This is a genomic window from Porphyromonas circumdentaria (assembly GCF_900167105.1).
GTDB lineage: Bacteria > Bacteroidota > Bacteroidia > Bacteroidales > Porphyromonadaceae > Porphyromonas > Porphyromonas circumdentaria.
On the sequence record NZ_FUXE01000015.1, the window covers coordinates 1 to 57,135 of the forward strand.

Here is a 57,135-nt window from a genome sequence, read left to right on the forward strand (position 1 = left end):
TGCTATTACAAACGTGAGGATGTGGAAGCACTCCTCGAAAAGTCGAACCGAAAGATACAATGACTATGGAACACGAAATCGTAAACAAAGAAACACCCGAGATGAAAGAACTCATCTCAGGCATTAGGGAAGTAAGTAAACGTATTCGGGAAATTGCCCAAACGCACCGTCCGCTCTTCGGGGGAGAAATCTACCTCACGGGGCGAGAGGTCTGCGAACGCCTTTTCGTCAGTCCTCGCACCTTGCAAGACTATCGGGACAAGGGCATTATTCCCTACACGCAGATTGCAGGGAAAATACTCTACAAACTTTCCGACATCAACCGACTGCTGCAAGAGAATTATAGGAGATAGAGCCTCTTGTAAGGAATGTTCCCCTGCCGTTTGGCAACCACATAGAAAGAACATTCCGAATGGTCACCCCAAAGATACCGAGCAATCTCGCAATCGCTCGGTATTTTTTGGGGATTGCTCGGTATCTTTTTCGCAATAAATCGAGTATATTTGCGTTATCAGGACAAAGCAACATCTTCCGCAAGCGAAATCCTCCGACTTCGGAAGAGGGACCAAAGGGGGAAACACTACTGAATTATGGCAAATAAACCAATGAAGCTTATGAATGATTTTATCAATGCTCTATGTAGCAATGCAAGGAATGAACGAATTCCCGAAGAACACGACTTCTTTGGCTGCTTGATAGGTGAATGGAACATCATGTGGAACGACCATTTGGAAGATGCCGAACCACGAAAAGTAAAGGGCGAATGGATATTTTCCCGAGTATTGGACGGTACGGCAGTTCAAGACCTCTTTATCGTTCCCTCTCGCAAGGAACGCCTGATAGATAAACAACTCGATGCCGAATACGGAACGACACTCCGTATTTTCAATCCCAAGACAATGGCGTGGGATATATTCTACGGTTGTATGGGCGAGGCTATCCGACTGACAGCCCGAAAGGTCGGCGAAGAAATTATCCTGACCGAAAACACGACGGAAAAAATGAGGTATGTATTCTCTGATACTGCGACTTCTTCTTTTCTGTGGAGAAAAGAGCGAATAAACGAAAACGGCGAGTGGCAAACCGTGGCGAAAGTAACGGCAGAGAGAAAACAAAATAAATGAACTGATGATGAAACAGAAAGTCTTATTTATCTTATTGAATGAATATACCGATTGGGAGGGAGCTTTTCTCTCCACGGCTCTTCACGTGGGTGTGATACCGGGCGGTGAAATAAAATACGAAGTGCATACCGTTGCACCGACATCGGACGCTGTCCGTTCAATCGGAGGTTTCAGAACTTTACCCGATTATTCTTTCGAGAATATGCCGAAAGATTATGCCGCCTTAGTGCTTATCGGTGGCAACCGTTGGACCTCGCCCGAAGCGAAACTTGTCATACCTTTGGTACAGAAGACTTTGGATAAAGGTAAAATTGTCGGGGCAATATGCAATGGTGCTTCATTCCTATGTTCACATGGTTTCTTGAACAACGTAAAACACACAGGCAACGGTCTCGACCAACTCAAAAAATGGGGCGGTTCCGGTTACACTAATGCGGAGAATTATGTGGAAGCACAAGCCGTTAGTGACAAGAATATTGTTACGGCAAATGGTGTAGGGCATTTGGAATTCACTCGTGAGATGCTTCTATTGCTGAAAGCCAACAATCCCGAGCAGATAGAGGCTTGGTACGATTTCTATAAAAATGGTTTCGTGAGATAAAGTTATTTTTCTGAGATACTAAACTTTACGTTCGTAACGTCAAACATAAGAGCCACGTTTCCATGCAATTTACAGAGCGTTTGGCAAGTTGTAACATCGCTAACAGACTATTCGTGGAGAAGTGATGTTGAAAAGATAGAGATCATATCAGACACGCAATTTGTAGAAATAACGAAGAGTGGATATAAGACAACTTTCACGATAACAAGACAAGAACCTTGTTGTCGATGGGAATTTGATTTGGAGAATGACAATATGAGAGGGCATTGGGTTGGTGTTTTCAGTGGAAATGAAAAAACAGCCTCGATTGATTTCACGGAGTACATAGAACCTAAGAAATGGTTTCCCAAACCGCTTGTAAAGATATATTTGAAGTACATGCAAGTCAGATATGTCAGGGATTTAAGGCAGACTTTGAAAAGAATATGACCATAGATTTTATCTGAAAATAAAAAAGCTATGCCACAAATAACCAAAGGAGGAAAGTTTATCTTCGGAATCTCTCATATTCGGGAAGATTTGACAATTCAGATACCCAAACAAGCTATCCATGAATATGCTCTTGCTGATATTGAAAACATCATTCTGATTACAGAAAGTAAAGCGACGGGAGGCTTCTGTATAACGACCTATCCACTTCTTTCTTCTTCAAAACTGTGTCATATATTGACAAATTGTCCTCAACTAAGGGAACAGACGCTACCAATGGGCAAACTGATAACCTATAAAGGAAGGGGTTATACTTGGGTGCCAATAGGAGAAGGAGGAATGATCAGCCTAACCCCTGAATTGATGAAGGCATTAAGATTGCAAGTCCATTCTGAATTATTGGCTATCAGAAGTAGCAATATCGCTTTCACAATGGAAGCAAAAGGGCCGTTGTGGGAAAAAGCGCAGGCTTTCAATGGTGAAATTACACGATATTAGTCGTAGAAAGGACTTGCTCCATAAAACGAAGCAAGTCCTTTCTGTTTAGTCTTAACCTCTCCTTTTTTGTGTGAGTTTCTCCATATCCTTTGAAATCTTGCTGTCCGTGATTTGAGCATAGATTTGTGTGCTGGCAATAGAGGAATGCCCCATCATTTTGGCAATGCTCTCCATCGGAATACCTGCCTCTAAAGTCAGTGTGCCGAAGCTATGTCGTGCCATGTGCCAAGTTAGCGGAGTGCGAATACCACAAGCCAAACCAATCGTTTTGAGGTAAGTGGATAATTTGCCTTTACTTATCGTATCGGGAAATACCTTGTAATCCCCCTTGCTCTTCTCTTTCGTGTAAAGGGCGAGTATCTGCTCCGCTATCGGATGCAGGGGTATCAAACTCTCTACCTCCGTTTTCTGTCTTGCCTTGCGGATATATCGCTTCCCCTCGTTGTTCGTTTCGATTTGCGAAACTCTCAAACTCTGTAAGTCGGCAAATGCCAAACTCGTAAAGACAGAGAAAAGAAACATTCTTCGGCTTAGTTCTGCCCCTTCGTCCTGCAACGGGAAAGCCAAGAGCTTTGCCACATCGCCCTTGCTCAGGAAACGAGGTTTGCGCTCCACCGCTTCGTACTTTGCTTCCTCAAACGGATTGAAACGTATTGTTCCCTGACTGACGGCTCGATACATCAGCCGACTCAACCAGCAGAGATGTCTGTTTATCGTTGCAGGAGCATAGCCCTCCTTTTTCAAATGGAAGCGATAATCATCAAAGAAGTCTATCGTAAGAGTCGTTAGGGAAATATCATCCTCTCCACGACTTCGCACAAAGGAGTTAAGTTGTCTGTCGGAACTTCGATTATTGCTATACGTCCCCTCTCTCTTGCTTTCCCGTTGGACTCTGAGTTCTTCTGCACTAAGGGCAAGAAGAGTTGTCGGAGTTCTCCCGATGCCTTGCAGGTGGTTCTTCAGAAGCTCGGCACTCACTACTCCATATTTGTAGAGCAATGTATTGTACCCCTGTTTGATTTCTCCCCGAAAGGTTTGCAGGCGTTGGTTGGTCTTCTTGTCCGTTGTCTCCCCTCGCCTCACACACCAATCGTGGGGAGTAGTGCTTTCGCCTGTGGTTATCACCACGTTCGCTCCGTCAATGGTGATACGACAAAGGATTGCCGTTGTGCCATCTGCTTTGACTTTATTCTTGTTGATATAGAATAGGATTTTGAATGTACTGCGCATAAGTCCTACAAGGTTAAGGTCAGGTTTTCAGTGAAAGAAAGAAATCGCTCGAACTCATCAAAGAGTTTCTTCGGAGTAACGTGGGCATATCGCTCGGTCGTTTGGATGTTGCTATGCCCCAACATTCGGCTTACCGTTTCGATGGGAACACCTCGTTCCAAAGTAATCAAGGTGGCAAAAGTGTGGCGACCGACGTGTGCCGAAAGGGGAATGGATATACCAGCCCTAAGTTGTAGGGCTTTGAGTTGGATAAGGTAAGCCGAATAGGCTATGGAAGCAAAAAGAGTGTTGCGTTCCTCCGATTGATACCGCTCTATCAAACGCACCGCTTCGGATAGGAGCTTTACACGACAAAGGGTATTGGTTTTCTGTCTGCGGAACTTCAACCACAATGCCCCTTCATCATCCGTAAAGAGGTGTTCCCGATTCAGGGCAATCATATCGCAATAGGCAACGCCTGTATAACAGGAGAAGAGAAAGAGATTGCGAGCGGTCTCCAACTCCACCTCATACGGCTCAAAGGTCAAGCCCAGCAACTTATCCAATGAAGCCCTATCCAAAGCCCGAGGCAATTTCTTATTCCCCCGTTCCACCTTGTTGTTCTCGAAAAGAAGTCTGTCGGCAAATCCTTTACGATATGCCAAACGACAAGCCTTCTTCAAACAGATGGAGAGGGTATAGAAATAGCTTTGTGAGAAACCTAATTCGCCTTTTATATACTGCTCAAAGAGAAGAAGAAAATCCTCCGTGATTTGACCGAAGGTTATATCGTCTGTTCTGAATTGTCGATGAATGAACGCCACAAAGTGCTGACGAGCCGAATGATAAATTCTCATTGATACAGGCTTTAGGTCAATCCCTACACGCATCTCCAACTCTTCCAACATCAGGTCATAGCACGCCAAGAAGGTTGTCTGGCTCTGCATACTGCCTTGAAACTGCTCCTTGATGTCTGTTGCCGTGAACACCGCACCTCGCTCGCAAAGGAGTCGATAAGCCGACTGCACCGAGAGAAGCAAACGTTCCAACTTGCCATTCGTTGCTACTGCTTCACGGCTCTTTCCGTTCAACCTGCTCTCACGAGCATTCCACAACTTCGGGTCGCACGATAGTTTACAACTGAATTGGGCGATAGTTCGCCCATAGGTTATACGCCCCATTATCGGAGCTTGTCCCGATTTGTCCAATCCGCTCTTTTTGAGGTAGAGCAACACCTTGAATTTGTCTGTTTGCATACGCTTCTTTTTTATGGGCAAAGTTACCCGTTACCAAAGCGTTTTCAGCTACGCAAAACATTGTGATACAAAGCATAAGCATCGCAACGACAGAAAGGTGAGTTACCGAACACTCTTCTGTCGGTTACCTTCTCCTGCCTCTTCGTTACCAATCGGAGAATGAACTAACGATTTGGTAACGGAACTTCTGCACAAATCCACATCTTCTGCACTTTATCTCTCTGAGCAAACCACCGAGATATGGCGCAAATCCCTCTCATTTCCATTTACTTACCTCTCATCCTCTCCCTAATACCCTTTCCCATAATAGTTGCGTATAAACTTTATCCATAAACCAAAACAACTTTATCTCTGGAGGAAAAGAACTTTCTCCCAGAGAGATACTGATTTTTAGACCGAGAGGAGCGAGTTGCAAGGGTATTCTTTCGGATAATTGTTGAGGAGAAAGTGGAAAAAGGCGGTGAATAGGTGCTGTGTGTGAAGGTGCATTGAGTTGGGATTTTCTTTTGTCAATATAGCCAAACTCAAGATTATAAAGAAGCATTGAGACAAAAGTTCTCAAGCAAGTTAAACCTTCTATCGCCCTTTTGAACTTCTCGATAATCTGCAACTGCGTTGTACTTGATACCAAAATCTGCAATTTGCTCTTTTTTTGCGATGCTTTTGTGTAGCTCTGCAACTTTATTGTACTTTTGCTTGTTAGAGAATAAAAGGCTACAAGATGGATGTATTAAGAGAAATAGCAAAACCGATAGAGGCTTTTCGTCGAGCCTTTGAGGTCTCTTTTGCAGACTCTTTCCAAAGTACCTCTGGACTGGTGCAAGAGGCTTTGAACCATGTAAATGGTACTACAGGTAAGCATATCCGCCCTTTATTACTTGGTTTATGTGCAGGAATGTGCGGGAGCACACCTTCGGAGGGGAGTGTAGATGCTGCCGTTCTTTTAGAGCTACTACACTCTGCTTCTTTGATTCATGATGATGTGATAGATCAGTCGCCCCGTCGTAGGGGAGCTTTGACGCTCAATGCTATGTACAGCAACCATGTAGCGGTCTTAGTGGGCGATTATTTGCTATCGGTTGCTTTTATGAGGGCTACCGATTCGGGCAATAAAGAGCTTATGTCTATCGCCTCTTCTGTTGGGAAAGCACTCTCAGAAGGAGAGTTGAGGCAAATAGAAGCAGCGCAGCGCAGCGATGTTACGACCGAAGAGCAATACATGGAGATTATAGAGAAAAAGACGGCGGCACTCTTTGAAGCTTTTGCTTTCTTAGGTGCTCGCAGTGTAGATGCCTCAAGTGAACAGCTTCTGCTATGCTCCTCTATTGGGAAAAATCTTGGTTATGCTTTCCAAATCAAGGATGATATATTCGATTATACTCCCTCGAAAGAGATTGGAAAACCGACGGGAAATGATATTCTCGAGGGAAAAATAACCCTGCCCCTTATCTGTGCCTATCAAAAAGCTTCTGAAGAGGAGCAAGAGACCATGCGTCATTGCATAAAAAGGGCTCAAAGCGAGGGAGAGGCTGTAACCGAATTAATAGAGATAGTACACAAGTTTGATGCTGTGTCGCTGGCGCACGAAAAACTCTCACTGTACACCGAAAAGGCACGAGAGGCTATACTACGTTTTCCAGACTCTCTCTATCGACAATCCATGTTACAGTTGGTAGACTTCTTAGTGGAGCGTAACTACTGATTCTATATCTCATTTCTCTTTCACTTTTCTAATCTTTTCGACGGAAAGGATTGCCCTTTATGCGCTTTCTATTCTTGGCAAAAAGGGGTTAGAAGATCTCTTTTTAAGACGCTCAAAAGCCTATTTTTTCGGCAAGATAGAACCCTATACACGGTAGAGTATTAGCGTTATGGTCTAAGTATCAATATTTTGTACTGTTTGATTTATTCTTTATCTTTGTTTCTCGTAGTTTGTTTTCTAATGTAGTTTTTTATTTTAGAACATTGAAATTATGAGTAAATATTGCAAGGTGGCAGTGCTTCTCTTTTTCTGTAGCTTTCTCTCCTGGGGAGTGAAGGGACAGATTGCAAGCAATCCTTCCTCTATGAAAGAGCATAGTCTACTGCAACTAATCCTAAAAGACCAGAGAGAGTTGATAGATACTCTCACCTCCATAGCCCAAGGGGCTAAACTAACCTCCAAAGAAGATCGCATCCCCGAAATAGTGCGCAATATCATTTCCGACGGTCGCAAATACTTGGGTAAGCCCTACAAGTGTAGAGGCATCGCTAAGTGGCCCCTTGATTGCTCTGGATTTCTATACTTTATCTACGGCAATCAAGGGATCTCTTTGGCTCGTACCAGCTATGCGATGCACTCGGAGTGTAAGAAGATAGAGCAACCAAGAGTAGGCGATTTGATTTTTTTCAAGGGAACTCGCAACCACAGACCCAATGGGGTAGGGCACGTTGCAATGGTAGTAGAAATCAAAGATGGTATCATCTACATGATGCATAGTTCCTCAAGAGGAATTGTTTGGGAGAATTTCACGGGGCGTAAGAACTACGAGAAGCGATTCGTATCCTATGGCCGTGTTACTGCACTAAATACCTATTGGCAAAATTTGGTTTAGAGAGAATTTATGTAAACACTACAAAATTTTCCCTTTTTGCAATAAGTAGTTGTTATTTTAACTATCTTTGCAGAAAGGGATTATTTTCTATTGTTTTGTATTGTTTGTTATTAGTGTTCACTTTTGATACATATAGCGTATGAAAAAAATTAGCTTATCATTAGCTCTTTTATGTACCTTGCTTTGTGGGGTACTACTTACAGGTTGCGAAGGTTTGAAGAGACCTAAAGACCCCAATAATCTCAAACCATCTGTTTCTCTTGAGGTTAAGAAAGACTTTCCTCTGGAGATAGACTTGGCAACCTTTAATCAAACAGCTCAAAACTCTGTGTTGAGAGCCGAGGCAGAGCGCATTTTATTTGAGGGTACTTTGCAGTGGAACTTGAAAGAGATATGCGAGAAAGCAGGCTTTCAAATAGAAAATTTGAAGCAATTTGAAGTAGAGGAAGTAACTATCAAATCGCACATACCTGCCGATTATAACGTAGGTTTCTTCAGAAAGCTCACCATCTTATCGGGCAAACCTCTCAACCTTTTTGCTCAAAGTGATGATAGTAATGATCAAAATCAAATCACTTTCACCATCCAAGATAGGGATATCCTTAAGTTGTTAAAGAACAATGAGCTTGCTATCAAACTTGTAACTACTCAAAAAGTTGCCGTTCCTATGGTAGAAAAATTGGTGCTGAAGATTTCTTTCAAGGGTAAGATCAAGATAATGAAGTAAATCATCAAGTAAATACTTGTAATAGGCATGAATAAAAGGATTATTTTCTTCGCTTTTTTAGCTCTTTTTACTCTCTCTTCTCTTAGGGCTCAGGAGCCATTGGCAGAGGGGGTAGGGAGTTTTTCCATAGATGATACGGCCAATTCTTCTCTCTCTTTGCAGACGATGGATAGCCATAATCCTTGGGAAACAACCCTTCAAAGTGCTCCTGTAACGGGCAAAATGAACTCGCTGGATATACACGGGGCATTGGGCTTTCGAATGGCTTTTCCCAATGGAATACAGTTTTCCACCGCTTTTTCTCTTCTACCCGAATTGACGGCACGTGCTGGTTTTAGTTTTTTCTCTATCGCTCTTTTCAATCGAGACATTGCATGGCAAGAAATTCACCACAAGAGTGAAAACCAACCCGAACCAGATAACCTCCTCGACCTTAGAACTTCGGTTAAGTTTAGCAACTTCCAAGGGCTTTTTTTAGTAGATTATCATCCCTTTAAAAATTGGTTTCGATTAACGGGAGGGTTCTTTCTCGGGCGCATGAAGTTCAAGTCCAATATCACTTTGATAGACCACAAAACGAAGGAACCTATAAGTTTAGACAACGAAATCTTTGATCCAGCAAGCAATGGTACTATAATCCTGCAGGATGATTCGGATAGTAGCAGAGAGATTGTTTTTAAGGTCGAAGAAAAACCATCTTTGGAGTTGACTCTCAATTTTGGGCGTATTTTTCAACCTTACTTAGGGATTGGTGGAGGATATAGTGTACCTAAAACGCCTATATCCTTTGTTTGGGATTTGGGTTTCGTAGTAGCAGGGAAGCCAAGACTCTACTCTCCCAACGTGGTAAGAGGAGACCTAAATAGCCTTTTGGACTATTCAAAAGAGGCGCAGGTAGCACTCTATCGCATGCAGATTTTACCCGTTGCCAATTTGGGTATATCGGTAAGGCTCTTTTAATACCGACTTTTGGGTGATATTATCCTCTTGAAATACCCCAATAAGCCCTTGTAAGGGAATTGGACTTAGGGTTTGTATAGGCTCTTTTCGGAGCTTCTGAGACGATTGAATACGAAAAAAGTCTCATCCTTTGCTCTCTGATAGAGACGCAGGGTGAGACTTTCTCTTTTATTAGGTAGGGAGGCTTAATTGAGCTCCTTAATAGCTTTCTGTAGGTTGCTTACCAAGCTGCTCGCTCCTATGCGGAAGAGGGAGGGCGTAAGCCACTCTTTGCCGAGTATTTCCGATACGACACAATAGTACTTTACAGCATCTTCTGCCGTGCGCACCCCGCCCGAAACTTTTATTCCTATACGTTTATTGTAGCGTTGGTAATACTCTTTTATCACGTGACACATGGTGTAAACAGCCTCTAAGGTAGCCCCAGGAAACTCTTTGCCCGTAGAGGTTTTGATGAAATCGGCACCACTAAAGAGTGAGAGGATAGAGGCTTGTCGAATCAATTCGGGTTCCTTTAGTGCTCCTGTCTCCAATATAACTTTGAGCAGAGCTCCGCGACAAGAGGCTTTTTGCTCCTCTATTTCCACGGCAACGGGTGCATACTCTTTGCTTAAAAAGTGATTCAAATTGAGCACAATGTCTATCTCATTAGCCCCTGAGGCCACAGTAAGTGCCGTTTCGGCATACTTAATCTCTTCAAAAGTCTGCGAAGTGGGGAAGCCTCCACTTACTGCCGCAATATGTACGTTGAGAGCTTTGAGGTACTTCTTCACCACGGGCACTTGCAGAGGGTACACACATATCGCTGCTACATTAGGCAATCCCTCAGAGTTTCCCTCCAGTTGATTGGTATTATCCACCAATTGTTTGATGCTCTGCTCTGTGTCGGTTGCCGAGAGAGAGGTAAGGTCTATCGTACTGTGCAGGAAGTGTAACACCTCTTTTTGGTATGCCTTATCGTAGTTTTTTGTTATAATTTCTTCCACTTGTGCCGTAATCTTTTCTTGTGGAAGGGCAGGGGCAAACAGCTCAAATGTATCGGTATATTTCTTCTTTTCCATAGTGTACTAACTATTTAGTTTAGGATTGTTTTTGTGTCTTTGTTGGTCTCTCTCTGTCTTTTTGGCTATGTTCTTTTGGATAGCCTCCTCTAAATCGATGCCAGTTTGGTTGGCAATGCAGGTGAGTACCCATAGCACATCGGCTATTTCATCGGCGAGCTCTTTCTTTTTGTCTCCTTCTTTAGAGCTCTGCTCTCCGTAGGTACGCGCCATAATCCTTGCCACTTCGCCTACTTCCTCACATAGGATTGCCATGTTGGTCAGTTCCGAGAAGTAGCGAACGCCATACTCTTTAATCCATTTATCTACATCGTTTTGTAGCTCTTTGAGTGTCATTTTTTTTTGTTTATTTGTTTGACAATCAACTGTTTATATGTTTTCTTCGGTGTCTATAACGATAGTTACGGGTCCATCATTGATGAGAGAAACTTGCATATCTGCACCAAATTTACCTCGAGCGATACTTTTGCCGAGTGTTTGCTCCATAAGAGAGCAGAAACGGTCGTAAAGAGGTTCGCTGATAGCTCCTTTGGCCGCTTTTATATAGCTGGGTCTATTCCCCTTTTTGGTGTTGGCCATAAGGGTGAATTGGCTTACCATAAGCACCTCTCCCTCTACGTCCATCACGGAGCGATTCATAACCCCTTCTTCGTCGTCGAATATACGCAGAGCGGCTACTTTCTTGCAAAGGTACTCTATTTCTCTATCGCCATCATTCTCTGTAATGCCTACCAAAATCATTAGTCCTCGTTGTATCGAGGAGAATAGTTGGCCCTCTATCTCTACGGAGGCTTTGCGTACTCTTTGTATTACCAGTTTCATGGTTGTTTTCTATGATCTGTTACTCTTCTTTTCGTCTGTTGTTGTTCTGTTTTCTTCGGAGGGGTGGAGGGCTTCAAAGAGAAGTTTACCCCGTTGAGCTCCTATCGATTGCATAAGTTCCTCCCTACTCGCTTTTTTGAGTCGAGCAACACTTTTGTACTCTTTGAGGAGCGTTTCTCGCAGTTTGCTACCGATGCCTTTGATGTTGTCCAACTCTGAAACGGTTTGTCCCTTACTGCGTAATGTGCGGTGGAATGTGATGCCAAATCGGTGGGCTTCGTCACGAATATGTTGTAGTGTGCGGAGCGTGTCGGATCCTCTTTTGAGGAAAAGAGGAATCGGGTTATCGGGGTAGAAGACTTCTTCGAGCCGTTCGGCGAGTCCTATTACCTCTACTTGTTCCAGGATACCCAGTTCTCGTAGCGTTTCTACCGCTACCCCGAGCTGTCCCTTACCACCGTCTATGACGATGAGGTCGGGTAGTGGCTCCTCTTGGCTCAGTACTCTGCTGTAGCGACGTGTAATGATTTCCTGCATAGAGGCATAGTCGTTGGGTCCAATTACACTTTTCACGTGGAACTTTCGGTAGGAAGACTTGCGCGGCTTGCCGTTGTAAAAGACGACGCAGGCTGCTACGGGATGCGTGCCTTGTATATTGGAGTTGTCGAAACACTCTATAAGTCTGGGGTATTTCTTCAGGCGCAAATCCTCTTTCATGTGCTGCATCAGTTGCAGAGCCCGTTGCTCGGGGTTGAGTTTCTCGGCACGTTTTAATTGGTCTAACTTGTACTGACGTACATTGTTGTAGGAGAGATCGAGCAAATGCTTCTTTTCTCCCTGTTTGGGTATGGTAAGCTTGCACCGTTTGTTGGGTTGCCATTCTATGGGATAGGGTAGTATGATCTCCTCTGCCTCGCTCTGAAAACGTTGGCGTAGCTCTATGATAGCTGTGGTTAGGAGGTCTTCTCGGCTCTCGTCGATGGGCTTTTTCCACTCCAAAGTCATAGCGCGGACAATGGCTCCCTCGTGTACCTGCATCATATTTATATAGGCCTTGCTGTCCTCTTCGTCATAGCTAAAGACATCTACATCGTGCTGTATTTGGGGGGCTACAGTGTGTTTGTTGGTGTAGTTTTGGAGCATGTCGAGTTGGTCTTTCTCTGCTGCCGCTGCTTCGTAGAGTTCTTTTTCGGCATAGGCATACATCTTGTCGCTTGTTGCCTGTATAAGTTGCTTCAAATTGCCTTTGAGTAGCTCGGTAGCTTCTTGTATCTTTTTGTTGTATTCTGCCCACGATATTTTCCCTACGCAGGGGGCTTCGCATCGTTTGATGTGATATTGAAGGCAAGTTTGGAAGGCTCCTTTTTGGATGTTTTCTTGGGTCAATTTGAGGCGACAGGTGCGTGTCTTGTAGAGTTCCCGTATGAGTTGCACCATTTTATGTGCATTCCCGACATTGGTGTAGGGGCCAAAGAATGTGCCATAGTTCTGTACTCTGTTGCGGGTAACTAATATACGGGGGAACTCTTCCTTGGTAACCACGATACTGGGGTACGACTTGTCGTCCTTGAGAAGTATGTTGTATTTGGGCTTATGGGTCTTGATAAGGCTATTTTCGAGCAGGAGTGCTTCGCTCTCATCTTCTACCACAATGTACTTTATCTCTCGTATGGAGGCTACCAAGAGCCTTGTTTTGCGGTCGGTATGCTCTTTGGTAAAGTAGCTTGCCACACGTCTTCTGAGGTTTTTGGCCTTACCGACATAAATGATAGTATCGTTTTCATCGAAGTACTGGTAGCATCCTGGGAGCTCTGGTATCGTGGGGATTATCTTTTTTATTTCCTCAAGAGTCATCTTTTTGGGAGTCTTTTTCTCTTTTCACGTGAAACAAAAGTAGCGTTACTTTTGACACAAAACAATGAGAATACTGATGTCGTGTGGCGAAACACCAGGGATGCGTGCCGCTTGTCCTATGGTGATGGGGCGTATCTTGTCTAATTTTTGTCGTGCTTCTGTCGATAGACTCTCTATTTTGAGGTAATCAAAACGATCGCCCAGTTTTATGTTTTCGAGGCGCACCATCTTATCGGCCTGCATCTTTTCACGCTCTATATAGCCTGCATATTTAATGGCAATTTCGGTAGCCTCGATAACTTCGCTACGAGAAGTCGTCATAGCATCGGTGCGCTCTTTAACCTTAGGAAGTAGTTGCAGAGCAAGGGCGAAGGTTACCTTCGTACGCAACAAAAACTCTCTTAGTTTGATAGCATGCTTTAGGGGTTGCTCTCCGATCTCTTCCAGTGTGCTGTTTACGAGCTCGGGTTTGACCGAATAGCTACTTGTAAAGGCCAATAACTCTTTGATCGCTGCCTGTTTTTGGGTGAAGAGAGCAATCCTCTCGGGCGAAGCTAACCCCAGTTCGATAGCTTTCGGGGTGAGCCTTTCATCGGCATTGTCTTGACGAAGGAGCGTGCGGAACTCTGCTCGTGAGGTAAACATGCGGTAGGGTTCGTCCACCCCTTTCGTTACAAGGTCGTCGATGAGCACCCCTATGTAGGCTTCGTTGCGTCCTAAGATAAGAGGCTCTTTACCATTCAGCGCGTTGTGCGCATTGATACCTGCCAAAAGCCCCTGTGCTGCCGCTTCTTCGTATCCCGTAGTTCCGTTGATTTGCCCTGCAAAATAGAGCCCTGATATCTGTTTGGTCTCCAATGAATGTTGTAGTTGCGTGGGGTCGAAATAGTCGTATTCGATAGCATATCCTGGGCGATAGATGCGCACATTACGTAGAGCGGGAATTGTTTTGAGGGCATTGATTTGCGTCTCTACTGGGAGCGAAGAGGAGAATCCATTCAGGTAGTATTCGTTGGTTTGCGCTCCCTCAGGTTCGAGGAACAGTTGGTGTGCCGTCTTATCGGCAAAGGTAACAATCTTCGTTTCGATACTGGGGCAGTAGCGAGGCCCTATGCTGTCAATCTGACCATTATAAAGGGGCGATTCATCCAGCGAACCTCTTAGCACTTCATGGCACTCCTCATTGGTGTAGAGGATGTGACAGGGCAGTTGGGGCATACGTGTGGTCGATGGGGTCGTAAGAAAGGAAAAGGCGTGGAACTCCTCATCTCCCTCTTGCAAGCTCGTGAGACTCCAGTCTACGCTACGGCCGTCGATACGTGCGGGGGTACCCGTTTTCATACGTCCTGCCGAGAAACCGAGGCGGGTTAATTGGTCGGTTATGCCGTAAGAGGCGGGTTCACTTATACGTCCTCCTGGCAGCATGGTAGCACCGAAGTGCATGAGACCGCCCAAGAAGGTACCTACGGTGAGGATAACTTTGGGAGCATAAAATTTTTTCTTCAGCGATGTTTCTACGCCCACTATGCTATCTCCGTCGAAGATGAGCTGTGTAACGTTATCTTGCCATATATCGAGCTTTTCGATTGCATCGAGCTTTTGCCGCCACTGCTCCATGAAACGCATGCGATCTATCTGGGCGCGAGGGCTCCACATAGCAGGCCCTTTGCTACGGTTGAGCATACGGAACTGAATGGAAGAAGCATCGGAAACAATGCCTGACAAGCCCCCGAGGGCATCTATCTCCCGTACAATTTGCCCTTTGGCTATACCTCCCATGGCGGGGTTACAGCTCATTTGGGCTATTTTGTTCATATCGAGGGTTATGAGGAGTACATGCGAACCCATGGTTGCCGCTGCTGCTGCTGCCTCGCACCCTGCGTGTCCACCCCCTACTACTATAATATCGTAATCGAATGTATGCGTCATTTTCTTCTCCTTGGAGCAATGGTTATTATCAAAGCAAAATTAGTTATTTACCTTTTATTGAGACCGTTGCATCGGCTCTAAAAACTCTTTTGGCTTGATGGTACCCTAAATAGAGACCATTGCCGTTAGTTGTTACCCTTGTGGAGGGTTATTAATTTATTGGTTATAGTTCTTATTATCAATTTATTAAGTGCAATTTTCGGATTGTTTGCTTTGTGTGAAAATCCCTTTTTATTGCCTCTCTAAGCCTTGGGGGTATAGAATTTCTTCTACAGCTCTCTAATTATGTTTAGTTGGAAGAGGGTCGTTTTTTCCGTTGATCAAGTCTTCTGCTTTTGAGGTAGGAGAGGAAAGAGGGTTTGAGGCAGGGCTTCGGTATCCAAAGGCTATGTCTCTTTTTTTGGGGGGGTAGGGGTGTTACTTGAAAAAGCCTATAATCTCTTGAAAAGTTTCCTCCTATAGAAACTTAAGTTTCCACCTATGATAACTCGAGTTTCCTTCTGTGACAACTTTCCCTTGCACGTGTGGTAAATAAGCACTCGTGCCATGCTCTTAAGTTGTACTTGTGGAATGAACTGCTCAAAAAAGAGGCTGGCCATAATGGATGATGACACAGCCTTGCATTTCTTATGAGACGGCACTTGCTACTATTCTACCATTCGGTACCAGACAGTAAAAGAACCGTCCTTTTCGTACTCAACGTGTATTTCAAAGTCTTTACTTTCTTTGATTTTATCTGCTATTTCGTATGCTATTCTAACGGCATCGAGCTTTCCTTTGCCCCCGAGCACCCATCCTTCATCTTTTGGAGGGTTATCGGCTCTTAGTTCGTTATTTTGTCTTACTAAAAGATTGGCGAAAGCTGTTGATACTATATAATCCTCTTGAGTTAAGGTTGTATACCCCTTTGATGAGGCACTATACAAGATATAAAAGCTTTCAGTAGGGTATTTTTCCATTCCATCAGTGATAACCTTCCCAAGTTGAGTCTCTTTTATTTGAGTCTCTTTAAGATTCGGTTTGATACCATTTTTATTGCCTTGACATGACGCTAGAGTCAATAAAGACAATCCTATGGATAAAAGTAGGTATAATCCTTTTTTGTATTCCATATTATTAGAGTCTTTTTGTTGTTAGTTTAATGATAATCTGTCAAGCATCTCGTAAAATTTAGAGTTATATATATATCGCACCGCAAATATATATATATGTAAAATATGATTCTTGTGGTATGTAATATTTTCAAAATTATTATCTGCTGTTTGTCTTTAAGAATGCTACTGCGGAGTGTTTCGTATGCTTTAATTCTATATTTTTGCGTGCAAGAGACTATGATGCTTTACGGATTATTCCTTTCAGGTAGGAATTACTTGGCGAGGAGTAGGCAGTAGGGGACCCAGCAGTAGAACTATTATTCCAAAAAGATTGAAAGCTATGGTAAGATTCGGTGGCGCAAGAGGTCGTATCACCTCAAGGGTGATATGCTTTTTTATGGTGGCTTCGCTAATGGTATTCTCTTCGTGCAAGACGAGGGCTGTTTTGTCGAGCAAGGTAGCGTTGGGCATGACCCAGCAAGAGGTGGTAAAGATCTGCGGTAAGCCCTATAAACAGAGTGCACGGCGAGACCCTGCCAATAACTTGCAGGAGGAGTACTTCTATAAGGAGAAGATTTGGGACGATGCTTGGTCGTCCGACGAAACGACGGTTAATCACGTATTCGTCTTCAACAATGGCATTTTGATGGCTATCGAGCAGGCAGAAGAGCATCACAACAGTACCAAAAGACATACGGTAATAAATCTCTAAGCACTCTATATAAAAGTATCTTTGTGATACGTAGTAATGAGGGTGGGGCAAAAGCAATTTTGTCGCCCCCTCTTGCTATTTTTGAGAGCTCCTATATTCTTTTTGCAAAACCCTATGGGGTGCTCTTTATTTCTCTATTATCTTTTGTACTTTTGTGCGTAACTTATTAGTAGAAAAAGAGTGGTAGTGACCGAACGAATTTATATTCCCGAAGATGTTGATTTGGGAGTCTTTTATGGGGTCAATAGAGAGCACTTGATTTTATTGCGTACCCTCTTCCCCAAGATACGGCTCTTAGTGGCCGATGGGGCTTTGAAGATTTTGGGCGAGGCTTCTGCCATAGATCAGTTTGTATTAGTACTGGATGCTTTGGTGGCACACACACAGAAGTACAATCAGCTCAACGAAGAGGCTATCCGACGCATCGCCCGAGGCGAAGATGCCTCTACCCCCGAGCCTGCCTACCATATACTCTATGGCACTAAGGGCAAGAGTATTGCCGCAAGGGGCAAGAATCAGCAACGCATGGTAGAGGCTTTCAATACGAAAGATATGATCTTTGCGGTGGGTCCTGCTGGTACGGGTAAAACGTTTATAGCCATCTCTTTGGCTGTAAAGGCTTTGAAAGAGCGTCGCATTCGTCGCATAATCCTCTCTCGTCCTGCAGTCGAAGCGGGCGAAAAGTTGGGCTTCTTGCCTGGGGAGATGAAAGATAAGTTAGACCCCTATTTGCAACCGTTGTACGATGCTTTGGAGGAGATGATTCCGCAGCCTCGTCTCAAAGATTATATCGAGTTAGGGACTATACAGATAGCCCCGCTGGCCTATATGCGTGGGCGTACGCTCAACGATGCCGTAATCATATTGGACGAAGCGCAGAATACGACGGTGCATCAGATGAAGATGTTTCTCACTCGTATGGGGTACTACTCCAAAATGATTATTACGGGCGATGTTACCCAGATAGACCTCCCGTACGGCGTGCGCTCGGGATTGAAGCATGCACAGCAAGTCTTGGGTGGCATTAATTCGATAGCCCATATCGAGTTTGAGCAGGGCGATATCGTACGCCATCCTTTGGTACAGCAGATTGTCGAGGCTTACGATAAGGACGATATCCGTAGAGCCGAGGAGCGCAAAGAGAGAACGAAAGAAGAGAATATAAATACTATAAATGAAGGCGCGTTATGAAGTTAGAGACATTACTCCGCACAGATTATCATTTCCCTGGGCAGCAGAGCGTTTACCATGGTAAGGTACGTGATGTGTATTTTTTAGAGGGAGATCTTGTAGCGATGATTGCTACAGACCGCATCTCGGCATTCGATGTTGTTTTGCCCGAGGGTATACCCTACAAAGGTCAGGTGCTGAACCAAATTGCCGCTGGGCAGTTAGACGCTACCGCCGATATTGTACCCAACTGGAAGATAGCAACTCCAGATCCTATGGTTACCATAGGTCATCGATGCGAACCCTTTAAGGTAGAAATGGTTATCCGTGGCTATATTACGGGTAGTGCATGGCGTGCCTATAGCGAGGGCGAACGTACTATTTGCGGTATTAACCTCCCCGACGGCTTGCGCGAAAACCAACGCTTCGACCAGCCCATTATAACCCCTACAACCAAAGCCGACGAGGGGCACGATGAAAACATATCTCGCGAAGAAATCATTCGTCAAGGTATCGTCTCCGAGGAAGATTATATCCTTTTGGAGCAATATACGCAGGCTCTTTTTGCACGTGGTACAGAGTTGGCACGTGAAAAGGGGCTTATACTGGTCGATACGAAGTATGAGTTTGGTAAGAAGGATGGCAAGATTTACCTGATTGATGAGATTCATACCCCCGATTCCTCTCGCTATTTTTATGCCGAAGGGTTTGAAGAACGCTTCCAAAAGGGCGAACCCCAACGTCAGTTGTCTAAGGAGTTTGTGCGTCGCTGGCTTACCGAAAACGGCTTTATGGGTCGTGCTGGAGAGCAGATTCCCGAGATGACCCCCGAGTATTGCAAGAGTGTTTCCGACCGTTATATCGAGCTCTATGAGCATGTAACAGGCAAGCCTTTTGAGCGTACGGAGCAATCCCATCTCTCGGAGCGTATCGAGCAGAATATACTTCGCTTTCTTGAGCAACGTCGATAAACGTCAACCTTAACGGTTTTCAGTATAGATTTATTTATCGGAGGGCATACTCTTCCTATCCGTCTTTACAGTAGGGTCGGGAAGAGGTGCTCCATCGTTTTCTGTTTCTAATTTATGCTTACTCAAACAACGTCTAAAACCGAGCGTGTGCGCACTATGTTCAACGATATTGCCACACGGTATGACTTGTTGAATAAACTTATGACCTTTGGGGTAGATCGCTCTTGGCGCAACGATGCTGTCTCCCTGTTGGAAGAGGTACAACCCTCTACGCTACTCGATGTGGCGGTAGGTACGGCCGATCTCTCGCTCCAAATAGCCCAGAAGATTTCCTCTTTGCAGTCGATTGTAGGGGTAGACATTTCTAAGGAGATGCTCGAGAAGGGAGAGGAGAAAGTGGCTAAGAGCAACTTTACAACCCCTATAACTCTTATGGAGGCTAATTGCGAGGCTTTGCCCTTTGCAGAGGGGTCTTTCGATGCCGTTACATGTGCTTTTGGAGTACGTAACTTTGAGCGTCTGGAGCAATCTCTCACCGAGATGCACCGAGTTACCGTAGAGGGGGGGCATATTGTTATATTGGAGCTCTCTATTCCGCGCAACTCATTGCTCCGTATGGGATATACCTTTTGGACGCATACGTTCGTTCCTTTTGTCGGTTCGTTTGTGGCGCACAATAGAGAGGCTTATCACTACTTACCCCGTTCGGTGGTAGCTATGCCCCAGTACGAGGCTTTTACTTCGCTGCTTAGTCAGGTGGGTTATCGCAATGTCTCTTTTACGCCTCTCTCGGGGGGTATAGCCACTTTATACCAAGCTGTCAAATGAAAGAATATGCACTTATAGGACATCCAGTCGAGCATTCCAAGTCTAAGGATTTTTTCAACGAGAAGTTCCGTCTTGAGGGTATTGATGCGCAGTACATAAACGTCGATTTAGAGAGCCTGAACCGTCTGAAGCGTTTTCTCTTATTACACCCTCATTTGTGTGGTTTTAACGTAACCAGTCCCTTCAAAAGAGCTATTGTTCCCTATCTGCAGGAGTTAGACCTCGAGGCAAACTATGTAGGGGCTGTCAATACTGTGGTGGTACAAAGGCGTTTTTGGGGCAGGAGGCATCTTATTGGGTTCAATACCGATGTGGAGGGTTTCTACCAATCTATGCTCTCTATTATGAAGCCCCATTACAACCAAGCACTTATCTTAGGTACGGGTGGGGCTGCCCTTGCCGTAGAGAGAGCCTTTAAGAAATTGGGTATTATGGCACTGATGGCGAGCCGAAGAGTGGGAGTGCAGGGTACGATAGGGTACGACCAACTTACGCCCGATTTGTTGGCTAAGTGCCCCATAGTCGTAAATGCTACGCCCGTGGGTATGAGCCCTCACATCTTAGACATGCCTCTTATTCCTTACGAGGCTTTGACGCCCGATCATCTCTGTTACGACCTTATCTATGCTCCCGAGGAGACTCGTTTTTTACGTCATGCGCGTCTGCAGGGAGCAGTTACTAAAAATGGTATCGATATGCTTTTGATTCAAGCCAATGAGAATTGGCGTATCTGGAGCGAGTATGGGAGGTAAGCATGGCAGAAGCTCTTTGCCGTACGGGGCAATGAGCTATCCTCAAGAGGAGAAATAATGCTTCAAAGCGACGAAGTGAGGCTTATTTTTGCCGAATATCTTGTTAGATTGAAAAAATGTAGTACTTTTGTCGTGCGTTTTGGAACAGATTGTTTCAAATGGCGAGATAGCTCAGCTGGTTAGAGCGCATGATTCATAATCATGAGGTCCCCGGTTCAATCCCGGGTCTCGCTACGTTTTTTGAGTCTTAGAGATAGGGGGGAGAGTGTCGAAGTTATTTCGGCACTCTTTTTTTTGTATATATGCACAAGATTTTTTGTAGGCAGATGGGGGCAAGAGGGTTATTTCTTTAGCTTCTTTGTGTCGCTCTGAAAGAGAGGGGGGTAGTGTATGCTAAATAATTCTAACAGTTATTTCTAAAGCATCGCTTTTGCTTATTTTTGCTCTGAAATACAAATAAGTGAACGAATAGTATAAAGATTGAACCCCCAACCATCGTTATGAGCGAGTTTATTAATAATTCTTCGCAGAGAAAAGAGATGCTCAAGCACCTCATTCTGCAGTTGCATAAAGGAGACAATCCAGAGGCTTTGCGCCAACAGCTTATAGAGCGTTTGCGTGCCATACCTTACAATGAAGTCGTAGAGGTAGAGCAGGAACTGATCAATAGTAAGGAGCTAAAGGAGGAGGAGATACTCCACTTCTGCGACCTGCACACGCAAGCTCTTGAGGGAGCTATCGACCAAACCGAGGCAAAGCAGGTGCCAGCAGGCCACCCCGTAGATACTTTTAAGAAGGAGAACGCCGCTTTGCAGCAGGAGATAGAGCGTTACGAGGCTTTGCGCACACGGGTACAGTCCGAAACCCTCTCACAGGAGGAGTTGTCAGCTCTCTTTCTGCAAATTCATAAGGTGTTTAACAACTTGGCAGACGTCGACAAACATTACAAACGTAAGGAGTTTTTGCTCTTCCCTTACTTGGAGCAGAGGGGCATCACAGGTCCCCCCAAGGTGATGTGGGGTAAGCATGACGAGGTGCGTGCGCTGCTTAAAAGTGTTTTTGAGGCTATCCATGCTGGTTGTCCCGCGCAGGAAGAGCTTGTTGGGCTTATGGAGTTGGTCTTTGATCCTGCCGTAGAGCAGATAGGAGGCATGATATTCAAGGAGGAAAATATCCTCTTCCCGATGTCTTTAGATACGCTTTCAGAGTCTGACTGGGCTAAGGTGTACGAAGAAACTATGGATTTTGGCTACTGTCTCATCGACCCTACCGACGAGTGGGAGCCCAAGGAAGAGCCGCTTCAAGAGGCACAATATATTCAGAGCGATGCTATCCGACTCTCTTCGGGAGCCTTTAGTGTCAAAGAGTTGGAGGCACTTTTTGTCCACTTGCCGATAGATATAACCTTTGTCGACAAGGATGATAAGGTGCGTTTCTTCTCGCACAGTCCCAAGCGTGTTTTCGAGCGCAATCGCTCTATCATCGGTCGTGATGTGCGTATGTGCCATCCCCCTGGTAGCGTTCATATCGTAGAGCAGATTATTGAGGACTTTAAGAGCGGTCGTGAGCATAAGGCGGCTTTCTGGCTGAGCAACTTCCAAGGACGCTTTGTCTATATCGAGTACTCTGCCGTACGCTCGCCCGAGGGGGAATATCTCGGTGTGGTAGAAGTTACACAAGACCTAACCGAACTAAGAAAACTGGAGGGCGATCAGCGTCTGCTCTCCTATACCCAAAAGTAATACGCTAAACCGATCCCACCTCTACGACCCTATGTAGCTGTCGAGAGGTGGGAGTTTTCTTTTAGATTATGTCAGAACAAAAGTTATTTATCACCCCCGAAACTACCGTGGCAGAGCTCTTGGAGCACTACCCTGGACTGGAGCAAAGGCTCTTGGAGCTATCACCTGCCTTTGCTAAGCTCAAGAACCCTATCCTAAGGCGTACGGTAGCACGTATTACAACCCTCCAGAGGGCTGCACAAGTGGCTGGGCTGAATGCTGTGGATATGGTCAATACATTACGTCGGGCGGTTGGTGAGCCTCTCTTGGAAAGTGAGAGCTTTAAGGCTGCCGAGGAGGAACTTCTTATGCGTTTACCCATGGAGTTGGGCTCGCCAGAGGTTACGCTACGTTTTGATATACGTCCTCTATTGGAGCGAGGGGAGTATCCCAAAACGCAACTTATGGAGCGGGTAAAAGAGATGGGGTATAGTGATGTCTTGGAGTTGATCGCCTCTTTTCCGCCTCTGCCTGTGATAGAGATCTTGTTGGGACAAGGCTTTCAGGTAAGTAGAGCGGCTCGCTCGGAAGATGGAGCCCTGCGTTACTATGTGCGTCGCTCTTAGGTTGTCTCTTTGATAAGGGGGAATAACTTCATTGAACCTTTTCAGAAAGCCCATTTTACAGGTGTAAAAGTTGCTTTCTTTACGTGGTTTTTTTCTATTTGCAATCTACGTATATGTATATTTAGATTACGTTTATATATATTCAACTTGCGTATATGTATATTCAATCTTAATATAGAGAATTGTGTGTGTTGAAAAGAGAAAGTCTGCGTGATAAAAGTATTAAAATAGTGCCTATGCAGAGAAAAGTTTACCTATGGCTCTTTCTTTTTTCTCTCTTTTTTCTCCTCTAACGCTAAGGGGGAGGGGGCAGGAACTTGCACACATTTTTTCGGAAACTACCCATATAGCCCTCCTTTTATATAACATCCCCTTGCTTCAATCCCAACTAAGTCAAGATGAGGCAAGGGGGAAGAAAGTCAATTATGGTAGTGTTAGCTCTTAAAGATGGGGAATCATAACCTTAACAGTCTTTGCCCCTGAAGCGGTTATGAACAGCAGACCAGAGGGGAGGTTTTTTAATTCGCACTCGCCGTTCACGAGCTTTTCTTCGCCTACTCGCTCACCTGTGGTATTGTACACGACCACACTCCCCTCGCTGTTATGTGGGTGGCGGAGGGTTAGGTCTCGTCCTCTTTGAGAGATCTCTGGCGTTATATCGGGGTTGCCTGCAATCTTCTCAACGCTATCCACAATGGCATCTTCGTACAGAAAGTCTACATACATATAGAGAGTAGACTGAAAAGCAAGATACCCCACCGTTACGTTGGTTTTTGTAGATGCTTGGTACATCTTCCACATATTGGTGTTGGTGTCGATTCCTTTATCTTCAAATCCATGCTCTTTGAGCCACTTCCAAACGGCACAAATCTTAGGTATCTTCACTCGTTCCCAAGAGGAAGCTATGAGCGTTTTACGGTAAAGTTGATTCTTTGAGTTGAACATCAAGAGCGAGACGGGGAAGTCAAGATTGTCGCTCAAGTACGCCTCTAAACCGACACGAGACTCCTCGGGTACGTTGGGGTGCATATCCCAGTAAGTAGAGGTAAAGTGCTTCAATCCGTGCTGTTCCAAAATCGCAGTAGCAGCCTCGCGCGAATGTCCCCAAGGGATATCTACCGGAGCCATTACAAAGGGAACATCTTGCTTGACCTCTACGGTAAAGGTTGCTTGCCCGAGTGGGGAGTTCAGATCGGCTTGGTCTGTAGTTCCAGGTACTGCTTTGTAGGCATTCATGGTTACTTGAGCCGTTCCGACAGACTTGGCGATGAACGTGTTTCCGTTAGAGCGAACCACACTCTCATTGTCGCTCTTGTAGCGGATTACATAACGATTTTTGCCTGCTACATGCTCAACCATTTTGGGGCTGTACTCCTTAATAGGCATACGATAGAGATAGTTTACGGGGATTTCGCAACGCTCCTTTAAGAGAACGATACGCTCCTTATCCTGTTCTTGTGCCGTAGCAATGGAGCAAGAGAAACCGAGGAATAATACGGTTATGAGGGTCTTAAGAATATATTTTTTCATACTATTGGAGTAATTAGAATAGGGGTATTACAATTTTTTGCGCCACGCTTTCACCTTTGCTATTGATTGCTCTTACGATGTAGCAAGCTCCTTGGGTCAGTTGCTCGGGAGAACAAGAAGTTCCATCCATAGCATATACAGCTACCGAATGCATGCCTTCGGGTACAATCAGTTTGCCGTTCACTACGCAGAATAGAGCCTCTACGACCTCGATAGCCTTGGTAGCAGTCGGTTGCCATGAGCCGTCCCCGAAAGGTAGCGGGAAGCCATCATTCTTACCCTCGAATATCTCCCATGGATAGAAGTCTCTCCCGAGATTGAGTTTCTTTAAGAGCGTTTCACTCTTCATCTCTGCGGCAGTCATAGCCTCTCCATACAAGGGTTTGTCGGATGTGATCTTGTAAACGTCGCCATTGTAGTAATTGTTCTTAAGGTTGAATGTTTGAGAGTCGTCCACCGCCCCTACCGTGATGGGGAATACTTCGTCGGTGCCTTCTACGATAGCTGCATTATAGCAGTAGGCAATGTTTACCGTAGAGGGAATGCCAGGTTGTAGTAGTCCTGCAATTCCACAGGCCACAGAGCCTTCACTCGAAATTTTACCCGTATTGGCACAGTCTTGTATGGTTATAGGACCATCTTCTATGTAGCCGACAATACCAGCTATCTGACCACTTCTTGTGTAGATGGAGCCCATATTCACGCACTTAGAAATGGAAGAGCCTTGCACGCTGTTTACAGCAAGTATACCCCCAGCCCCCATAGAGCTTGTTACCTGTATGGTAGCAGCAGAAGTACACTTTTCTATGGTCGAGGGTTCCCCAAAAGCTCCACAGGCAATACCTCCTGCATAAGAGTGCTTGGTAGCAGTTATAGTTACATCTTTCTCGACATGGCAGTCTGAAATATGAGAGCCAATGATAGCTGCTGTAATACCACCCACTATGGCGTCGGCTTTGATTCTACTGTCCGATAGAGTTAGGTGCTCGATGCGAGCATTTTTCAAGGAGCCAAACAAAGCTACACCGATGTAATTCTTTCCGTTGAATTCGAGGGTCAATTTGCTTACTTTGTGCCCTCCTCCATCGTAGTGGCCACTGAAGTAGCGGTTGTTGGTTCCCTGCACTCCAAAGTTGGTGCCGATAGGTGTCATATTTTTGTAGTTCGACATGTCTATATCGGCTGTTTGCTTGAAGTATTTTCCAGCGAAGGTGTTCTTATCCTCATCGACACCAGTGGATAACTCCCACAAGTGCTCTGGGGCACTAATCAGGTAGGGCGACTCTTGAGTACCATCTCCCCCACCAAAGATATAAACCCCTTTTTCGCGAACTACCTTGGCACTAAGTTGTAGTTCGGCAGAAAGCTCGCCGCAGACCACTGCAAGGGACGACTTAATTTCTCCCAGAGAGGAGGGGGAACAGGTTATCTCCAACTCCAAAACGCCAGCAGGCTCTTCTGGAGTAAAGGTGGTCGGTTGAACCGAAAAGAACGCTTTACCCGCCTCTGCAATGTTAATGGTAATAGCCTGATTTACGAGGTTCTTGTAGGTTAGAGCTGCCTTTAAGGTTTTGCTTTCTCCCTTGTGCATCTCTCCGAAGACTATTTCTGGTTCGTTGAATTTTAGTACGGGTTGTGTAGGCTCTTCCTCTTCGTAGTCGCTAATGGCGAGGTTGTCGATGTTGAAAGCCGATTGGAATTTCTTGCCATTCTTCAGATCAAAAGAGGAGTAGTCGGCACGGATGATGCGTACCAATCCCTCGGTAACATTGACACGTCGGCTGAATTGGCTCACTTCCATACTGGGAGTAAAGGAGTTACCCACGGGAGACCACGTAGTTCCCCCATCTTCCGATACTTCCAGAATCCAAGCGATTTGCTTTTGCGCATGTTTCTTGTAGGCACGGTAGTCAAAAGATACGGTGCCTATCCCCCCTGGTTTATTCTCTTTTAGTTGCAGGTAGGGCATTTCTTTCATGTAGGACTTCTCTCCATAAATACGTGCCGAGCCTTTTCCGTCTACATAGTCGTCGGCATCTCCATTGCATCGGAGCGAATAGCTTACCCACTTCAAGCCGTTGAGGGTTAGTTCTAACTTTTTGTGTTGATCTCCAATAGCTTTCTTGGCATCTTCAAAATCGTAACTCCAGTTCTGACTCTCCTGAGCGCAGAGCCTCAATGAAGCGAATAGAGCCAAGCATACAAACAAAAATGCAGTAGTAACTTTTTTCATCTCGATTGAATAACTTAAAAATGATTACAGGAGGTTCTATAAATCTCTCTTGCCACAGTTCTCTCGCAGAACCTCTTTAGGCGAGTTTTTCCGTAGTTTTTTGTTAATGCTCCGAAATTAGTCTTTTTTATTGGTTTGGGGAAATGCTTTTATTTAATTTTTGCGAGTTTCTGGAAAATGTGTTGCGTTGAGATGTTGCCTAATTTTCCGTTCTTAAAGCCCTACTTGCAGGCTCTCTTCTTGTAACGAATGAGCGTGAGCGATACTCTCTTTTCATGCTTTCTCTCTTTCGTTAAGTCGTTTCTTGCTCGAGGTTTTTACTTTGCAAGAGAAAGCAAATACACTCTATGGCATATAGATACAAAAAAGCTCCCCCAAAAACTCTCTTAGTGCGAGAATCTTTGGGGGAGTTTGTTATTTTGAGCTCTATTCTTTAGCTCAAGAGAAAGACATTTTTATGCCTTAGGAATGTTCTTCAAGACTTCGAGTAAGTGACGCCAGAAGAGATCTACCGTAGCGATTTCCATACGCTCTACAGGAGAGTGTACATCTCTAAGTGTAGGTCCGAAAGAAACCATATCGAGGTAAGGATACTTAGAGAGGAAAAGACCGCACTCAAGTCCTGCGTGAATTGCTTTAACAGCTGGTTCCTTACCGAAGAGCTTCTTGTACGCATCGATCGTTACTTGTAGGATAGGAGAGTTGGGGTTAGGGCTCCAACCTGGGTAGCCATCACGTACTTCTACCTCTGCACCTGCAAGGTCAAACACACTCTTAACCGTGTTACCTACGTCTGCTTTGAGTGATTCGCTGGACGATCTTTGGCTGGTCTCTACAACAATTTTGTTGTTCTCTTTCATCTTGATAGAGGCAAGGTTGGTAGAGGTCTCTACAAGTCCTTCGATAGCGTGGCTCATACCCATAACGCCGTGGGGGCATGCGTAGAGTGCCGAGATGAGGCGTTGTGTAGTATCTCTGTCGATGATACGTGTAGGATTCTCTACAGAAGAGAGTGTAACCTTTACGTTAGGATCTACTACTTCCAGCTCGGTACGTACATCTGCATCCAATTCGTTGATAAGGATAGCCAATTCTTCCTTACGATTCATAGGTACTCCGATAAGAGCCATCGCTTCACGAGCAATAGCGTTGTGGAGGTTACCTCCGTCTATCTGTGCCAATACCAAAGGCATCTTTTCGCGGATGGCATAGAGGGCACGGTTGAGAATCTTGTTGGCAGAGCCTAAACCTACGTGGATATCGCCGCCTGAGTGTCCGCCTTTAAGCCCGCTTACGTTAATCTTTCCGTAGAAGTAGTCGGCAGGCGTAGCCTCGGTTGTGTAGTTGAAAGTAGCAGTTGTACCCATACCTCCTGCGCAACCGATAAACATTTCGCCCTCATCCTCACTATCGAGGTTGAGCAAAATGGTACCTTTGATGAATCCAGGGGCCAAGTTCATCGCTCCCGTAAGACCTGTCTCTTCGTCTACTGTGAATAGACACTCGATAGGTCCATGCTCTAAGCTGTCGTCGTCGAGCAGTGCCAACTCTGCCGCTACACCGATACCGTTATCGGCTCCGAGTGTGGTTCCTTCTGCACGTACCCACTCTCCGTCGATTACGGTGCGTATAGGGTCTGTGTCGAAGTTGTGTACTGTATCGTTGTTTTTCTCGCATACCATGTCCACATGGCTTTGGAGTACTACGGTCTTAAGATTTTCGTATCCGGGAGTTGCCGCCTTCCTAATTACGATGTTGCCAGCTTCATCTTGGCTGTAATCGAGTTTACGATCTTCGGCAAACTTCTTGAGGTATGCCAAAATCTTTTCTTCTTTCTTAGAGGGGCGTGGTACCTGAGTGATTTCGTGGAAGTAACGCCAGACAAGTTCAGGTTTTAGGTCCGTAATGTTCATTGCTTTGTTATATAAATTTTAGTTCAATTCTTCTAATTCATTCCCTTTGTCTTATGGGAGTAATATACTAACTTTGCCTTGTGCAAATATAAGACAAAATGATGATATTGCTCCTTATTACGCTCTTGATAGTCGGTATCGCACTCCTCCTTTTGGGGGTACGCGTTTTTTTCGTGCGCGGGGGTTCTTTCCCCGATACGCATATCGAGTCGAGCAAAGCTTTACAAAAGAAAGGGATCGGATGCGCCAACAAACAGTTGGAAGATGCTACCCATCGGCGCAATCTCTTTGATCGTATGGACGAATAAGATTTCTTAAAAACTAACACTGGTCGTAAGACCCTAATTCAACGAAGTATAGTATGCAAAAATTCTCTCTCAAATTATCTGGCACTCTCTTGGGTACTTTTCTTATTTTCCTCGCTCCCTCTTGCTCTCAGGGCGGGAAGAACGATACTCCTGCTGGGGCAAAAGGAGCCGTTACACAGGAGGCTACCGTGGCACCCACTGCTCTTAAAGTCGCTTACGTACAGCTCGACTCTGTGCTCAATAATTACCAACAGTACAAAGATATGCAGCAGAGACTCGAGAAGAAGGGCAATGATAGTCGTGCCTCACTGACGGCAAAGATGAATGCCTTGCAACGTGCGGGGGCAGACTTTCAACAGAAACTGCAAAACAATCAGTTCCTAACCCGTGAAGCAGCAGAGGCAGAGCAGAATCGCCTTATGAAAATGGAGCAGGAAGTGCAGAAACTCAACGCTACTCTCTCGGAACAAATGCTCAAAGAGCAACAGGCTGCTGAGGAGAAACTCTACAATACCATAAAGGAACGTATTGCCGAGCTCAATAAAGAGTGGGGGTATGATTTGATCCTCACCAACGTACGTGCCGACAATATGCTCTATGGCAACCCCGATTTAGACATCACGGGAGCGGTAATAGCTGGCCTGAACGAGGGCTATACCCAAGAGGCAACCCCTGAGGCTACACCTGCTCCTGCGAAAAAGTAGGAAACAAAACATCTAAACCCGAACACTTGTTATGAAACTTTTTTACATTCTTGTTGGCCATCAGCAAGAGGGTCCGCTCTCTTTGCAAGAGGTCTTAGAGCGTAATCTGCCCGATGAAACGCTCGTTTGGTGCCAAGATTGGGCGCAATGGCAACCCTTTGCCTCGGTGAAAGAGGCTTTGGAAATGGAACTTGCCTCCCTGCAGAGTGGGGCAGACCCCTATTTCCTCTCTACGCTTACCGAACGTCTGGGCTCTTTTTCGCTTGAGGAGTTGGAGCGCCAGCCTCATTTGTTACAGCAAGCAACCTTGGTGTGGAAAAAAGGTATGCCCTCGTGGGTGGAGGTTGATAAGATCGAGGAGTTACGGCGTATCAAAGAGCGTTTCTCCTCGGAAAGAGCTACCCCAAGTACATCTCAAACAGACGGAGAGAGCCAGCGAGAGCAGGGCAATGAACCCCCTCCGATAGATCCCTCTTTTCATAGTCACAGAGAGAGCTCACAAGGGCTCTTTGGAGAGGTGCCTCCTTCGGCGCGTGGTGTCAAAGCAGACTCTTTGTGGCACTACTTTACTCGTGGCTTCACGGAGCGTTTTGCCTCTTTCTCGGGGCGCGCTCGCCGCAGTGAGTTCTGGGGCTTTGTCCTTTTCTATTATATCTTCTCTCGTTTCTTTTCTTTCTTGGGCAGAGGAGTGTGGTGTACGGGAAGATCTATCTTTTGCTTCCCTCGATTTCATACATGGAACGCGAGAATAGAGGGCTTTTTCTCGGATATGATGGCACGATTGAACGGTTTTCTTGAGACTTTCTTTTCGTGGATGGGTTTCTCGGCTCTAACTTTCTTAGATGCTATCTTGATGTTGGTGTCTCTCCTTCTGCTGATACCTTTACTGGCAGTGGCTGTGCGCCGACTGCACGATGCGGGTTACTCTGGGTGGTACCTTCTTTTAGGGCTAATCCCCCTTGTTGGATGGATATTCCTGCTGATTCTCTTCTGCAAAGATAGTGTGAGAGGTGTCAATAGATATGGAGTAGCTCCCAAGTACCCCAACGAGGCTTGAAATCGTTACATATAGGTAAATTCTATAGCTAAATAGATGCTATCTTAATGTCTTATGGTGAGTAATTATATACCTTTGCCACTGCTTAGAAAAATAAAAAAGGAAGTAAAGATATGAGTATGCAAAAGTATATTTGTGAGCCATGTGGTTATATTTATGACCCAGCTGAAGGAGATCCAGATAGCGGTATCGCTCCAGGAACACCATTTGAAGCCATTCCAGACGATTGGTCTTGCCCCGTGTGTGGTGCAGAGAAGAGTGACTTCGAGCCTTATTTCGATTAAAGGATAAAGGTTTACAATACCTTACAAGTTTTGAATTACACAGAAGCTCCGATGAGGGAATCTCTCTTGTCGGAGTTTTTTTGTCTATATATAACCTCCCCATAGCGTGCAGGGGCATATCGCAGGCGGTTTGCCGCTTCTAATAGCTGCTTTCCTACTTCTTTATGTCCCTACGGCAGTCTTTTTATAATGCCTCAAAGGGGAGGTGTGAGGCGCATTTTGATGAATGCTCTATGAGGTTGATTATAGGTGCGTTATGATGCTGTACGAGAGCCTAAAAGTTTGCATACGAGCGAACTCGAGTTTCCTCCTGTGCAAACTTGAGTTACCATACGAGGGAACTTTCGTTTAGACCTATGCAAACTTCGCTTAATACTCGTGCAAACGTTGTACAACAGACGTGCTTACAAAAGATAGAACCCATGGCATCGAAACGTAAAGGGCTTTTTGCCTGGAAAAAACTACTGGAAAAATCCCTAACCCATCTCAAAAAAGGGGATAAAAAGGCACTATAATCATAACAAGTGGGGATTGTCTATCCTCTTACTACTCAATACTTTTGCTCCCGTTGTTACTTCTTATCACTCGCACCTCCTCGTAGGGGGTGTGCATTCCCTTGCCCGATAGTTATCGAGCATTAGCGGGAGAAGTAACCGAGTAACTCGTAGCTTAAACAGTAGATGCAAAAGATAGAAACAAGATTGAGCAACGTGCCCGAGACCATGCTCATAACCCTCTGGGCTAAAGCGATAGAGACCAACCGTACAGATGCCTTGCTTAGAGATTGGAAAGCACTGGAACTGATGCGGAAGATAGAGTACGATTTTTCTAAGTTCAAAAAGGCGAAGTTCTCTCAAGCTGGGTGTGTAGTGCGCGCTCGACTTATCGATGCCGAGATAGAGCGTTTCTTGTCGCTTCACCCCGATGCTGTGGTGATACAGTTAGGAGCTGGGCTTGATGCCCGTTACGAACGTTTGGGATGCCCCGAAGTTACCCACTGGTACGATTTAGACTTGGACGAGGCGACCCAATTGCGCCGTACCCTACTTGCCGAGAGTGAGCGCAATACGTTCCTTTCGGCCTCTCTTTTCGATACTGAGTGGATGGAGCAAGTGCGTGCGCATAATAAGCCTACACTCGTTGTCATAGAGGGAGTGCTGATGTACTTTGCCCCCGCGGAGGTGAAAGCCTTTTTCCAAAATCTCTGTACCCACTTGGATAATGCGACGATACTTTTTGATATGCTCGCTTATGCTCTGGTGGGGCGCGCGAAACAGCACGACTCGCTCTCGAAGGTGAGTCCCGATGTTGAGTTCAAATGGTCATTATTAGAGAGCCGTGAGATGGAGACTTGGCACGAGAAAATTAAGCTGGAAAAGGAGTATTACATGAGTGATTATTGCGAAAATCGCTATCCAATCCTCTTTCGGGCACTTTATAAAATACCCTATTTTTGGCGTCGTTGTAATCAACGCATCGTGCGCTTGGGCATTACGGCTCTCGATACCACCCCACGAGCCTAAAAGCCGACGTATCCCTCTCTCGGGAGTGGCGGCAAGTTAGCCGATTAGGTACTCGATATTGCGGTAGACCTCCTCAACAGCCTCCCCAAAGGTAATCGGCATGAGCGATGGGCGTTGGCTGTGCCACATAGGTAGACGAGCCACCATCTGTTGCAGGGTTTGCCCTATCTCCTCTACATTGTAGGCATCGAAGAGAGCTATGCTCCCCCCCTCTTGGGCTATGGAGGCAATACCCGATTGACGGCTCACGGCGGTCGGTAGTCCCATGATTAGGGCTTCGTTGGCTACAGCTCCGAACCGCTCCAACGTGCTGGGAAGTACGAAAGCATCTGCCGCCGCATAGTGTTTGTAGAGCTCTCGCCCCTCTTGTTTACCACAGAAGAAAATCTGCCGTGCGACACTACTTTGCGACGCATACTTCTGTAAAGTCTCGGCCTCGTGTCCCTCGCCCACGAGGAGTAGCTGCACCTCGGGCGAATGGCTAAAGGTGCGCTCAAAAGCGATGAGCAGGCGCATCAAATTCTTCTCGGGAGCCAATCTACCTACAAAGAGGAGTAGTTTGCTCCTTTCGCCTGCTTTTTGACAGAATATATCACGTAGGGCTCTCGCCTCTCCTTGCACAAGAGCATATTGCTCACGAAGGAAGGCTTCATTTTGTATGATGGGCATCGTAAAGAAGCGGTTGCTTCTGGGGAAATGCTCCCGATAGAGCTGTTCGGTACGTTTGTCGCAGAGCATCCAACCGTCTATGTTGGCATAGTTTATGACCTGTTTTTTGAGGCTCCAGCTGTCTCGTATTAGCTCTTGCGCTATGGGGTAACTGTCGTCGCAGACCACTACAAGGCGCATCGGATGTGAGGAAAAGGCTTTGTAAGCCCAGAGCGTCGCGGTAATTAGATTTACCTCGCTCATAAAAACGATATCATATTGTCCCCGTCGGCATATATTCCAGAGTTCCTCTCGCCAGTTCGGTAGTAGGTTAGGTCCTGCTTTGAGCACCTTGTAGGGAAAGCGTATGCGTTGCTCCCAGTGCGAGGCATCGAGCGTTTGCTCCTGCATCGAGGGGTACTCGAAGTATATGTCGGGCTGATAACGTTGATAGAAATCGTTGAAGAAGTCTATGCGATAGGGTGCTAAGGCTCTGTGGATAACCAATATACGAGGCTTCATAAAGGATAAATTTTAGTGGGTGAGAGGGCTTGGGAGCTTCTGAAAGAAGCATTTAAATGCGTCGATGGAGCAGTTGTGATATGGAGAAGGGTAGGGTGTATTGTCTCAAAACAACCAGAGTACAGCATAACCCAAGCGCAAGATTATAGAGATTGTAGCACTCCGCTTGCGTGCCAGTAGGGAAGCACAGGGTAGCGATCCTCCTCAAGGCATACTGGTATAGTGGCCAAACGTCCCAAGCGTTCCAATCGTTGGTAATGCTCAAAGCGACTTGTGTAGCTACACAAATCATCCCTATGTAGTCGGTAAGCCTCTAAGGGGAAGAGTAGGGCATCGTTGTACGTTAAGGGGCAATCTGGTTCGGTAGCGATATTTTCAGAAGAAGAAACTGTACATTCTTTTGCAATGCGTTCGTAGAGAGCGGCGGCAAAAAGGGTATCTTCGGCACAAACGGTACCTTTCCATCCCGCTGCGATAACCATTACTTCGGGGTAATCTTTCGATAGAATATGCCGAACGAGCCGAGAGAGATTGCCGAATGAGCCTACACAGAGGTTGCGATACCCCAACTGAAGGGCCATATCTATCGAACGTGTGCCGTTGGTCGTGGTAAGTACGACGTGTTTGCCTCGGACGATTTCGGGAGTGTACTCTTCGGGGTCATTGCCCAAGGGTGCAAAGTCGCATCGCAAAGCATTGCGCTCGGCAGCCACAAGGTATTGGGGTTGGTTGAGATAGCTTTGTGCTTCCTCTTCGGTTGCTACGGGGCGTACAGAGCGTGCGCCGTGATAGAGTGCCGAGAGGATCGTAGCCGAGGCGCGGAATACATCTGTAACTACGAGCAAAGCCTCCAGAGGAGGTTGGTATAGTGATAGAAGATCGGGAGAGGGAGAGAGCGTTATGCGCATGATAGAGTTAGATTAAGAGGGGCCTACTCTCCTTCTCCAGTGGGATAAATCTCCTCGAAAAGTTGTTCTAAGCTCTTTACAAACTCTTCGCCCTCTTGGAGTTTTAGGTATTCTGTTCCGTCGCCTTTCCTTATTTTCACCTCCTGCGTATAGGGGAGATAACGTACCTCTTGCAGTTCGGTGAGGCGTGCTACGGGGTGTAGTTTGCGACCATAATCGTTGCCCGCCATAAGGAGATAGGCTTCGTGGTCTATGGAGTAGTAGGTGTTTTGACGGAAAAAGTAGATAATCCCTACGGGAATCATGCCCACGGGAGGTATAAGCGTCCACCACGGAGCTGGTGTATGGATAGCGATAAGCACTGTAAAAATGCCTAAGGCTATAGCATATAAACAAGCCAAAACAATAGCTATCTGCCGATTTTTTATACTGCGTCGCAGGTAGTACCTTTTGTGGGTTTCCTTTTGAGGCTTTGCATTCATATCGTTTTCTTTAGTATCTGAAAGCTATTGTTTGGGCTTTGGGTCGTATCGGGTAGCTTAGAATCGGTAGGCTATACCGATTGAGAGGTCAATAAGTGAGCCAGGACTAAAGAGAGAGTAGTAAGCAAGGTGGTTGGTTGCTTGGGGTTCTTGCATTGTAGCTCCTTTCTTTCCAAAGAGAGGAACAAACTTTAGTCCGCCATCTATCGAGATATGCCATTTCTCCTTACGGGAGAGGGGAACCATACCCCCTATGCCAATGCCTCCTCCTGCATAGTAAGGACGACCGTCCACAGCACTTTCCGCCCAAAAATGACCGCCTGTAGCGGTGAGGCGTCCATAGAGACCTTTGCCCACTCTCCCGAGTAAATAGTACTTCATATGCGTTCTAAGGGCAATCGTAGGGGTAGAAACAAGCCAAAGATTACTTGTAACCTCTCCCGAGATACTCCATTTGTTGCTCAAAGCCTGCTCGAAACCGATATTAGGCCCTAAGATAAAGGTAAATGGGCGTAAGGTAAGAAAGGTACCGCTACCTCTCGTTGCCTCGGAAGGAGCCTCCTTGGAGCGCATACTCATCTTGTTACCCGATGTAGAGATGGCTTGATGGGAAAAAGAACTTGCCTCTTGGGCTTGCAATACTACTGTGCCACTGAGGGCAAGGGTTAAGGCGCAACCGAGTGCCTTTCGACTAAATTTTTTCATTGTGTTTGTGTATTAACTTAATTTCAATGGGTGTTTGAGCGCAAATATAGTTAATAATTACACAAATGACAATGAATTGCTTGCTTTTGGGCACTCTGTAGATTCCAGTATCAAGTGCAATGCTCTTCTACGCTACAGAGCGTCTCTTCCAAAGTGTACACAACCTTAAAATTCTTTCTTTTGTACCTGTTTTTCCCTCCTCGAACCTTGTAAAAAGTTTCCATATATGCAAACTTCACTTCCCATATATGCAAACTTTAGTTTCTATCTGTGCAAACTTTTCTTCTCTCCTATGCAAACTGCAAGGATTACGATTTTATTGAAATAAAAAGAAGATTGTGCCGAAAAAGTATCGATACTGTCCCGTGGCAATACTTCCTGTGTTTCGCAAAAAAGTCCGTTGTAAAAGACTTTTTAGGAGCCTATGCAACGGACGTATGTAGCGGTATAAAAGTGGAGACCTTATCTGCGATAAAGATCGAGGAATATAGTCTTCAATACAAAGTCGTACTTCGCCCGCAAGGCATCTATTTGTGCCATGAGAAGTTTATTCTCTGCTTGTTCCAGTTCGTAAGTTGTACTGCGTCCCTCTTCAAAGGATATGCGTACCGCTTCTGCCGACGAACGGGCTGCCCGCTCGGCATTGCCCGATGCTACGATAGTGCGCTCTGCGGCTACTGCATTGGCGTGAGCTTTGAAAATCTCTTTGTAAAGCCCCAAATCGGCATCTATCTTGTCGGTTTTGGCAGATATTAAGTCGATTTTGGCCTGACGAATAGCCTGCGAGGTGGCGAAGGCATCGAAAATAGGTATTGAGAGCGTTACCCCGAGGAAGAAGCGTCCGTTGTGTTTGAGTTGCTCTGCAAGCGATTGATTCATAGCTCCTTGATTTTTCCCGAGCAGACGGAAGTAGGCGTTGCTATAGCCTGCATTGAGCGAGAGTTGAGGCCAATATCCAGTGCGAGCCGTACGTATGCGCTCTTCGGCAGCGGCGATGCCAAAGTCGGTAGCTTTGATTTCGGGGCGACGGGCAAGTGCCTCCTGATAGATGGAGGCAGGGGGAATGATTTTGCTACGTGCCTCTTGGATGAGTTGCTCTATGTCGGGGGTGATGATCTGTAGAGGGGCTTCGCCGTAGTACTCTACTGCTACCGATAGATCTACCCGTATAATAGCTGCAGCATTCTCGGCTTCGATGAGCGATGCCTTATCTGCTTCGAGTTGTGCCTCTACCTCGCTTATCTTCGAAGAAGGCCACTTACCTCCCTCTACAAAAGCGCGTGTTTGTGCCAATGTACGCTCGGTTTGAGCAATGCGCAGGCGAGCAACGCGTATGATCTCCTCTTGCAATAGAAGATTGTAGAAGAAGCCTGCCACGCGGAGTTCCGCACGCTCACGCAATCCTGCCAGAGCAGCGTCCGATTGTGCCTCACGTAAACGAGCCATTTTAAGGGCAGAGGGGCGACGTAACCCCGTAAAGAGATCGTATGAAGTTGCTATGGTTATGGATGAATTGGCCGATGAGCGTTCCTGATAGATACCTGTATTGTCTTGCGCTCTTCCGAGCTCCCAATTTTCCTGTACCGAGGCTTGCAACGAGGGTAGGTAAGCACTCTTGGCTTTATCTAAGTTGAGGCGCATCATAGCACTGTCTATAAGCTGTCTGCCCACATTACTATCGAAGAAAACACTACGCGCTACACACTCTTCGTAAGACATAGGTCGGTGGAGCGACTCATATATGGTTTCCAATTGCTGTGCTGCCATGCGAGGGGCAGTGAAGAGCATAATGCCGAGTAAGAGTAGGTATTTACAATGCTTCATATAGGAAGTTTATCAAAAATGATTGTATCTAAAAAGAAAGTGACCACGAAGGTACTACTAATCATTTAGCTTTACACCACGCACTTTCTCGCCTGCTTTGAGTCCTTTCTTCACTTCGATGTTGATGCCGTCAGAGACCCCTGTTTCGATTTCTCTCCGTTCGGTGCGGAGCTTGGGAGCCTCCTCGAGAACTACCTCGACAAATGTTTTCTCGCCCTCGAACTGTAGGCAAGCCTCGGGTACGGAGAGCACTTTGTAGCTGGCATTGAGTATAACCTCTGCATTGGCACTGTACCCTGCTCGTATTGCTTTACCCTCGGGAAGCTGTACGTTGGCTTTGATTTCGTAGAAGTTGGTACCCATATTGTCGGTTCCCTTAGGGGCGATGTATTCTATTTGCGCTTTGAAACGCTCTTTGCCAAGGGCTCCTATGGTGATGTAAGCTGGCATACCGAGGCGGAGCTTCCCTATCACAGTCTCATCGACTTTGCCCGTGAAGAGGATATCGTTCATATCGGCGATGCTTGCCACCGTAGTACCGTCATTGAAAGTGTTGGCTTGAATCACCGAGTTTCCTACCTTGAGGGGGATGTCGAGTATCATACCCGAGATGGTGGCACGTACCAGAGTGGTAGAGGTAGAGGCGGTACCTGTCGATTTACCCGTGAGAACGATTTGCAACGCCTCTTGCGAGGAGGTTACCTCCTCTTGCGCTTGTCGATAAGTTGCTTCTATGCTCTCGAATTCTTCCCGTGCGATTACCTCTTTGTCGAGCAGTACTTTGCCACGTTGGTACTGTTCGTTTGCCTTTTTGTAGGCAATCTCTGCCAGTCGCACACGGCTCTCGGCACTTGTTACCTGCATCATTTCGGGCACAACGGCTATGCGGGCTATAATATCTCCTTTCTGTACAATGTCGCCTGCCTCGTGCATAATCTCTGCCACGATACCCGAGAGTTGGGGTTTGAGCAGTACCTCATTGCGAGGTTCTATACGTCCTGTAAGTACGGACTTATTCTCGATAGTATCGGTTTGTCGCACCTCCTCGATGGCATAGCGGTCGGGTTGCTTGCGAGACTTCTGGAAGAGGAAGACGAAAACAGCCACTATAACCACGGCAAAGAGGGACCATCCTAAGATTTTGAAAAACTTTTTCATCGTATTTGTATCTGTCTTATTGTTTTTTATTCATCACGGAGTGCCTCAATGGCTTTAATCTTAATAGCGCGTGTTACGGGAAGTAAGCCCCCTAAAATACCGCTCACCACCACAATAAATACCGCCAAGAGTGCCACCTCAAAGGGAATAATAGGATGATAGATAAAGGAACTGGGGCTACTCTCAAGCAGACTGTTTACTCCTATCATAAGCAGTATACTCGGTATGAAACCTGCCATACCTGCCAGTGTGCTAAGAGTAACCGACTCTAAGAGTATTTGCCAAATGATGTCTCTCGGGCGGGCACCGAGGGCACGCCTTACACCTATCTCTCGCGTACGCTCTCGTATCGTTACGAGCATGATGTTACTTACCCCCACAATCCCCGATATGATGGTGCCGATACCTACGAACCAAACCAAAAAGTAGATAGATATAAGGAGCATATCCATCATTTGGAAAAATTGAGAAAGGTCGAAGCTCATCATCGCTCCCGTATCGTCGGGGGCAACGTCGTGAAGCATCCTTAGAGTGTGGTTCACACGGTCGAGTACCCTTTGGGTATCTTGTATATGAGGTGAAACTGAGAAGACAAGGGCATCTATGAGCTCTCCATCTCCATTTTTGTGTCGTATGGCTTCATTGGTTAGCAACATCATACGGTTGGTAGAGCCGAACATGTTTATGTTCTCCGAGGCTTGCTTTACCACACCTACTACCGTGTAACTGCTCCCTTTGTACTCTACCTGCTGGCCTATGGCAGGCTCTGAACCGAAGAGTTGTTCTCTGATTTCCTGTCCTATGAGGCAGTGGTTACGCTCTTCTCGCTCATCTATTTCGTTGAGCAGTCGCCCCTCCAGTACTCTAAGGGATAGTATCTTGAAGTAGTCGGTATGTACGCCCAAAACGTTGTGTACGGGTACGCGCCTGTCGGCATGTATAAGGGTCTCTTCGCGTCCCGAGTTGAAATTGACAGGTGTGATACAGGTAATCTCGCTGTGGCGTTGGCGGAGTGTCTCGATGTCGGCTTTAGTAAACGACCATACACGCCCTTTGGCAAAACCTTTGTAGGCTTGAGTTGTTGTAGTAGGTATAGTCGTTAGCGTATTATGGGCTATTCCCCTCAACTCGCGCTGCATGGAGTTGTTGAAGCCATAACCTACGCTGAGCAAGATAACCAGTAGAAAAATACCCCAGAAGAGCCCCATGGCGGTAACTACCGTACGCCTGCGATTGCTCTTTAGCGTGGTGAAAACTTCCCTCCACGTATCACTGTCGAATAGCTTTTTCATACCTTTTCGTCTCTCTCCTTATATACACTGTTACTGCTCTCTCATAGCCTCTATGGCGGGTATACGTACCGCTTTGCGTGCTGGCATATAACCTGCTAAGGCTCCTGCTACCACCATCACTGTAAGGGAAGCCACTGCAACCCATACGGGGATTACAGGGTTTTGGAAGAAGATAAAGGTCATCCCCTCCATGATCTGCCGTGAGCCGAGCCCCGAGGTATTGAGGTAATAGTCTGCTCCAAAGAGGAGGACTACTGCAAGGGTGAGGCCGATAAGCCCCGAAATGATGGTCACGAAAATCGCCTCCGTGAGTACCATGCCCACGATGTGCCGTGGGTGCGCTCCCAACGCCTTACGTATGCCGAACTCTCGCATACGCTCCTGCACCGATACCAGCATAATGTTGCTCACGCCCACCACACCTATGGCAAGTATCGAGAGCCCGATGAACCAGAGGAAAATATCTAAGCCTAAGAATACTTTGTGCATCATGCCCGAGGTTTCGAGCATATCGTTAGACATGCTAACCGCCCAGTCATCTTCGGGAGAGAACCCTTTGACCAACGCCAAGGTCTGGCGTACTCGTTGCTCCAACTCTTTGAAAGAGGCTTTGTCCCTTATACTGGGGCAGTAGAGGAATAGATTGCTGTAAGCCGCTCCCTCGTCGGGAAATTGTGCCGCCATGGTCGTAAACGGCGTGTAGCAGACGGCATTGCGGGAGCCCGAGAGCTTGTAAACGCCCACTACCGTATAGGAAAAGGGGCCTAAGAAGATAAGTCGCCCGAGTATAGAGCCGCCTTTGGGACGCAGGCGTCGGGCGGTATTGTCGTCTATCACCACGTTGCGCGTGCCATTCTTTATATCTCCTAGCGTGATGAATCTACCCTCAACGATGGGAACTTGCTGTATCTGCTCGTCGTATTCCGAGAAAACGCCCCGTATCTCCAGTCCGAAATTGGAGGTTACTATTTCACCCTCCATAGAGGCGTTATCTACCCACTTGTTGAGTTGCGGATAGATGCCCTCGATTTCGGGAAATTTGCGCTGGAGGAGTTGCAGATCCGAATCGTATAGCTTTATCATGCGCCCCTTTTCATACCCTCCATAGGGTAGGCGAGTGGTGTAGCTCGAGAGGGTGCAACTACCCGATCTCATTCCTACGGCGGCAACATTGGCATTGATACCATTGCGTAAGCCCGTGCCTGTACCGAGTAGTAATATGAGCAAAAGTACGCCCCAACCGACCGAGAAACCCGTCAGAAACGTGCGTAGTTTATTGCGCAAGAGCGATGCCGACACCTCTGTGTACCAGTGAAACATGGGGTTATTGCTTTAGGGGTTGTTTACTATGGGTTGCTTTGCTATACTATCAGGTTGTTGTACTGCTGTACGTCCCTTTTCGGGGTGCTTTGTTGCAAGCTTTCAAGGCTCTTATAACCTCTTAGCCGACTATGATGCCATCTCGTATATGTATGGTGCGGTCGCACATTTCGGCGACACTTGTTTCATGGGTTACTACGATGAGGGTGCGCCCTTCCTTATTGACCTGTTTGAGTAGCTCCATTACTTCGAGGGTCGTTTGGCTGTCGAGTGCTCCTGTCGGTTCGTCGGCAAGGATTACTTTCGGCTCTGTGATGAGGGCGCGAGCTATAGCTATGCGCTGTTTCTGCCCGCCCGAGAGTTCGCTGGGCAAGTGGTGGCCCCACTCTTCCAATCCTACGGCGCGGAGCAATTTAAGGGCTTTCTCTTTTCGGAGGGCACGCCCTACCCCCTGGTAAAATAGGGGGAGGGCAATGTTTTCCACGGCATCTTTATAAGCGATTAAGTTGAAAGACTGAAAGATGAATCCAATCTCTCTACTCCGCACATCGGCAGCTTGGCTTTCCGTGAGGTTGCGTAGCGAACGCCCATTCAAAAGGTATTCCCCCTTGTCGAAGGTATCCAGCAATCCGAGGATGTTGAGCAGTGTACTTTTGCCCGAACCCGAAGCACCCATGATAGCCACCATTTCGCCCTCTTGTATTTGAGCATTGATGCCTTTGAGTACGTGCAGCGGTTGTGCTCCAGGGTAGGTTTTTTCTATTCCACTCAGTTCTATTAGTGCCATCGTGCGTTATTTTTAGACTCGCAGCAAAGAGCTTTGGAGGTGTTTGCTTTGAGTGTTTTATCTTAATAATACAGCGCAAAGATATTTAATACATCTGTATTGTCCAAACGATATACCCAGAAAAGTGCTTACTTGTTTCTTTTTCAAAGGGAATAGCCTCGCGAAAGAGCCATGTGGGAAAGCCTGAAAAAGCTGTTTTACAACTATTTATCGAGCTTTTAACGGGCAATAAATCCAAAAGGATAAAGTGTGCCAAAGGTTGCTATGTGCGATGGAGAAAGTTCTCTCCTATGCAAACTTCAGTTTCCACTAATGGAAACTAAAGTTTAGATATATCAAAACTTGAGTTTGTATAGGAGGAAACTCCAGCCATGTTCTACCTGCACTTTGCCAACCTCTAATCCTGCTCTCAATCATCCTCTAAAAAATCAAGAAAAAGAGGCTTTTCAACTCTTCAGATGGAGCAAACAAATTTGAGTAGCAGTGTATGTCTTCTAAAAATTTTAATTACCTTGGCGCAAGATATTTGCAGTTTTTCAATCATTAACTGTCTGTTTTTTCAAAAGTATATCAACTTGTAAAACTATTAAACGATAAAGGATAGACTATTCTTTCAAAGAAGAAACGATAATCTTACAAATAAAAAGCGTATGAAAACTAACAGATTGTACACATGGATTGTGGCACTTTTCGTTGCCATAGTTTTTGTCCCACTAACCCGAGCACAAAATGCTGTAATAGGGGGTGAGGACACAAAGGTCGATTATGCCAATTGGCTATTGGGCATGAAGACAAAGCTCTGCGTTGCCGATAATGGATGGATGTACATCATGAGCTATACGGTCGATGAGGCGGGAAATACGGTCGTTAAAGTGTTTCGCTCCATAGACGATGGAGTAACCTTTGAAAAACTAAAGCAGTGGAAAGCACCCGATAAATGGGTTTATCCGCAGGTTGATATTATGGTAACGGGTAAGAATAAGTCGGATATTAAGCTCTGGGTGGCAGAACTGGCCAACAATGCAGAGGAAAATAGGGGAGCGATGAAAATAAAAACTTTCGATGCCGACTTGATGGAGGCTACAGAGATACTCTCCAAGGAGTTTAATGGTCGGTTGTATGCCGTTTCCATCGCCTCTGACTACCAGTCGCCCTCCTCGCACTCGGAACCTTTTGGGGTTGCCATTGCCCTTACGGGGTATGATGAGGGTAAGAACGAGAGCTTCCTTCACTACTATTACTCTTTGGATGGAGGAAAGAGTTTCGCCGACAAGGGTATCTACCATCAGAGCGAAGAGCATGGACTCGGGAGTGTGAACCTCTCTCTGGGAAGTACTTCTGAAGGTATGAATCATGATGGATGGTCTTTGATGGGAGTTGTCTTTGAGATGAATGTGGGGGAAATCGGCTTCCTGACCAACTTCATAAACTACGATGACGCGTACAAGATGACACAACCTATAAAGGTAAATGACGAGGGGGACAATACGTATGACCCCAAAATCCAAATGATGCTTAATAGAGAGAGCAACAACACAGTAGCGGGGAAGGCGTGTCATAACTTCATAATAACCTACACAGATTGGTCAGAAGAAGAAGGGCTAAATATTATCTATCTCTACCCCAAGGAAAGTTTTTCCTATAAAAAAGGTGATACCCACTCCTCTATGGATGACTTGAATAGACTGGCTTTTGCAAAATCTGTTGAAAATGACCATGCTGCCAGCATTAAGTACGATACGCGCAATAACCGTTATAGGTTCTCTTGGGTACATGAGAAGGTAAAGGGTGAAGAGTGGGAAATCCTGTACCGATGGGCCGATTACGATAAAATAAATGACCCAAATGGTTGGAGCGAGAGTTACATATGTGCTACTTCTTCCCATCCTCTTTTTTGCACGAGCGTAGAATTCAATCCTGTGAAGGAAAAGGCTTGCTGGGCTTGGGTAGAAGAATTTACTGACGAAACGATAGTAGGGACACTATGGATGGACGCTGAGTGGGAGAGACTTACTGCAACGGAAGAAATCATCTTCCACAAGGTCGGAATGGAGCTTTACCCCAATCCCGCGCATGACTACACGACGATACGCTTGGAAAAAGAGGGCAACTACCAAGCTATGCTCTACGATGTAGAGGGTAAGATGGTTAGAAGCTTCGCTTTCGAGGGTAATGAATATAAACTGGAAGTGCAAGATTTGCCATGTGGCAACTACTACCTGCGCACTACATCGGGTAACGATAGTTACACGGCCCAACTCTTAGTAGAGTAAGCTCAATAACTCGGAGCGAATACCCTGCTTGTATAGGGTACTCGCACTGCTCTCGCCCGTAACGAGAGTAAACAGAAAGAGGCTACGTTGGTAATACGGCGCAGCCTCTTCTCTTGTATATCCAGCACCCTAAACGTAGCGTATAGCTCTGAAAAGTCTTACTAAGGGCATAAAAAGATGTCACCGATGCAGAGTTATTTTGCTCTGCATCGGTTCTATCGAACTAGTTGAAAAGAATGAAAAAGTAAGTATGAAGATTAAAAATGATAGTAGTATGAATTGTGTGTTACCCACCTATATAAGGATTATTTATCTTTCCCCAATTAAATTGTAAGCGATGGTTTTCTTTCAAAGAATTGGTTACAGTTCGGTTTGGGTCTCTATTCTCCCGCATAGCCTACGCTTAGGCGACGGACAAAAAGCCTCACTTCCACGACAGGGAGTTATTCGGGAGAGAAAGTTGACACAGATTGTACAAACCAATACGCTCCATCGAAATACAGGCCTTTACGCGCACAAAAATACAATGAAGAGGAGCAGATTTCCAAAATAATGAAATACCTATTAATAATTATTTTCTCTCTTTTAATACATAATTATAGGGGTGTGATCTCCTTTTCATGAGGTTAGAAGGCTTTTTCTCCTTCATAAAAATGGGTCGGAGTGGCACCCTATCTCCCAAAAGTAAGGAGGTACTTTTGTGCTCAGAAACGCAAAGAGTAGAAACACTTTTTGAAGCTGAGATCTTTGAAATTTGAGTAAGGCACACAGGGCTATCGGGACAATCTTTGGAGCCGTGTAAAGAGTGTCGTAGAGCATCGCCTCTCCCACCCTATCCACTATCCTTATTGTAAAGAGATCATGAAAAACACCAATAGTAATAACCTTAAAACAATAATCTAAAACTATGGCATTAAAATTCAAATTAATCGAACGAGAAATGAAAATCGGCAAAAAAGCAGGTCATAAACTCTTCTTTGCCCAGCAAGTAACACAGGGTAGAATATCCTTTGACAAGCTATGCAATATCATAGCCGAGAGTTCTACCGTCTCTTCTGCCGATGTCAAGGCCGTTATCGACCGTTTGGCACATGTATTTGGCCAATTCCTCACCGAGGGATTCATCATCGATTGTGGCGAACTCGGCTCTTTCCGCCCCACTCTCGGAAGTCAGGGTGTAGAGAAAGAGGAGGAGTTCAAAACCCATAAACACCTTCGCAAGCCTCGCATCCGCTATTTGGCTCCTCGCAGTTTCAATGCACTTACTCTGGCAGGGTTTCAACGTATCGACAAGAACCCCAATAAACCAGATGGCAATGGCACAGCACCGCTACCTCCTTCACCAGGAGGCTCTGTACCTCCCCCTCCTGCACAGGGAGGAGAAGAGAGTGGTGAGGGCATCTAATCACACCTCGTAAGGCTTTCTTCGGCTCCAAATAACACACCCGATGCAGACTGTAAACCCTTCTGTTTCTATTTGTTTGCAGAGCTCCTTGTCTTTGTAGCTAACCCCTACGCGGCAAGGGGCTTATTTTATTAACCTTTTAATCTAACAAACAACTATGGACATTGTAAACATTATTGCCGCTTTAGGCGGTTGGGAATTGGTACGATTTGTTCTGAACTATCTCTTTTACCGTCGTCGAGAGGGCGAGCCCCCTTCTTGCTCAAAGAAAGACTTCGACGGAGAGGCTAAACCTCAGGAAGAGGAGAATCCCAAGGCGCAAGAGGGAGAAGAAGAGGACGTGACAGCCTCTCCCGAAGAGTAAAACACCTCCCCGACACCCCCTGGTAGTAAGAGGTGTCCCGTGCAACAGAATTTTGTGAGACTTTGTAGGATAGTTCTTTTTTACAATGCTCTCCAAAGAGGGTGCCTATCTACGACAAGGGGCTGTGTCAAAATTCATTTTTGGCGCAGCCCCTTCTACGGTTTATGAGAAATCTTCCCCTAAAAAAGTAAAACTTTGGTATTTAACTAAAAATATGTAGATTTGCAAAAGAAAGAGGCTCTTGTGTTCTTTTTTTTCTGGTAATCTGGTTTTAATAACAAACAATAATGATATAAATCAACAAAATGAAAAAACTTTCACTGAGGAACATGTCCGTGGCGATAGCTACGCTGTTCATTGTAATGTTTGCGATGCCTTTTATGGCAAAAGCGCAGACCCAATACGGCCTCATTATAGCAGGGGTTTCAGTAACGTCGGAGAATTGTAATGACCTCTCCGTTATTGATGGCGTTAGCGGAACGGTTAAGTACGCCCCGAGTAGTAACACCCTCACGCTGGAGGATGCAACGATTAATGTCGGATATGAGAGAAATTGCATTTGGGTGAAAAATACAAGGGAAACAGACCTTATAATCGTAATCAAGGGAACATGCAGACTCTTCTCTGATGGAGTTCCTGTTTATATTGAGAAAAAAACAACCATTACAGGTGGAGGAACTCTTTTTTCGGAATCAGCCAATGACGTCGGAATTTACTTGAAAGGTACCCATCTTACTATTGATGGCTGTCGTGTAGAAGCCAAAGGTATACAGGGCATAGGGGGCCCTGATGGAAATCTCACCATCAAGAAGGCAACAGTAACCGCAGAAGGGAGCAGAGGTTCAATCGGTGGCGGCTTAGCATCGCTTACGCTCGAGGGCTGTGAAATCACCGAACCAGCAGGGGCGGTATTTAACGAAGGTAAGTATGCCGTATGTGATGCTGAAGGCAATCTCATCACCAGTAAAGTTGTCATAAAACCTACGGAAGAAGTTATCAAATACAACCTCAAGATAGCAGGGGTTGAAGTAACGTCAGAGAATTGTAATGACCTCTCTGTCATAGATGGAGTGAGCGGAACGGTAGAGTATGATCTGGATACTGAGACCCTCACCTTGGAGGATGCAACGATTGAGGTAGGAGATGATAGAAACTGCATCGAATCAAGAGTAGAAGATCTTACGATTGTAGTCGAAGGAACATGTAGACTCTCTTCCACCACTTTTTCTGCATGTAATCTTAGGAGGAATACAACTATTACGGGCGGAGGAACGCTTTCCGCGGCATCAGTCGAGTCTTGTGGAATTTACCTGATTAGACTTACTATTGATGGCTGTCGTGTGGAAGCCAAAGGAGAATATGGCATAACGGGGGAGGATGGAGAGATAGGGGAGCATCTTACCATCAAGAATGCAACGGTAACCGCAGAAGGGAGCACTGGCTCCATCTGCGACTTGGCATCGCTTACGCTCGAGGGGTGTAAAATCACCCATCCAGCAGGGGCGGCATTTAACGAAAGTAAGCATGCCGTATGTGATGCCGATGGCAATATCATCAAAAGTAAGATTGACATAAAGCCTGGCGACCCAGATGCTATTGAACGCATTAGCCTGGAAGAGCCTGCTTATCGTGGCATATACAACCTACTCGGTATTAAACTCAATATCCCGTTTGAGCAACTGCCTTCTGGGGTCTACATTGTAGATGGCGTGAAAGTGTTTAAGAAGTAAGTAAAATCCTAAAGAGAAAAGAGAGGGCTGCGGCAAAACTGAATTCGCCACAGCCCTCTTTCTTTTGTCCCCAATAGGCTTAAAGGGGCAATTTTGACGATTACAAACCTTCTCCGATGAAACGAAGCAATGGAAAAACAAATGATGTGAGGCGTTAAAGCCCCCACGAAGCACGGTCGAGGCCTCTATAAAGTATCGCTTCGGCGATATGTTCTGCCGTAACGGCTTCGGAGTTGGCAAGGTCGGCAATGGTACGAGCTACCTTTAGAATGCGGTCATAGGCGCGTGCCGACAAGCCCAGACGCTCCATCGCCTGCTTCAGTCGCTTCAGTCCCTCCTCATCGGGGCGCGCATACAAAGCGGTAAGTTTCGGGGGCATCTGAGCGTTACAGTGGATATGAGGGAATGCCTTAAACCGCTCCGTTTGTCGCTCTCGAGCCTTCAAAACTCGCTCCCGAATGCGTAGAGAAGACTCCGCTGGTGTCGCATCGGAAATCTCTTCAAATGCTACAGGGGCAATCTCCACCTGTATGTCGATGCGGTCCATCAAAGGCCCCGAGACTTTTGCAAGATACTTCTGCACCGCTCCCGAAGCACAGGAACACGTTCGGGTCGGGTGGTTGTAGTAACCGCATGGGCAGGGATTCATAGCTGCCACAAGCATAAACGATGCAGGATAATCGACCGTCGCCTTGGCGCGGGCTACGGTTATGGTACGTTCCTCCATCGGCTGACGCATCAGTTCGAGTACATTACGGTTAAACTCTGCTAACTCATCTAAGAAAAGGACACCATTGTGCGCCAAACTTATCTCGCCCGGACGGGGATTTACCCCTCCACCGACAAGCGCAGGCACCGAAACCGAGTGATGCGGTGCTCTGAAAGGACGATGCGAAAGAAGTGTGGTATGAGGGGGAAGTTTCCCTGCCACGGAATAGACCTTAGTAGTCTCTAAGGCTTCGCTTAGGGTAAAAGGAGGCAATATGCCTGCCACTCTCTTTGCCATCATCGATTTGCCCGATCCAGGGGCTCCTACCATAAGGATATTATGCCCTCCAGCCGCCGCCACTTCGAGGGCACGCTTTACATTTTCTTGTCCCTTAACATCGCTGAAATCATAGAGTACTTCGCCCTGCTGACGCCCAAACTCAGCTCGAGTATCTACCTCGATGGGCGATAAAGAGATCCGTCCCTCGAGAAAATCTACCACTTCAGAAAGCGTATCGGCTGCATAGACTTTGAGCCGATTGACCACAGCTGCCTCTCGGGCATTGGCATGGGGAACGAGCAAGCCCTCGAAGCCTTCTGCCCTTGCCTTTATAGCTATCGGTAGTACTCCCTTTACAGGTCTCAGATGACCATCGAGCGAAAGCTCTCCGACCATCATATAACGAGCCAAATGGGCACTTTGCAACTGACCGCAAGCAGCAATCATTCCTACCGCTATGGGCAGGTCATAAGCCGTTCCCTCTTTCTTGAGATCGGCAGGACTTAAATTGACCACCATCCGTTTGCCATGGAGACGAAAACCCGAGTTTTGTGCTGCCGTATGGATGCGGTCATAGCTCTCACGCACAGAAGCATCGGGCAAACCTACGATAGAAAATGTAGTGCCCTCTGTGGCGTTTACCTCTACGGTTACCGTGTGGGCGTCTACACTCACCAAAGCAGCTGTAAAGGTATTGACCAACATAAAGTAATAGATGTTAGGGGGATTATCGGTAAGTCTGTTTTTTGCGGACGCTATCGAGGGCTGGCGTTAGTTTATTGCCTCGATACAATATGCGATTTTCTTTTGTTATGACGACGAAATAGGGCATCTCCTGTACTCCCAAGTGGCGCGAGATATAGCGAAATAGGAGCGGAGAGGGATACTCTGTATAGTAATGTGTGCTGCGCGCCAAAGAGTCTTGCCATACCACCTTTCGATGGGTGGTATCTGCTCTTACAAGTGTATCGGTACGAGAGGGGATTAGGGTGAGTATCCGAAGCGATTGGGAGAGAGTATCGGCTCGTAGGGCTTGATACATACCTTGCAAATGCTCATTTCCCCAGAGCGAATCGGTCATGGCAATGAGAAGATAACGCTCTGCAGTGCCCTTCTCTTCCCACTCTTTACGGAGCGATTGGGGCATAGGGAAGTACTCCTTTATCCGCCACAAAGTATCGGCTCCTCTACTTTTCCAATAGGCTATATAATTACTCAACCGAAGAAGCTCCATGGGGAGTTGCTCCTCTGGATAGATCTTAAGAAACGCCAAGGCTCCTTCAAAAGAGGCGAAATACTCTTCTGCCAGTGCGGCGATACCCTCTTTCTCTTTGTTGGCAACGATGAAGTGCGCAGCTTGGGTCTGTATGAAACGCTCCAAACGTCGTCCCTCCTGCACAAGGAGACTTCTCTCATTTTTTTTCATTGTAGCTCCCTGCTCTCGTAAGCGTAGGTCTATACGATCCAACTCTTGTAACGTTTTTTTCTCTTTACGCACAAATTGACGTCTTAGCTCCGCCTCGGGATACCCTCGGGACGTATGCAAACGTGGGGATGCAAAGTCGAGCTCAACGCGTACCTCCCTGCGAGGCGCAAGTTGTACTGCAAAAGCCCACTCTCCCGTAGTAGGGTAGAGAAAGGCTTTTGCCGTACTGGTTAATGGAAAGTATAATGTTTCTTTGCCCGACTTTCCCGTAAGGCAAAGAGTATCTACCGATACTTTCTCCAGAGAGTCGGTCATGTGTACCACTAATGTGGTGGTATCTCTCGCTGCCCCCTCCCAATGCAACTGCAAAACCGCCTCTCGCGGAGGTGTGGAAGAGCAAGCAAAAAGGGAAAAAGCTATTGCAATAAGAGAACTTTGCGATAGAAAAGACAAAAACGAAGAGGAGAAGAGCCTATTAGATAGAGTATAACCCCAGTGCTTTTCAGGGTAATTCGGCTCTCTCCTCTTCGTGATATTCATGCTACTCCTAAATATAAAATCTACGAGTATTGTATTCTTATGGGTAAAATCTGGGTTAGAAGCTGTATCCAAATCGGATGTAACCTCCGATGGGAATATTGCTCATAGCCCTACTGTTCAGTGAAAAAAACGGACTTACCCCAGCTGCAAAGAAGAAGCCCTCGGTAGCAGGCTGAAAACGCCACCCAAAGATGGGGCTTATACCAATGCCATAGTACTCCTTGCGAACATAATCTGTATCATAACCCCCCGAATAGGAATCATAGTTGTAATTACGAAAAGTCTCCACACTCCTCATAAAAGGAGTTACAACGACTCCCATTTCAAAGAAACTATTTCTGGTACCCATGAGGAAATTGAATCCAAGGGGAAGAGAAGCTATAACGAAATCGGGTGCGACAAATAGCCCCAAACCGGCACTACCCCCGAGGCCATTTACCTTTCCTTTCTCAAAACGTGCATCATAGTTGAACGTAACCCCCAACCCTGGCGTACCTACCTCGGCGAAGAGTACCTTTTTATACTTATTGGGGTTCATCTTAGCTTTTCTCTGTGCATGAGATGCGAGAGGGGAAGAGAGCATTGCTATAGAAGCAAGCAAAAAGATTATCTTTTTCATCATGTTGTTCATTGTGTGTTTATTAATTTAACTTTTAACACCCTATCTCGCGCCCAAAGGTAATAAAACCTTTCCTTTACAGCAAGCGGAATAAAGCCTATGAGAGCGCGCTCTTATACCGTATCAATAGATAATATTTGTAATTTTGCCCTCGCCTTTTACAAAAAACGAAGAATTATTTTACATGGAACAGACTCCACACTTGACCCCCATGCGTAAAACTGTCGTGGGTGTACAGTATCTATTCGTAGCCTTTGGGGCTACCGTACTGGTGCCTCTTCTCGTGGGCTTAGACCCTTCTACCGCACTCTTTTCGGCTGGTATCGGCACTCTACTCTTTCACTTAGTTACCAAGGGGCAAGTGCCCATTTTCTTGGGCAGTAGCTTTGCCTTCATTGCTCCTATCATTAAAGCCACAGAGCTATACGGTATGGGAGGCGCACTCTTTGGCATATTGGGGGTAGCTGCCGTGTATATTGTAATGTCTGCACTTATCCGCCTCTTCGGATTGAAATTCATCAACCGCCTTTTCCCCCCTATAGTCATCGGCCCCATCATTATGCTTATCGGGCTCTCGCTATCGGGGGCTGCGGTCAATATGGCGGCCAACAACTGGTTGCTTGCACTGGTTTCTCTCGCCACGGCTATATCGGTAACGCTCTATGCCAAAGGTATCATGAAGCTTATCCCCATATTCTGCGGGATATTGGTAGGATACTTTACCGATATGATCTTCTTTGGCATCGACTTTTCGGAGGTAGCCTCTGCCCCTTGGTTTGCTCTCCCACAGGTGGTACTGCCTAAGGAATTGAGCTGGGAACCCATACTCTTTATGATCCCCGTGGCTATTGCTCCTGTGATAGAGCATATCGGCGACGTCTACGTAGTCAATAGCGTTACGGGAAAAAACTTTGTCAAATCTCCAGGTCTGCATCGCACCATGCTGGGCGATGGTGTAGCTTGCCTTTTTGCTTCTCTGGTCGGAGCTCCTCCTGTAACAACCTACTCCGAGGTTACGGGTGCGATGTCGCTCACCAAAGTAACCGACCCCGTAGTGCTACGCATTGCAGCTATTACGGGTATCATCTTCTCAATGGTCGGAAAAGTTAGCGCACTTCTCAAAAGCATTGACCAAGCTGTTTTGGGGGGCATCATGCTGTTGCTGTTTGGAACAATTGCTGGAGCAGGCATCTCGAACCTACTCAACAGTAAAGTCAATCTATCAAGTTCTCGCAACATAGTAATCATATCGGTAACACTCACCACAGGTATCGGTGGGGCTATCCTGCAAATGGGTAGCTTCTCCCTATCAGGCATTGGGCTATCGGCTATCATTGCCGTACTTCTGAACCTTATCTTACCCGAAACGAAAGAGGACAAAGTGGAAGATAAAAAGTAATCCCTGCTCACAAGAGAGCGACCCCTCTCGGACAATGAACAGCACCGAATAGGAGGTTATACAGTGAAGAGCTCTGTGCCCTACTCGACAAGGCTCTCTTAACGGACTTCTACGTATCTCAAATAAACTGTATCAAATATCGATTTTATGAAAAAACTATTTCTCATTATGGCAACGCTTCTTGTTGCCCTCACTACGACCTCTGTGGTAAAGGCACAGAACGTACAGCTCCATTACGACTTTGGACACCTCGTAACCGACGATATGAAAGGACGCCCTGCCCTAACCACTACGGTAGAGATGTTCCGCCCCGACAAATGGGGTAGCACTTTCTTTTTCATCGATATGGACTACCAAAACTATGGGGTAAAAGCTGCCTACTGGGAGATTGCACGCGACCTCCGCTTCTGGGAGTTGCCTCTCTCGGTGCATTTGGAGTATAACGGAGGGCTGAGCAATGCCCTCTCTTATAAAGATGCCTACCTGCTCGGGACAAATTACTCCTACAACGCCGCGGACTTCTCCTATGGTTTTGGCATCACGCCCATGTATAAATACCTCGCCAAGCAAGCACAACCCCACTCCTATCAGCTAACTGGTACGTGGTACTACCACTTTGCTCAAGGGCTTCTTACATTCACTGGTTTTGCCGATTTATGGGGCGATAGAGACTTTGCGGGTAAGAATATGATGGTCTTCCTCATGGAGCCACAACTATGGTTCAACCTCAACAAACTCTCTTGCATAGCCGACGACTTTAACCTAAGCATCGGTACCGAAGTGGAAATGAGCTATAACTTCCCTGTCAAGAACGACCGCTTCTACGCCCTTCCTACCCTTGCTGTTAAGTGGAGCTTCTAAACATAGTGGAGCATCTATTCATCGTAACGTAGAAAAAATAGCAACTCATGAATTTTTTGAAACTATTGGGCTTCTCGCCCGAACGACACAAAGTGCGCACAGAGCTTGTTGCAGGGCTGACAACTTTCCTTACCATGAGCTATATACTTGCCGTAAACCCCTCCATCCTGAGTGCTACAGGTATGGACAAAGGGGCGGTCTTTACCGCTACGGCTCTTGCCTCGGCTATCGGTACCATATTGATAGCTTTCTTTGCCAAACTACCTTTTGCCCAAGCCCCCAGTATGGGTATCAACGCTTTCTTTGCTTTTACGCTCGTACTCGGTATGGGCTATAGTTGGGAAGCGGCACTTACGGCGGTTTTCGTAGAGGGGATTATCTTCATCTTGCTCACAGCGTTCAATATCCGCGAACAGATTGTACGCTGTATTCCCAAGAACCTCCGCTTTGCCATCTCGGCAGGTATTGGTATGTTCATTGCCTTTATCGGACTAAAGAATGCTGGTATTATCGTGGCTAACGAAGCTACTTTCGTTACGTTGGGCAAGTTTACACCTACGGCTATTCTCGCCTCTTTGGGGATTATTGTCAGTGCTGTGCTCATCGTACTCAAGGTGCGCGGAGCACTTTTCTACGGTATTATCATCTGTACTTTGGCGGGGATTCCTCTCGGTGTAACCAATCTTCCCGATGGCTTCGTACCCATTTCTACGCCTCAATCCTTAGCCCCCACCTTTTTGAAGTTTGACTTTGCTGCGATTTTCAACATGGATATGATGCTGACCATCTTTGCCCTCGTATTCATGGATATATTCAACACCATAGGTACACTCATCGGGGCGGCTGCCAATACCGAAATGATGGACGAAAACGGCAATGTGAAAAACGTAAAAGCAGCTATGATGGCAGATGCGGTAGCAACATCGGCAGGGGCTATGCTCGGTACCTCTACGGTAACTACATTCGTCGAGAGTGCCTCGGGTATTGCCGAGGGCGGGCGCACAGGTCTTACTTCGTTTACGACGGCTATGCTCTTTTTGCTGGCACTCTTCTTCTCGCCACTCTTCCTGCTCATACCTGCCGCTGCTACCACGGGGGCGTTAGTACTGGTTGGGGTCTTTATGTTGAGTGCTATTCAGGAGATTGATCTCTCCGATATGTCGGAAGCGTTGCCCAGTTTTATTACGATGATTACGATGGTGCTGACGTACAATATTGCCGAGGGAATGGCACTCGGGCTCATCAGCTATACCCTTGTGAAACTCTTGAGCGGACAGTACAAACAGGTAAGTGTAACGCTCTACATCGTAACTGCGCTACTCATCTTGCGCTACATACTGCAGTAACGCCGCTAAAGGCTACGCCTAACACACAAAAAAGCACCTATCCCTATACTCCAAAGGTATGCGGATAGGTGCTCACAAAATCAAGCACTTGATTTCCCAAGTGCTTGTGTGTTGCTCTGGCTTTAGAGGCGCAGACAAACTTTACTACACTCACAGCCATTTTAATTGGGCCAGTCTTTTCATATGGTCACTTTATTTGAGATTTAGCTAGAATTGAAGGGGCAGAGAGGTTATTTCCCTAAAAATCCAGAGAGAATTTGAGATAGTAAATTCCCAGAGTGAATGGTCAACAGGAAATCAACTTCACTGTGTGGACTATTGGGTTATCGGGGCAGCGGAGCTTTTTGAGAGCGAGGATAGGCGATAAAAAGGGGCTGTGGTAAAATTCATTTTTGGCGCAGCCCCTTCTACGGTTTATGAGAAATCTTCCCTTAAAAAAGTAAAACTTTGGTATTTAACTGAAAATATGTAGATTTGCAAAAGAAAGAAGCTCTTGTGTTCTTTTTTTCTGGTAATCTGGTTTTAATAACAAACAGTAATGAAACAAATCAACAAAATGAAAAATCAAGTACTAAGGAACATGTCCGTGGCGATAGCTACGCTGTTTATTGTAATGTTTGCTATGCCTTTCATGGCAAAAGCGCAGACCGAATATAACCTCGAGATAGCAGGGGTTCAAGTAACGTCAGAGAATTGTGATGACCTTTCCGTTATTGATGGCGTTAGCGGAACAGTCGAGTATAATCCAGACACTAAGACCCTCACCCTGGAGGATGCAACGATTGAGGTAGGAGGAAATAACAAAAGATGCATCGAATCAGGAGTAGAAAATCTTACGATTGTAGTCAAAGGGACATGTAATCTTTCTACTGCAAAAGCTGCTATTTTTTTAAGAGAAAATACAACTATTACGGGCGGAGGAACGCTTTCCGTGGCATCAGCCGATAACTGTGGAATTTACCTGAAAAAAACTCCTCTTACTATTGATGGCTGTCGTGTAGAAGCCAAAGGCGAATGGGGCATAGCGGGAAAGGATGGAGAGAACGGGGAGCATCTTACCATCAAGAATGCAACGGTAACCGCAGAAGGGAGCAAGGGCTCCATCTGCGACTTGGCATCGCTTACGCTCGAGGGCTGTAAAATCACCGAACCAGTAGGGGCGGCGTTTAACAAAGGTGCGCATGCCGTATGTGATGCCGATGGCAATATCATCAAAAGTAAGATTGTCATAAAGCCCACAGAAGCAGTTACCGAATATAAACTCAAGATAGCAGGGGTTAAAGTAACGTCAGAGAATTGCAACGACCTCTCCGTTATTGATGGCGTTAGCGGAACAGTCGAGTATAATCCAGACACTAATACCCTCACGCTGGAGGATGCAATGATTGAGATAGAAGGAATATGCATCGAATCAGAAGTAGAAAATCTTACGATTGTAGTCAAAGGAACATGCAGTCTCTCGTCCCATGGAACTTCTGTTAGCATTTATAAAAATACAACTATTACGGGCGGAGGAACGCTTTCCTTGGCATCAGCCTATGACGTCGGAATTTACTTGAAAGATACCCATCTTACTATTGATGGCTGTCGTGTGGAAGCCAAAGGCAATTGGGGCATAGCTGGATATGATGGAGAGAGTGGAGAGCATCTTACCATCAAGAATGCAACGGTAACCGCAGAAGGTACGGAGGGCTCCATCTGCGACTTGGCATCGCTTACGCTCGAGGGCTGTGGAATCACCGAACCAGCAGGGGCGACATTTAACGAAGGTAAGCATGCCGTATGTGATGCATCTGGCAATATTACCAATAAGATTGTCATAAAGCCCACAGTTAAATACAACCTCAAGATAGCAGGGGTTCAAGTAACGTCAGAGAATTGCAACGACCTCTCCGTTATTGATGGCGTCAGAGGAACAGTTAAGTACAACCCGAGCAGTAATACCCTCACGCTTGAGGATGCAACAATTGATGTAGGAGATGGTAAAAACTGCATTTTCGCAAGAAAGGGAGCTGTAGCTCTTACAATTGTAGTCAAAGGAACATGTA

Annotated in this window: 52 protein-coding genes and 1 tRNA gene; 29 read left to right on the forward strand and 24 right to left on the reverse strand. The window is 46.1% G+C overall.

Annotated features, from left to right (window positions below; genetic code table 11):
• The first annotated feature begins 65 nt into the window (after positions 1-65).
• The 4 genes from B5D06_RS06870 to B5D06_RS06895 all read left to right on the forward strand — a co-directional run bounded on the left by B5D06_RS06870 (position 66) and on the right by B5D06_RS06895 (position 2,652).
• Entirely contained in the window at positions 66-353 is a 288-nt protein-coding gene (locus B5D06_RS06870; protein WP_078737269.1) for a helix-turn-helix domain-containing protein, read from the forward strand.
• A 261-nt stretch (positions 354-614) separates the two neighbouring features.
• The gene (locus tag B5D06_RS06880; protein WP_078737321.1) at positions 615-1,124 is read left to right on the forward strand and encodes a hypothetical protein; all 510 of its coding nucleotides are present in this window, start codon (positions 615-617) and stop codon (positions 1,122-1,124) included.
• A 7-nt stretch (positions 1,125-1,131) separates the two neighbouring features.
• On the forward strand, positions 1,132-1,725 hold the full coding sequence (locus B5D06_RS06885; protein ID WP_373759933.1) for a type 1 glutamine amidotransferase family protein: 594 nt from the start codon (positions 1,132-1,134) through the stop codon (positions 1,723-1,725).
• A 459-nt stretch (positions 1,726-2,184) separates the two neighbouring features.
• Positions 2,185-2,652 carry a hypothetical protein gene (locus tag B5D06_RS06895; RefSeq protein WP_078737272.1) on the forward strand — a complete coding sequence of 156 codons (468 nt, stop codon included), beginning with the start codon at positions 2,185-2,187 and terminating at the stop codon, positions 2,650-2,652.
• Positions 2,653-2,703: 51 nt separating this feature from the next.
• On the opposite strand, the gene B5D06_RS06900 is transcribed toward B5D06_RS06895, so the two are convergent.
• Both B5D06_RS06900 and B5D06_RS06905 read right to left on the reverse strand, forming a co-directional pair.
• Positions 2,704-3,882, reverse strand: a complete 1,179-nt coding sequence (locus tag B5D06_RS06900; protein ID WP_078737273.1) for a site-specific integrase — start codon at positions 3,880-3,882, stop codon at positions 2,704-2,706.
• Positions 3,883-3,887: 5 nt separating this feature from the next.
• On the reverse strand, positions 3,888-5,117 hold the full coding sequence (locus tag B5D06_RS06905) for a site-specific integrase (protein ID WP_078737274.1): 1,230 nt from the start codon (positions 5,115-5,117) through the stop codon (positions 3,888-3,890).
• Positions 5,118-5,838: 721 nt separating this feature from the next.
• Here B5D06_RS06905 and B5D06_RS06915 point away from each other — a divergent pair.
• The 4 genes from B5D06_RS06915 (at position 5,839) to B5D06_RS06930 (ending at position 9,398) form a co-directional block, all read left to right on the forward strand.
• Positions 5,839-6,819 (forward strand): polyprenyl synthetase family protein, encoded by a 981-nt coding sequence (locus tag B5D06_RS06915; RefSeq protein ID WP_078737276.1) that lies wholly within the window; start codon positions 5,839-5,841, stop codon positions 6,817-6,819.
• Between the two features lie 271 nt (positions 6,820-7,090).
• Positions 7,091-7,711 (forward strand): C40 family peptidase, encoded by a 621-nt coding sequence (locus B5D06_RS06920; RefSeq protein WP_078737277.1) that lies wholly within the window; start codon positions 7,091-7,093, stop codon positions 7,709-7,711.
• 139 nt (positions 7,712-7,850) lie between these two features.
• The gene (locus tag B5D06_RS06925; RefSeq protein ID WP_078737278.1) at positions 7,851-8,438 is read left to right on the forward strand and encodes a hypothetical protein; all 588 of its coding nucleotides are present in this window, start codon (positions 7,851-7,853) and stop codon (positions 8,436-8,438) included.
• A gap of 27 nt (positions 8,439-8,465) precedes the next feature.
• Complete coding sequence (locus B5D06_RS06930) at positions 8,466-9,398, forward strand: hypothetical protein (RefSeq protein ID WP_078737279.1); 933 nt, start codon at positions 8,466-8,468, stop codon at positions 9,396-9,398.
• Between the two features lie 185 nt (positions 9,399-9,583).
• Here B5D06_RS06930 and deoC read toward each other — a convergent pair whose 3' ends face one another.
• The 7 genes from deoC to B5D06_RS09075 form a co-directional block, all read right to left on the reverse strand.
• Positions 9,584-10,459 (reverse strand): deoxyribose-phosphate aldolase, encoded by an 876-nt coding sequence (gene deoC / locus B5D06_RS06935; protein ID WP_078737280.1) that lies wholly within the window; start codon positions 10,457-10,459, stop codon positions 9,584-9,586.
• A 6-nt stretch (positions 10,460-10,465) separates the two neighbouring features.
• Positions 10,466-10,795, reverse strand: coding sequence for a nucleotide pyrophosphohydrolase (locus B5D06_RS06940; protein ID WP_078737281.1), 330 nt, complete (start codon positions 10,793-10,795; stop codon positions 10,466-10,468).
• 33 nt (positions 10,796-10,828) lie between these two features.
• Positions 10,829-11,281 carry a D-aminoacyl-tRNA deacylase gene (gene dtd / locus B5D06_RS06945; RefSeq protein WP_078737282.1) on the reverse strand — a complete coding sequence of 151 codons (453 nt, stop codon included), beginning with the start codon at positions 11,279-11,281 and terminating at the stop codon, positions 10,829-10,831.
• A gap of 9 nt (positions 11,282-11,290) precedes the next feature.
• Positions 11,291-13,135, reverse strand: a complete 1,845-nt coding sequence (gene uvrC / locus B5D06_RS06950) for an excinuclease ABC subunit UvrC (protein WP_078737283.1) — start codon at positions 13,133-13,135, stop codon at positions 11,291-11,293.
• Between the two features lie 45 nt (positions 13,136-13,180).
• Positions 13,181-15,064, reverse strand: coding sequence for a tRNA uridine-5-carboxymethylaminomethyl(34) synthesis enzyme MnmG (gene mnmG, locus B5D06_RS06955; protein ID WP_078737284.1), 1,884 nt, complete (start codon positions 15,062-15,064; stop codon positions 13,181-13,183).
• Between the two features lie 647 nt (positions 15,065-15,711).
• Positions 15,712-16,176 carry a hypothetical protein gene (locus tag B5D06_RS06960; RefSeq protein WP_078737285.1) on the reverse strand — a complete coding sequence of 155 codons (465 nt, stop codon included), beginning with the start codon at positions 16,174-16,176 and terminating at the stop codon, positions 15,712-15,714.
• 243 nt (positions 16,177-16,419) lie between these two features.
• The gene (locus B5D06_RS09075) at positions 16,420-16,629 is read right to left on the reverse strand and encodes a hypothetical protein (RefSeq protein ID WP_078737286.1); all 210 of its coding nucleotides are present in this window, start codon (positions 16,627-16,629) and stop codon (positions 16,420-16,422) included.
• On the opposite strand from B5D06_RS09075, the gene B5D06_RS06970 reads away from it, so the two are divergent.
• The 8 genes from B5D06_RS06970 (at position 16,628) to B5D06_RS07005 (ending at position 22,938) form a co-directional block, all read left to right on the forward strand.
• Positions 16,628-16,870, forward strand: coding sequence for a hypothetical protein (locus B5D06_RS06970; RefSeq protein ID WP_078737287.1), 243 nt, complete (start codon positions 16,628-16,630; stop codon positions 16,868-16,870). The genes B5D06_RS09075 and B5D06_RS06970 overlap by 2 nt on opposite strands.
• 186 nt (positions 16,871-17,056) lie before the next feature.
• Positions 17,057-18,061 (forward strand): PhoH family protein, encoded by a 1,005-nt coding sequence (locus B5D06_RS06975; RefSeq protein ID WP_078737288.1) that lies wholly within the window; start codon positions 17,057-17,059, stop codon positions 18,059-18,061.
• Complete coding sequence (locus tag B5D06_RS06980; protein ID WP_078737289.1) at positions 18,058-19,011, forward strand: phosphoribosylaminoimidazolesuccinocarboxamide synthase; 954 nt, start codon at positions 18,058-18,060, stop codon at positions 19,009-19,011. Before B5D06_RS06975 ends, B5D06_RS06980 begins: the two co-directional genes overlap by 4 nt.
• Before the next feature lie 156 nt (positions 19,012-19,167).
• Positions 19,168-19,839 carry a bifunctional demethylmenaquinone methyltransferase/2-methoxy-6-polyprenyl-1,4-benzoquinol methylase UbiE gene (gene ubiE / locus B5D06_RS06985; protein ID WP_234989573.1) on the forward strand — a complete coding sequence of 224 codons (672 nt, stop codon included), beginning with the start codon at positions 19,168-19,170 and terminating at the stop codon, positions 19,837-19,839.
• Positions 19,836-20,591, forward strand: coding sequence for a shikimate dehydrogenase family protein (locus tag B5D06_RS06990; RefSeq protein WP_078737291.1), 756 nt, complete (start codon positions 19,836-19,838; stop codon positions 20,589-20,591). The genes ubiE and B5D06_RS06990 overlap by 4 nt, the downstream gene beginning before the upstream one ends.
• A gap of 160 nt (positions 20,592-20,751) precedes the next feature.
• Positions 20,752-20,825, forward strand: a tRNA-Met gene (locus tag B5D06_RS06995).
• A 266-nt stretch (positions 20,826-21,091) separates the two neighbouring features.
• Positions 21,092-22,333, forward strand: coding sequence for a DUF438 domain-containing protein (locus tag B5D06_RS07000; protein ID WP_078737292.1), 1,242 nt, complete (start codon positions 21,092-21,094; stop codon positions 22,331-22,333).
• A gap of 68 nt (positions 22,334-22,401) precedes the next feature.
• Positions 22,402-22,938, forward strand: coding sequence for a DUF1858 domain-containing protein (locus tag B5D06_RS07005; RefSeq protein WP_078737293.1), 537 nt, complete (start codon positions 22,402-22,404; stop codon positions 22,936-22,938).
• A 441-nt stretch (positions 22,939-23,379) separates the two neighbouring features.
• Here the strand turns inward: B5D06_RS07005 and B5D06_RS07015 are convergent, their stop codons facing one another.
• The 3 genes from B5D06_RS07015 to B5D06_RS07025 form a co-directional block, all read right to left on the reverse strand.
• Positions 23,380-24,468, reverse strand: a complete 1,089-nt coding sequence (locus tag B5D06_RS07015; RefSeq protein ID WP_078737295.1) for a hypothetical protein — start codon at positions 24,466-24,468, stop codon at positions 23,380-23,382.
• A gap of 13 nt (positions 24,469-24,481) precedes the next feature.
• A complete protein-coding gene (locus B5D06_RS07020; RefSeq protein ID WP_078737296.1) occupies positions 24,482-26,701 on the reverse strand; it encodes a hypothetical protein in 2,220 nt (739 codons plus the stop codon).
• A 455-nt stretch (positions 26,702-27,156) separates the two neighbouring features.
• Entirely contained in the window at positions 27,157-28,614 is a 1,458-nt protein-coding gene (locus B5D06_RS07025) for an aminoacyl-histidine dipeptidase (protein WP_078737297.1), read from the reverse strand.
• Positions 28,615-28,712: 98 nt separating this feature from the next.
• Here B5D06_RS07025 and B5D06_RS07030 point away from each other — a divergent pair, with 98 nt between their 5' ends.
• The 5 genes from B5D06_RS07030 (at position 28,713) to B5D06_RS07050 (ending at position 32,490) form a co-directional block, all read left to right on the forward strand.
• Positions 28,713-28,922, forward strand: a complete 210-nt coding sequence (locus tag B5D06_RS07030) for a hypothetical protein (RefSeq protein ID WP_078737298.1) — start codon at positions 28,713-28,715, stop codon at positions 28,920-28,922.
• Between the two features lie 53 nt (positions 28,923-28,975).
• Positions 28,976-29,626 carry an OmpH/Skp family outer membrane protein gene (locus tag B5D06_RS07035; RefSeq protein WP_078737299.1) on the forward strand — a complete coding sequence of 217 codons (651 nt, stop codon included), beginning with the start codon at positions 28,976-28,978 and terminating at the stop codon, positions 29,624-29,626.
• Positions 29,627-29,657: 31 nt separating this feature from the next.
• Positions 29,658-30,683 (forward strand): DUF805 domain-containing protein, encoded by a 1,026-nt coding sequence (locus tag B5D06_RS07040; protein WP_143742639.1) that lies wholly within the window; start codon positions 29,658-29,660, stop codon positions 30,681-30,683.
• A 119-nt stretch (positions 30,684-30,802) separates the two neighbouring features.
• Positions 30,803-30,967 carry a rubredoxin gene (gene rd / locus B5D06_RS07045; RefSeq protein WP_078737323.1) on the forward strand — a complete coding sequence of 55 codons (165 nt, stop codon included), beginning with the start codon at positions 30,803-30,805 and terminating at the stop codon, positions 30,965-30,967.
• Between the two features lie 680 nt (positions 30,968-31,647).
• The gene (locus B5D06_RS07050) at positions 31,648-32,490 is read left to right on the forward strand and encodes a class I SAM-dependent methyltransferase (RefSeq protein ID WP_078737300.1); all 843 of its coding nucleotides are present in this window, start codon (positions 31,648-31,650) and stop codon (positions 32,488-32,490) included.
• Positions 32,491-32,526: 36 nt separating this feature from the next.
• On the opposite strand, the gene B5D06_RS07055 is transcribed toward B5D06_RS07050, so the two are convergent.
• From B5D06_RS07055 to B5D06_RS07100, 9 genes are all read right to left on the reverse strand, one after another.
• Positions 32,527-33,660, reverse strand: coding sequence for a glycosyltransferase (locus B5D06_RS07055; protein WP_078737301.1), 1,134 nt, complete (start codon positions 33,658-33,660; stop codon positions 32,527-32,529).
• A 143-nt stretch (positions 33,661-33,803) separates the two neighbouring features.
• Positions 33,804-34,568 (reverse strand): 2-phosphosulfolactate phosphatase, encoded by a 765-nt coding sequence (locus B5D06_RS07060; RefSeq protein WP_078737302.1) that lies wholly within the window; start codon positions 34,566-34,568, stop codon positions 33,804-33,806.
• Between the two features lie 23 nt (positions 34,569-34,591).
• Complete coding sequence (locus B5D06_RS07065; RefSeq protein WP_078737303.1) at positions 34,592-35,050, reverse strand: hypothetical protein; 459 nt, start codon at positions 35,048-35,050, stop codon at positions 34,592-34,594.
• A gap of 57 nt (positions 35,051-35,107) precedes the next feature.
• Positions 35,108-35,755 (reverse strand): DUF3575 domain-containing protein, encoded by a 648-nt coding sequence (locus B5D06_RS07070; protein WP_078737304.1) that lies wholly within the window; start codon positions 35,753-35,755, stop codon positions 35,108-35,110.
• Positions 35,756-36,217: 462 nt separating this feature from the next.
• On the reverse strand, positions 36,218-37,579 hold the full coding sequence (locus B5D06_RS07080; protein WP_078737306.1) for a TolC family protein: 1,362 nt from the start codon (positions 37,577-37,579) through the stop codon (positions 36,218-36,220).
• A 57-nt stretch (positions 37,580-37,636) separates the two neighbouring features.
• Positions 37,637-38,737, reverse strand: a complete 1,101-nt coding sequence (locus tag B5D06_RS07085) for an efflux RND transporter periplasmic adaptor subunit (RefSeq protein WP_078737307.1) — start codon at positions 38,735-38,737, stop codon at positions 37,637-37,639.
• A gap of 26 nt (positions 38,738-38,763) precedes the next feature.
• Entirely contained in the window at positions 38,764-40,029 is a 1,266-nt protein-coding gene (locus B5D06_RS07090; RefSeq protein ID WP_078737308.1) for an ABC transporter permease, read from the reverse strand.
• A gap of 30 nt (positions 40,030-40,059) precedes the next feature.
• Positions 40,060-41,349, reverse strand: a complete 1,290-nt coding sequence (locus B5D06_RS07095) for an ABC transporter permease (RefSeq protein ID WP_078737309.1) — start codon at positions 41,347-41,349, stop codon at positions 40,060-40,062.
• A 121-nt stretch (positions 41,350-41,470) separates the two neighbouring features.
• The gene (locus B5D06_RS07100) at positions 41,471-42,136 is read right to left on the reverse strand and encodes an ABC transporter ATP-binding protein (protein ID WP_078737310.1); all 666 of its coding nucleotides are present in this window, start codon (positions 42,134-42,136) and stop codon (positions 41,471-41,473) included.
• A gap of 650 nt (positions 42,137-42,786) precedes the next feature.
• On the opposite strand from B5D06_RS07100, the gene B5D06_RS07105 reads away from it, so the two are divergent.
• From B5D06_RS07105 to B5D06_RS07120, 4 genes are all read left to right on the forward strand, one after another.
• The gene (locus B5D06_RS07105; protein WP_078737311.1) at positions 42,787-44,409 is read left to right on the forward strand and encodes a TapA/TapC family T9SS-dependent outer membrane protein; all 1,623 of its coding nucleotides are present in this window, start codon (positions 42,787-42,789) and stop codon (positions 44,407-44,409) included.
• 907 nt (positions 44,410-45,316) lie between these two features.
• The gene (locus tag B5D06_RS07110) at positions 45,317-45,814 is read left to right on the forward strand and encodes an HU family DNA-binding protein (RefSeq protein ID WP_078737312.1); all 498 of its coding nucleotides are present in this window, start codon (positions 45,317-45,319) and stop codon (positions 45,812-45,814) included.
• A 157-nt stretch (positions 45,815-45,971) separates the two neighbouring features.
• Positions 45,972-46,178, forward strand: coding sequence for a hypothetical protein (locus tag B5D06_RS07115; RefSeq protein ID WP_078737313.1), 207 nt, complete (start codon positions 45,972-45,974; stop codon positions 46,176-46,178).
• 305 nt (positions 46,179-46,483) lie between these two features.
• Positions 46,484-47,908, forward strand: coding sequence for a hypothetical protein (locus tag B5D06_RS07120; protein ID WP_078737314.1), 1,425 nt, complete (start codon positions 46,484-46,486; stop codon positions 47,906-47,908).
• A 154-nt stretch (positions 47,909-48,062) separates the two neighbouring features.
• Here B5D06_RS07120 and B5D06_RS07125 read toward each other — a convergent pair whose 3' ends face one another.
• Genes B5D06_RS07125 through B5D06_RS07135 form a run of 3 tightly spaced genes read right to left on the reverse strand, consistent with a single transcriptional unit; the run spans position 48,063 to position 51,484 of the window.
• A complete protein-coding gene (locus B5D06_RS07125) occupies positions 48,063-49,601 on the reverse strand; it encodes a YifB family Mg chelatase-like AAA ATPase (RefSeq protein ID WP_078737315.1) in 1,539 nt (512 codons plus the stop codon).
• Between the two features lie 22 nt (positions 49,602-49,623).
• Complete coding sequence (locus B5D06_RS07130) at positions 49,624-50,862, reverse strand: hypothetical protein (protein WP_143742640.1); 1,239 nt, start codon at positions 50,860-50,862, stop codon at positions 49,624-49,626.
• Positions 50,863-50,917: 55 nt separating this feature from the next.
• Positions 50,918-51,484 (reverse strand): hypothetical protein, encoded by a 567-nt coding sequence (locus tag B5D06_RS07135; protein ID WP_078737317.1) that lies wholly within the window; start codon positions 51,482-51,484, stop codon positions 50,918-50,920.
• A gap of 181 nt (positions 51,485-51,665) precedes the next feature.
• Here B5D06_RS07135 and B5D06_RS07140 point away from each other — a divergent pair, with 181 nt between their 5' ends.
• From B5D06_RS07140 to B5D06_RS08995, 4 genes are all read left to right on the forward strand, one after another.
• On the forward strand, positions 51,666-52,880 hold the full coding sequence (locus tag B5D06_RS07140; RefSeq protein WP_078737318.1) for a uracil-xanthine permease family protein: 1,215 nt from the start codon (positions 51,666-51,668) through the stop codon (positions 52,878-52,880).
• A 147-nt stretch (positions 52,881-53,027) separates the two neighbouring features.
• Positions 53,028-53,741, forward strand: a complete 714-nt coding sequence (locus tag B5D06_RS07145; protein ID WP_078737319.1) for a nucleoside-specific channel-forming Tsx family protein — start codon at positions 53,028-53,030, stop codon at positions 53,739-53,741.
• 47 nt (positions 53,742-53,788) lie between these two features.
• Positions 53,789-55,087: an NCS2 family permease gene (locus B5D06_RS07150; RefSeq protein WP_078737320.1), complete on the forward strand. Its 1,299-nt coding sequence runs from the start codon at positions 53,789-53,791 to the stop codon at positions 55,085-55,087.
• 538 nt (positions 55,088-55,625) lie between these two features.
• Positions 55,626-57,135 (forward strand): hypothetical protein (locus B5D06_RS08995; RefSeq protein WP_200804987.1); only part of this gene is annotated, 1,510 nt, incomplete at its 3' end.

Excerpts from the sequence above, each read along its gene's own strand:
- B5D06_RS06880 (WP_078737321.1), top strand. The coding sequence starts at position 615 with ATGAATGATTTTATCAATGCTCTATGTAGCAATGCAAGGAATGAACGA.
- uvrC (WP_078737283.1), bottom strand. The coding sequence starts at position 13,135 with ATGACTCTTGAGGAAATAAAAAAGATAATCCCCACGATACCAGAGCTC.
- B5D06_RS06905 (WP_078737274.1), bottom strand. The coding sequence starts at position 5,117 with ATGCAAACAGACAAATTCAAGGTGTTGCTCTACCTCAAAAAGAGCGGA.
- ubiE (WP_234989573.1), top strand. The coding sequence starts at position 19,168 with ATGTTCAACGATATTGCCACACGGTATGACTTGTTGAATAAACTTATG.
- B5D06_RS07120 (WP_078737314.1), top strand. The coding sequence starts at position 46,484 with ATGAAAAAACTTTCACTGAGGAACATGTCCGTGGCGATAGCTACGCTG.
- B5D06_RS07060 (WP_078737302.1), bottom strand. The coding sequence starts at position 34,568 with ATGCGCATAACGCTCTCTCCCTCTCCCGATCTTCTATCACTATACCAA.
- B5D06_RS07030 (WP_078737298.1), top strand. The coding sequence starts at position 28,713 with ATGATGATATTGCTCCTTATTACGCTCTTGATAGTCGGTATCGCACTC.
- B5D06_RS07070 (WP_078737304.1), bottom strand. The coding sequence starts at position 35,755 with ATGAAAAAATTTAGTCGAAAGGCACTCGGTTGCGCCTTAACCCTTGCC.
- B5D06_RS07005 (WP_078737293.1), top strand. The coding sequence starts at position 22,402 with ATGTCAGAACAAAAGTTATTTATCACCCCCGAAACTACCGTGGCAGAG.
- B5D06_RS07145 (WP_078737319.1), top strand. The coding sequence starts at position 53,028 with ATGAAAAAACTATTTCTCATTATGGCAACGCTTCTTGTTGCCCTCACT.
- B5D06_RS07115 (WP_078737313.1), top strand. The coding sequence starts at position 45,972 with ATGGACATTGTAAACATTATTGCCGCTTTAGGCGGTTGGGAATTGGTA.
- rd (WP_078737323.1), top strand. The coding sequence starts at position 30,803 with ATGCAAAAGTATATTTGTGAGCCATGTGGTTATATTTATGACCCAGCT.
- B5D06_RS06930 (WP_078737279.1), top strand. The coding sequence starts at position 8,466 with ATGAATAAAAGGATTATTTTCTTCGCTTTTTTAGCTCTTTTTACTCTC.
- deoC (WP_078737280.1), bottom strand. The coding sequence starts at position 10,459 with ATGGAAAAGAAGAAATATACCGATACATTTGAGCTGTTTGCCCCTGCC.
- B5D06_RS06970 (WP_078737287.1), top strand. The coding sequence starts at position 16,628 with ATGACCCAGCAAGAGGTGGTAAAGATCTGCGGTAAGCCCTATAAACAG.
- B5D06_RS06870 (WP_078737269.1), top strand. The coding sequence starts at position 66 with ATGGAACACGAAATCGTAAACAAAGAAACACCCGAGATGAAAGAACTC.
- B5D06_RS06900 (WP_078737273.1), bottom strand. The coding sequence starts at position 3,882 with ATGCGCAGTACATTCAAAATCCTATTCTATATCAACAAGAATAAAGTC.
- B5D06_RS07055 (WP_078737301.1), bottom strand. The coding sequence starts at position 33,660 with ATGAAGCCTCGTATATTGGTTATCCACAGAGCCTTAGCACCCTATCGC.
- B5D06_RS06915 (WP_078737276.1), top strand. The coding sequence starts at position 5,839 with ATGGATGTATTAAGAGAAATAGCAAAACCGATAGAGGCTTTTCGTCGA.
- B5D06_RS07040 (WP_143742639.1), top strand. The coding sequence starts at position 29,658 with ATGAAACTTTTTTACATTCTTGTTGGCCATCAGCAAGAGGGTCCGCTC.
- B5D06_RS06980 (WP_078737289.1), top strand. The coding sequence starts at position 18,058 with ATGAAGTTAGAGACATTACTCCGCACAGATTATCATTTCCCTGGGCAG.
- B5D06_RS07090 (WP_078737308.1), bottom strand. The coding sequence starts at position 40,029 with ATGAAAAAGCTATTCGACAGTGATACGTGGAGGGAAGTTTTCACCACG.
- B5D06_RS06940 (WP_078737281.1), bottom strand. The coding sequence starts at position 10,795 with ATGACACTCAAAGAGCTACAAAACGATGTAGATAAATGGATTAAAGAG.
- B5D06_RS07135 (WP_078737317.1), bottom strand. The coding sequence starts at position 51,484 with ATGATGAAAAAGATAATCTTTTTGCTTGCTTCTATAGCAATGCTCTCT.
- B5D06_RS06895 (WP_078737272.1), top strand. The coding sequence starts at position 2,185 with ATGCCACAAATAACCAAAGGAGGAAAGTTTATCTTCGGAATCTCTCAT.
- B5D06_RS07105 (WP_078737311.1), top strand. The coding sequence starts at position 42,787 with ATGAAAACTAACAGATTGTACACATGGATTGTGGCACTTTTCGTTGCC.
- B5D06_RS06885 (WP_373759933.1), top strand. The coding sequence starts at position 1,132 with ATGAAACAGAAAGTCTTATTTATCTTATTGAATGAATATACCGATTGG.
- B5D06_RS06920 (WP_078737277.1), top strand. The coding sequence starts at position 7,091 with ATGAGTAAATATTGCAAGGTGGCAGTGCTTCTCTTTTTCTGTAGCTTT.
- B5D06_RS07095 (WP_078737309.1), bottom strand. The coding sequence starts at position 41,349 with ATGTTTCACTGGTACACAGAGGTGTCGGCATCGCTCTTGCGCAATAAA.
- B5D06_RS06960 (WP_078737285.1), bottom strand. The coding sequence starts at position 16,176 with ATGGAATACAAAAAAGGATTATACCTACTTTTATCCATAGGATTGTCT.
- B5D06_RS07050 (WP_078737300.1), top strand. The coding sequence starts at position 31,648 with ATGCAAAAGATAGAAACAAGATTGAGCAACGTGCCCGAGACCATGCTC.
- B5D06_RS07020 (WP_078737296.1), bottom strand. The coding sequence starts at position 26,701 with ATGAAAAAAGTTACTACTGCATTTTTGTTTGTATGCTTGGCTCTATTC.
- B5D06_RS07100 (WP_078737310.1), bottom strand. The coding sequence starts at position 42,136 with ATGGCACTAATAGAACTGAGTGGAATAGAAAAAACCTACCCTGGAGCA.
- B5D06_RS07080 (WP_078737306.1), bottom strand. The coding sequence starts at position 37,579 with ATGAAGCATTGTAAATACCTACTCTTACTCGGCATTATGCTCTTCACT.
- B5D06_RS07085 (WP_078737307.1), bottom strand. The coding sequence starts at position 38,737 with ATGAAAAAGTTTTTCAAAATCTTAGGATGGTCCCTCTTTGCCGTGGTT.
- B5D06_RS09075 (WP_078737286.1), bottom strand. The coding sequence starts at position 16,629 with ATGCCCAACGCTACCTTGCTCGACAAAACAGCCCTCGTCTTGCACGAA.
- B5D06_RS07110 (WP_078737312.1), top strand. The coding sequence starts at position 45,317 with ATGGCATTAAAATTCAAATTAATCGAACGAGAAATGAAAATCGGCAAA.
- B5D06_RS07125 (WP_078737315.1), bottom strand. The coding sequence starts at position 49,601 with ATGTTGGTCAATACCTTTACAGCTGCTTTGGTGAGTGTAGACGCCCAC.
- B5D06_RS07015 (WP_078737295.1), bottom strand. The coding sequence starts at position 24,468 with ATGAAAAAATATATTCTTAAGACCCTCATAACCGTATTATTCCTCGGT.
- dtd (WP_078737282.1), bottom strand. The coding sequence starts at position 11,281 with ATGAAACTGGTAATACAAAGAGTACGCAAAGCCTCCGTAGAGATAGAG.
- B5D06_RS07035 (WP_078737299.1), top strand. The coding sequence starts at position 28,976 with ATGCAAAAATTCTCTCTCAAATTATCTGGCACTCTCTTGGGTACTTTT.
- B5D06_RS07065 (WP_078737303.1), bottom strand. The coding sequence starts at position 35,050 with ATGAATGCAAAGCCTCAAAAGGAAACCCACAAAAGGTACTACCTGCGA.
- B5D06_RS07150 (WP_078737320.1), top strand. The coding sequence starts at position 53,789 with ATGAATTTTTTGAAACTATTGGGCTTCTCGCCCGAACGACACAAAGTG.
- B5D06_RS06990 (WP_078737291.1), top strand. The coding sequence starts at position 19,836 with ATGAAAGAATATGCACTTATAGGACATCCAGTCGAGCATTCCAAGTCT.
- B5D06_RS07130 (WP_143742640.1), bottom strand. The coding sequence starts at position 50,862 with ATGAATATCACGAAGAGGAGAGAGCCGAATTACCCTGAAAAGCACTGG.
- mnmG (WP_078737284.1), bottom strand. The coding sequence starts at position 15,064 with ATGACGCATACATTCGATTACGATATTATAGTAGTAGGGGGTGGACAC.
- B5D06_RS07000 (WP_078737292.1), top strand. The coding sequence starts at position 21,092 with ATGAGCGAGTTTATTAATAATTCTTCGCAGAGAAAAGAGATGCTCAAG.
- B5D06_RS07140 (WP_078737318.1), top strand. The coding sequence starts at position 51,666 with ATGGAACAGACTCCACACTTGACCCCCATGCGTAAAACTGTCGTGGGT.
- B5D06_RS07025 (WP_078737297.1), bottom strand. The coding sequence starts at position 28,614 with ATGAACATTACGGACCTAAAACCTGAACTTGTCTGGCGTTACTTCCAC.
- B5D06_RS06925 (WP_078737278.1), top strand. The coding sequence starts at position 7,851 with ATGAAAAAAATTAGCTTATCATTAGCTCTTTTATGTACCTTGCTTTGT.